47 protein-coding genes and 1 pseudogene (1 of these 48 cut by a window edge) are annotated in these 56959 nt (G+C 71.4%); 22 read left to right on the top strand and 26 right to left on the bottom strand.

Annotation, left to right across the window (positions count from 1 at the left end; all coding sequences use genetic code 11):
- Positions 1–509, top strand: partial view of a pirin family protein gene (locus AB1K54_RS12910; RefSeq protein WP_371203161.1) — the 3' portion only. It extends 499 nt beyond the left edge of the window; only the last 509 of its 1008 coding nucleotides appear in the window; its start codon lies beyond the left edge, outside the window; the stop codon is at positions 507–509.
- Positions 510–534: 25 nt separating this feature from the next.
- Here the strand turns inward: AB1K54_RS12910 and AB1K54_RS12905 are convergent, their stop codons facing one another.
- Complete coding sequence (locus AB1K54_RS12905; protein WP_371203160.1) at positions 535–4122, bottom strand: S8 family serine peptidase; 3588 nt, start codon at positions 4120–4122, stop codon at positions 535–537.
- 108 nt (positions 4123–4230) lie between these two features.
- On the opposite strand from AB1K54_RS12905, the gene AB1K54_RS12900 reads away from it, so the two are divergent.
- The 4 genes from AB1K54_RS12900 (at position 4231) to AB1K54_RS12885 (ending at position 8547) form a co-directional block, all read left to right on the top strand.
- On the top strand, positions 4231–4779 hold the full coding sequence (locus AB1K54_RS12900) for an ECF transporter S component (RefSeq protein WP_371203159.1): 549 nt from the start codon (positions 4231–4233) through the stop codon (positions 4777–4779).
- Positions 4780–4860: 81 nt separating this feature from the next.
- Entirely contained in the window at positions 4861–6780 is a 1920-nt protein-coding gene (locus AB1K54_RS12895) for an ABC transporter ATP-binding protein (protein ID WP_371203158.1), read from the top strand.
- On the top strand, positions 6777–7619 hold the full coding sequence (locus AB1K54_RS12890; RefSeq protein ID WP_371203157.1) for an energy-coupling factor transporter transmembrane component T: 843 nt from the start codon (positions 6777–6779) through the stop codon (positions 7617–7619). Before AB1K54_RS12895 ends, AB1K54_RS12890 begins: the two co-directional genes overlap by 4 nt.
- A gap of 34 nt (positions 7620–7653) precedes the next feature.
- Complete coding sequence (locus AB1K54_RS12885) at positions 7654–8547, top strand: siderophore-interacting protein (protein ID WP_371203156.1); 894 nt, start codon at positions 7654–7656, stop codon at positions 8545–8547.
- A gap of 166 nt (positions 8548–8713) precedes the next feature.
- On the opposite strand, the gene AB1K54_RS12880 is transcribed toward AB1K54_RS12885, so the two are convergent.
- Positions 8714–9877 carry an acyl-CoA dehydrogenase family protein gene (locus AB1K54_RS12880; RefSeq protein WP_371203155.1) on the bottom strand — a complete coding sequence of 388 codons (1164 nt, stop codon included), beginning with the start codon at positions 9875–9877 and terminating at the stop codon, positions 8714–8716.
- 158 nt (positions 9878–10035) lie between these two features.
- Positions 10036–11205: a M15 family metallopeptidase gene (locus tag AB1K54_RS12875; protein ID WP_371203154.1), complete on the bottom strand. Its 1170-nt coding sequence runs from the start codon at positions 11203–11205 to the stop codon at positions 10036–10038.
- A gap of 111 nt (positions 11206–11316) precedes the next feature.
- Here AB1K54_RS12875 and AB1K54_RS12870 point away from each other — a divergent pair, with 111 nt between their 5' ends.
- On the top strand, positions 11317–13455 hold the full coding sequence (locus tag AB1K54_RS12870) for an intein-containing Rv2578c family radical SAM protein (protein ID WP_371203153.1): 2139 nt from the start codon (positions 11317–11319) through the stop codon (positions 13453–13455).
- A 286-nt stretch (positions 13456–13741) separates the two neighbouring features.
- Here AB1K54_RS12870 and AB1K54_RS12865 read toward each other — a convergent pair whose 3' ends face one another.
- Both AB1K54_RS12865 and AB1K54_RS12860 read right to left on the bottom strand, forming a co-directional pair.
- Positions 13742–15913: a DEAD/DEAH box helicase gene (locus AB1K54_RS12865; RefSeq protein WP_371203152.1), complete on the bottom strand. Its 2172-nt coding sequence runs from the start codon at positions 15911–15913 to the stop codon at positions 13742–13744.
- Positions 15914–16168: 255 nt separating this feature from the next.
- Positions 16169–16546, bottom strand: coding sequence for a hypothetical protein (locus AB1K54_RS12860; protein WP_371203151.1), 378 nt, complete (start codon positions 16544–16546; stop codon positions 16169–16171).
- Between the two features lie 90 nt (positions 16547–16636).
- On the opposite strand from AB1K54_RS12860, the gene AB1K54_RS12855 reads away from it, so the two are divergent.
- Entirely contained in the window at positions 16637–17251 is a 615-nt protein-coding gene (locus tag AB1K54_RS12855; protein WP_371203150.1) for an antibiotic biosynthesis monooxygenase, read from the top strand.
- Positions 17252–18204: 953 nt separating this feature from the next.
- Here the strand turns inward: AB1K54_RS12855 and AB1K54_RS12850 are convergent.
- The 3 genes and pseudogenes from AB1K54_RS12850 to AB1K54_RS12840 all read right to left on the bottom strand — a co-directional run.
- A pseudogene (locus AB1K54_RS12850) lies at positions 18205–21375 on the bottom strand (efflux RND transporter permease subunit); the annotation flags it as partial.
- Between the two features lie 245 nt (positions 21376–21620).
- Positions 21621–22592: a DNA topoisomerase IB gene (locus tag AB1K54_RS12845; protein ID WP_371203149.1), complete on the bottom strand. Its 972-nt coding sequence runs from the start codon at positions 22590–22592 to the stop codon at positions 21621–21623.
- 22 nt (positions 22593–22614) lie between these two features.
- Complete coding sequence (locus AB1K54_RS12840) at positions 22615–22881, bottom strand: Rho termination factor N-terminal domain-containing protein (protein ID WP_371203148.1); 267 nt, start codon at positions 22879–22881, stop codon at positions 22615–22617.
- A gap of 266 nt (positions 22882–23147) precedes the next feature.
- Here AB1K54_RS12840 and AB1K54_RS12835 point away from each other — a divergent pair, with 266 nt between their 5' ends.
- Positions 23148–23312 carry a hypothetical protein gene (locus AB1K54_RS12835; RefSeq protein WP_371203147.1) on the top strand — a complete coding sequence of 55 codons (165 nt, stop codon included), beginning with the start codon at positions 23148–23150 and terminating at the stop codon, positions 23310–23312.
- 62 nt (positions 23313–23374) lie between these two features.
- On the opposite strand, the gene AB1K54_RS12830 is transcribed toward AB1K54_RS12835, so the two are convergent.
- On the bottom strand, positions 23375–24133 hold the full coding sequence (locus AB1K54_RS12830) for a MerR family transcriptional regulator (protein WP_371203146.1): 759 nt from the start codon (positions 24131–24133) through the stop codon (positions 23375–23377).
- 158 nt (positions 24134–24291) lie between these two features.
- On the opposite strand from AB1K54_RS12830, the gene AB1K54_RS12825 reads away from it, so the two are divergent.
- Positions 24292–25152 (top strand): DUF4097 domain-containing protein, encoded by an 861-nt coding sequence (locus AB1K54_RS12825; protein WP_371203145.1) that lies wholly within the window; start codon positions 24292–24294, stop codon positions 25150–25152.
- Positions 25152–25760, top strand: coding sequence for a PadR family transcriptional regulator (locus AB1K54_RS12820; RefSeq protein WP_371203144.1), 609 nt, complete (start codon positions 25152–25154; stop codon positions 25758–25760). Before AB1K54_RS12825 ends, AB1K54_RS12820 begins: the two co-directional genes overlap by 1 nt.
- A gap of 45 nt (positions 25761–25805) precedes the next feature.
- Here the strand turns inward: AB1K54_RS12820 and AB1K54_RS12815 are convergent, their stop codons facing one another.
- On the bottom strand, positions 25806–26360 hold the full coding sequence (locus AB1K54_RS12815) for a universal stress protein (protein ID WP_371203143.1): 555 nt from the start codon (positions 26358–26360) through the stop codon (positions 25806–25808).
- Between the two features lie 151 nt (positions 26361–26511).
- On the opposite strand from AB1K54_RS12815, the gene AB1K54_RS12810 reads away from it, so the two are divergent.
- Complete coding sequence (locus tag AB1K54_RS12810) at positions 26512–26718, top strand: DUF3073 domain-containing protein (protein ID WP_371203142.1); 207 nt, start codon at positions 26512–26514, stop codon at positions 26716–26718.
- A 39-nt stretch (positions 26719–26757) separates the two neighbouring features.
- Here the strand turns inward: AB1K54_RS12810 and AB1K54_RS12805 are convergent, their stop codons facing one another.
- Positions 26758–27534, bottom strand: a complete 777-nt coding sequence (locus AB1K54_RS12805) for an IclR family transcriptional regulator (RefSeq protein WP_371203141.1) — start codon at positions 27532–27534, stop codon at positions 26758–26760.
- A gap of 132 nt (positions 27535–27666) precedes the next feature.
- Between AB1K54_RS12805 and AB1K54_RS12800 the strand changes: the two genes are divergently transcribed.
- The gene (locus AB1K54_RS12800) at positions 27667–28233 is read left to right on the top strand and encodes a DJ-1/PfpI family protein (RefSeq protein WP_371203140.1); all 567 of its coding nucleotides are present in this window, start codon (positions 27667–27669) and stop codon (positions 28231–28233) included.
- A 48-nt stretch (positions 28234–28281) separates the two neighbouring features.
- Here the strand turns inward: AB1K54_RS12800 and purF are convergent, their stop codons facing one another.
- Entirely contained in the window at positions 28282–29742 is a 1461-nt protein-coding gene (gene purF, locus AB1K54_RS12795) for an amidophosphoribosyltransferase (RefSeq protein ID WP_371203139.1), read from the bottom strand.
- An 18-nt stretch (positions 29743–29760) separates the two neighbouring features.
- Positions 29761–30885, bottom strand: coding sequence for a phosphoribosylformylglycinamidine cyclo-ligase (gene purM, locus AB1K54_RS12790; protein WP_371203138.1), 1125 nt, complete (start codon positions 30883–30885; stop codon positions 29761–29763).
- A gap of 136 nt (positions 30886–31021) precedes the next feature.
- Here purM and AB1K54_RS12785 point away from each other — a divergent pair, with 136 nt between their 5' ends.
- Positions 31022–31633 carry a zinc-binding alcohol dehydrogenase gene (locus tag AB1K54_RS12785; RefSeq protein ID WP_371203137.1) on the top strand — a complete coding sequence of 204 codons (612 nt, stop codon included), beginning with the start codon at positions 31022–31024 and terminating at the stop codon, positions 31631–31633.
- Between the two features lie 128 nt (positions 31634–31761).
- Here the strand turns inward: AB1K54_RS12785 and AB1K54_RS12780 are convergent, their stop codons facing one another.
- The 6 genes from AB1K54_RS12780 to AB1K54_RS12755 form a co-directional block, all read right to left on the bottom strand.
- Positions 31762–32166 (bottom strand): potassium transporter Trk, encoded by a 405-nt coding sequence (locus AB1K54_RS12780; RefSeq protein ID WP_371203136.1) that lies wholly within the window; start codon positions 32164–32166, stop codon positions 31762–31764.
- 37 nt (positions 32167–32203) lie between these two features.
- Positions 32204–32785, bottom strand: coding sequence for an ATP/GTP-binding protein (locus tag AB1K54_RS12775; protein ID WP_371203135.1), 582 nt, complete (start codon positions 32783–32785; stop codon positions 32204–32206).
- Positions 32786–32798: 13 nt separating this feature from the next.
- The gene (locus AB1K54_RS12770; protein ID WP_371203134.1) at positions 32799–33152 is read right to left on the bottom strand and encodes a DUF742 domain-containing protein; all 354 of its coding nucleotides are present in this window, start codon (positions 33150–33152) and stop codon (positions 32799–32801) included.
- A 26-nt stretch (positions 33153–33178) separates the two neighbouring features.
- Entirely contained in the window at positions 33179–33586 is a 408-nt protein-coding gene (locus tag AB1K54_RS12765) for a roadblock/LC7 domain-containing protein (protein WP_371203133.1), read from the bottom strand.
- A complete protein-coding gene (locus tag AB1K54_RS12760) occupies positions 33583–36204 on the bottom strand; it encodes a nitrate- and nitrite sensing domain-containing protein (RefSeq protein ID WP_371203132.1) in 2622 nt (873 codons plus the stop codon). The genes AB1K54_RS12765 and AB1K54_RS12760 overlap by 4 nt, the downstream gene beginning before the upstream one ends.
- Before the next feature lie 312 nt (positions 36205–36516).
- The gene (locus tag AB1K54_RS12755; protein ID WP_371203131.1) at positions 36517–40113 is read right to left on the bottom strand and encodes an HtaA domain-containing protein; all 3597 of its coding nucleotides are present in this window, start codon (positions 40111–40113) and stop codon (positions 36517–36519) included.
- 150 nt (positions 40114–40263) lie between these two features.
- Between AB1K54_RS12755 and AB1K54_RS12750 the strand changes: the two genes are divergently transcribed.
- The 4 genes from AB1K54_RS12750 to AB1K54_RS12735 all read left to right on the top strand — a co-directional run bounded on the left by AB1K54_RS12750 (position 40264) and on the right by AB1K54_RS12735 (position 44216).
- A complete protein-coding gene (locus AB1K54_RS12750) occupies positions 40264–41433 on the top strand; it encodes a hemin ABC transporter substrate-binding protein (RefSeq protein WP_371203130.1) in 1170 nt (389 codons plus the stop codon).
- Complete coding sequence (locus AB1K54_RS12745; RefSeq protein ID WP_371203129.1) at positions 41430–42503, top strand: FecCD family ABC transporter permease; 1074 nt, start codon at positions 41430–41432, stop codon at positions 42501–42503. The genes AB1K54_RS12750 and AB1K54_RS12745 overlap by 4 nt, the downstream gene beginning before the upstream one ends.
- Complete coding sequence (locus tag AB1K54_RS12740) at positions 42503–43297, top strand: heme ABC transporter ATP-binding protein (protein ID WP_371203128.1); 795 nt, start codon at positions 42503–42505, stop codon at positions 43295–43297. Before AB1K54_RS12745 ends, AB1K54_RS12740 begins: the two co-directional genes overlap by 1 nt.
- Positions 43298–43382: 85 nt before the next feature.
- Positions 43383–44216, top strand: coding sequence for an O-acetyl-ADP-ribose deacetylase (locus AB1K54_RS12735; protein ID WP_371203127.1), 834 nt, complete (start codon positions 43383–43385; stop codon positions 44214–44216).
- Between the two features lie 37 nt (positions 44217–44253).
- Here AB1K54_RS12735 and AB1K54_RS12730 read toward each other — a convergent pair whose 3' ends face one another.
- Genes AB1K54_RS12730 through AB1K54_RS12720 form a run of 3 tightly spaced genes read right to left on the bottom strand, consistent with a single transcriptional unit; the run spans position 44254 to position 46298 of the window.
- Positions 44254–44607: a sterol carrier family protein gene (locus tag AB1K54_RS12730; protein WP_371203126.1), complete on the bottom strand. Its 354-nt coding sequence runs from the start codon at positions 44605–44607 to the stop codon at positions 44254–44256.
- Positions 44608–44616: 9 nt separating this feature from the next.
- A complete protein-coding gene (locus tag AB1K54_RS12725) occupies positions 44617–45501 on the bottom strand; it encodes a sigma-70 family RNA polymerase sigma factor (protein ID WP_371203125.1) in 885 nt (294 codons plus the stop codon).
- Positions 45474–46298, bottom strand: a complete 825-nt coding sequence (locus tag AB1K54_RS12720) for an alpha/beta hydrolase (protein WP_371203124.1) — start codon at positions 46296–46298, stop codon at positions 45474–45476. The genes AB1K54_RS12725 and AB1K54_RS12720 overlap by 28 nt, the downstream gene beginning before the upstream one ends.
- 234 nt (positions 46299–46532) lie before the next feature.
- Here AB1K54_RS12720 and purD point away from each other — a divergent pair, with 234 nt between their 5' ends.
- Complete coding sequence (purD, locus tag AB1K54_RS12715) at positions 46533–47804, top strand: phosphoribosylamine--glycine ligase (protein ID WP_371203123.1); 1272 nt, start codon at positions 46533–46535, stop codon at positions 47802–47804.
- 167 nt (positions 47805–47971) lie between these two features.
- Here the strand turns inward: purD and AB1K54_RS12710 are convergent, their stop codons facing one another.
- From AB1K54_RS12710 to AB1K54_RS12695, 4 genes are all read right to left on the bottom strand, one after another.
- Positions 47972–49378: an MDR family MFS transporter gene (locus tag AB1K54_RS12710; RefSeq protein WP_371203198.1), complete on the bottom strand. Its 1407-nt coding sequence runs from the start codon at positions 49376–49378 to the stop codon at positions 47972–47974.
- Positions 49379–49482: 104 nt separating this feature from the next.
- Positions 49483–50103 carry a PadR family transcriptional regulator gene (locus AB1K54_RS12705; RefSeq protein ID WP_371203122.1) on the bottom strand — a complete coding sequence of 207 codons (621 nt, stop codon included), beginning with the start codon at positions 50101–50103 and terminating at the stop codon, positions 49483–49485.
- A gap of 88 nt (positions 50104–50191) precedes the next feature.
- Positions 50192–50866 (bottom strand): response regulator, encoded by a 675-nt coding sequence (locus AB1K54_RS12700; RefSeq protein WP_371203121.1) that lies wholly within the window; start codon positions 50864–50866, stop codon positions 50192–50194.
- Positions 50867–50911: 45 nt separating this feature from the next.
- Entirely contained in the window at positions 50912–52153 is a 1242-nt protein-coding gene (locus AB1K54_RS12695) for a sensor histidine kinase (protein ID WP_371203120.1), read from the bottom strand.
- A 188-nt stretch (positions 52154–52341) separates the two neighbouring features.
- Between AB1K54_RS12695 and AB1K54_RS12690 the strand changes: the two genes are divergently transcribed.
- The 4 genes from AB1K54_RS12690 to AB1K54_RS12675 all read left to right on the top strand — a co-directional run bounded on the left by AB1K54_RS12690 (position 52342) and on the right by AB1K54_RS12675 (position 56691).
- Positions 52342–53202, top strand: coding sequence for a hypothetical protein (locus AB1K54_RS12690; RefSeq protein ID WP_371203119.1), 861 nt, complete (start codon positions 52342–52344; stop codon positions 53200–53202).
- A gap of 78 nt (positions 53203–53280) precedes the next feature.
- On the top strand, positions 53281–54243 hold the full coding sequence (locus tag AB1K54_RS12685) for a phosphoribosylaminoimidazolesuccinocarboxamide synthase (protein ID WP_371203118.1): 963 nt from the start codon (positions 53281–53283) through the stop codon (positions 54241–54243).
- A gap of 75 nt (positions 54244–54318) precedes the next feature.
- Positions 54319–55638, top strand: a complete 1320-nt coding sequence (locus AB1K54_RS12680; protein ID WP_371203117.1) for a uracil-xanthine permease family protein — start codon at positions 54319–54321, stop codon at positions 55636–55638.
- A gap of 216 nt (positions 55639–55854) precedes the next feature.
- Positions 55855–56691 (top strand): VOC family protein, encoded by an 837-nt coding sequence (locus tag AB1K54_RS12675; protein WP_371203196.1) that lies wholly within the window; start codon positions 55855–55857, stop codon positions 56689–56691.
- The last annotated feature ends 268 nt before the right edge of the window (positions 56692–56959 follow it).

Genomic DNA, 56959 nt, shown 5'->3' with positions numbered 1-56959 from the left:
AGGCCGGCCACGCGACCGTCGTGGTCGGCCAGTTCGCCGGCATCCGGTCACCGGCACAGGTGCACACCCCGATCGTCGGCGCCGAACTGCAGCTCGCGGCCGGCTCGCGCGTGCGCGTGCCGCTGCGCGCCGACTGGGAGCACGCGCTGGTGGGCATCGAGGGCGAGGTCGTCATCGACGCGGAGCGGCCCTCGGCCCTGGGGCGCGAGGGCCCGGCCCCGACCCTCGCCCCTCCGCATCTGCTCTACCTCGGCACGCGCCGCGACGAGGTCGTGCTGTCGGCGGACTCCGATGCGACGGTGTTCCTGCTCGGCGGCGAGCCCTTCGAGAGCGAGATCGTGATGTGGTGGAACTTCGTCGCCCGCTCGCACGACGAAGTCGTCGAGGCGCGCGAGCAGTGGGAGGCGGACAGCCCCCGGTTCGGCCATGTCGTCGGCCACGGCGATGAACGCGTGCCCGCGCCGCCCATGCCGACGGTGCGGCTCGTCGCGCGTCGCCGGCGCCTGTAGCGAGGTCCCGGCCGCGCCGCGCGGCTCACTTCACGACGAAGGCCGAGAAGCCGACGGATGCCTCGACCGTCGCCGAGCCGCGGTACTGGGCGGTCACGTCATGGGTGCCGGCGGCCTGCCTGGGCAGGTGGAAGGTGACGACCCCGCCCGCGAGGGTGCCGGTGTACTGCCGTTCGCCGACCCGCACATCGACCGTGCCGTCGGGGACAGGGCCGGTCGAGGCTGGGCCCACGTGCCCGAAGGCTCCGGGCGTCGCGTCGGCGGCCTCTGGCGCAGGCGTGGAGACCACTCGCACCGTGACGGCGTACGAGTCGGACGCGGTGCCGGAGTAGCGGTCCATGGTGACGATCGTCGTCGAGGAGTGCTTCACGAAGAGCGCGGCGGTCTCAGCCGATCCGGGGTTCATGTTGCCCGCGCGCGTCGCGGTCACCCGCACCGACAGGGCCGTGCCGACGTCCGCGGCGGTCACCGTGCGGAAGGGCCTGGTCGCGCCGGGGATCGGTTCGCCGTCGCGCAGCCACTGGAACGTGGTCTTCACGTCACCCGGATGCCACCTGCCGGGGTCGGCGGTGAGCCGTTCTCCGAGCTTCGGCGTGCCCTTGAGCTTCGGCGCGACCGCCGCGGCGGGCGGCGCCGCGCCCGCGGCGACCTCGACGAGGGTGCGCGCGGCGGAGTCGGCGAACCGCACCACACCGAGGTAGGCGGTGCCGGGCTTGAGCCCCGACCACGAGACCGAGAGGGTCTGCTCGACGCCGCTGTCGACGCCGAGCGGAACCGGTGACACGGCGAGCGCGCCTTCGCCGCCCGCCGCGACGATCGCCTGCGTGAGATCCCATGTCAGGGGTCCGGCCGAGGAGCGCGTGCTCACGACCACGCGGTACCAGCCCGGCGCCGGGCGGTCGATCGTGACGCGTTCGCGGCCGGCGTCGGTGTCGGGCAGCCACCGCTGGGTGAAACGCGGATCCTGCGGGCCGGTCACCTGGTAGACGCGCAGGCCGAGGCGTTCCCGATCCGTCGCGTCGAGCGTCCATCGCGCCAGGGACGTTCCGGGCGCGACCTCGACCACCCACGAGGTCTGGCCGTCGGCGTCGCCCGAGTCCTGGTCGCCGGAGTGGCCTGCGACGGTGTGCGCGGGGTCGACCAGCAGGGTCTCGGGGGCCAGGCCCGCGAGGCTCACCGGCAGCTCACCGCTCACCCCGGGGGTGATCGTGATGGGCGTGCTGCCGTCGATCCCCTCGCCGCGCACCGAGTCCGGCGTCGTGGCGCCCGCGGGCTTGACCGCGAGCGGCGAGCGCACGACCGTTCCGTCCAGTCCCGTCCACTCCAGCAGCCCGGTCGCCCATACGCCGGGCGGCGCTCCGGCACCGGTGAAGGCGATCGTGAAGGTGCGGGTCTCGCCGGGCGCGGTGAACTGCAGGCCGGCGGGCGAGACGATGACCTCGACGCCCGGAATGCTCGCCGTCGCGGTGTAGATGCCTTCGCGCGTGGCGGTCAGCGTGCGGGTGACGGTCTTGGTCGCGGGCAGGTCGCCGACCACGACCGCGGCGAGATTGGCCTCGCCGGGATCGCCCTGCCGCCGGCCCTCGACGAAAGGCGCCCAGTCGTCGGGGCCGTTGCGGTAGACGACCCCCGGGTCGAGAAACCGCGTCGCATCGACGTGACCCGCGCCTTGCGCGAACGGGTCGCCGAGGGCGAGGCCGTCGGCGCCGACGAGGTCGAACGCCGTCGTCATGAGGGCCGACTTCACCTCTCCGGGGGTCGCGTCCGGGGTGGCGTCGAGGTACAGGGCTGCAAGTCCCGCGACGTACGCCGACGCCATCGAGGTACCCGAGCGGAAGGCGAAGGCGGGGTCGCCGGATGCCTCGTCCCCCGCCGCGCCCACGACGTCGACGCCCGGGGCTGCGACATCCGGGCCGATCAGGCCGCCCGCGCCCGCCGGGCCGCGGCCCGACCACTCCGCGAGCTGCGGACCGGGCGGCGACGTGCCGGCGAGGTTTCCCTCTGAGAGCGACGCGGTCGCGTCGGGGTTGCCGCGCACGTACGCCAGGAGCGCGTCGCGATGCTCGTCCGACAGGTGCACGGTCGGCACCGCGTAGATGTCGGTCTCGGTCGCGTTCGGGGTCGCGTTGACGAGCACCATGCCCACGCCCCCGGCATCCCGCACCGCGACGGACTTCTCGACCCGGTCGTTCGTGCCGCGGTCGCATACGACGATCGCGCCCGCGACCGCTGCCTCATCGAGCGTTCCCGGGAAGCACAGCGCCGCGTTCACGGCGGTCTCCCCTGCTGCGGCGGCATCGCCCGCGTACACGATCGGAACCGTCGGCACGGGCCGGCCGATCACCGACGCCGAGGCGCCGGCGAGGTGCCAGGCGCCGGCGAGCGTCACGGTGCCCTCGAGCGGATGCGCCGTCGCGGCGCCGACCGTCGTGTACCAGGGGGCCGAGAACGCGGCGGTCGACGCGCCCGGGCCGGCGCCGCCCGCTCCGACGGCGACGAACACGCCCGCGGTGGCCGCGTGCCGGAACGCCAGGTCGAGGGGCGAGCCTGCGGCGGGAGGCGCGTCGCCGGCGACCGCGAACTCGATCACGTCGACGCCGTCGCCCACTGCCGCGTCGACGGCCGAGAGCAGGTCGCTCGTCGCGCACACGTCATCGACGGTCGCGCGCGGATCGGGGCCGTCCCAGCATGCCTTGTACACGGCGATCCGCGCCGCCGGGGCGATGCCCGCGATCGGGCCGAGGCCGACCTCGCCGAGCGTCGCCTCGACGCCCGCGCGACCGGCGGCGATGCTCGCCGTGTGCGACCCGTGGCCGGACGAGTCGCGGGGTGAGAGGTGTTCCGCGCCGAACCCGAACCCGGCCGCCGTCGCGCCGTCTGCGAAGTACCGCGCCCCGACCAGCGTGGTCGAGTACGCGGCCGAGGACCACTCCTCGCCTCCGACGCGGCTGCTGCGGAATGTGCCGCCGTCGCCCTTCTCGAACACGACCGTGTCGCCTTCGAGGTACGGCTCCGCCCCCGCTTCGGCGCCGAGCGGCTCGCCCGCGAACGACGGGTGCTCCGGGTCGATGCCGGAATCGACGATCCCGACGACGACGCCCGCGCCCGCGGCATCCGGAGCGGTCACCGCCTGCCGCGCGAGCGCTGTGCCGCTGCGGGCGGCCGCGTCGGCCGACGGCGCGGACGCGACGTGCAGGATCCGGTCGGGGTACACGCCCTCGACGCCCGCGTCGCCCGACAGTCGCGCCACCTGCTGCGGCGACAGCGCCGCGCTGAACCCGTTGAGCACCACGGCGTACTCGGCCGTCGGCTCGGCGCCGGCCGAGGCGGCGACCGCGCGCCGGCGCTCCGCGAGGAACGCCCCGTACGCCTCGGCCTGCCGCGAGCGCACGTCGAGCGAGGCGCCCTCGACGGGCCGGGTGGGGCTGTAGCTTCCGGTGCCGCCGTCGTACGACGCCAGGGGCGCATCGCCCAGGACCACGATGTAGCGATCGGATGCCGCGACCGCCGGGGCCTGCTCTGCCACCGCCGGTCCCGCGAACGTCGAGGCGCCACCGAGAAGCAGTGCCGCGACCGTCACGGTCGCCGCTGCCCGCAGTGAAGAGCGCACCATCGAGTTCCCCGTTCTTGCGACGCCGGAACGAGTTCGATGCTAATTCACCGGGCGAGCCCCGTGAAGGGCGACCGCGGGGACGCCGGGGTGCGTCGCTAGGATCGGCGTATGGCCCGAGGATCCGTGCTCTCGACGAGCACTCTGCTCACGTGCGCGGCGATCGCGGTCGCGACGGGAGCGCTCGGCGGTCTCGCAGGCTGGGTCACACCCGCCGTGCTGGCCACGATCCCGATCGTGTACGGCTTCGTGCTCGGCGCGCACGTGCTTCCCGGCATCATCTCGCAGGAGCTCATCCGCCTGCCGTGGGTCGCCCTGATATCCCACGTGCTGGCCGCCCTCGTCTCCAGCGCAATCGCCCCGCAGTGGGCGCTGCGGTTCCTCGGCACCGCGGTGCTGTTCGGCGGCATCCAAGAGCTCGTCGCGGCCGCGACCCGCTACCGCGTCTGGCAGCCGTGGCGCTACTTCATCTCGGGCGTCGTGATCGGCATCGTGGTCGCGGTCGTCGTCTTCTTCGCCGCGCACCTGTCGATGCTGCCGCCGGCGGCCCAGGTCGCGTACCTCGTGCTGTCTGTGCTCGGCCCCGTGGCGTGGACGGCCGTCGGCCTCGGCATCGGCGCGGGTCTGCGCCGCGCGGGGGTCGGACGCGCCCGGCCCTGAGCCGGACTCTCGCGGCGCTCCCGGCGCGTGGGTTAGTGTTGCCGGGTTAGGTAATCCTCACCTTTCCTCAAGGAGCCCGCCGTGACCGTCCCCGCGCCCGTCCCCGGCGTCGCGCCCGCGGCCGAGCCCCGCAGCGGCCAGGTGCGCGAGCCCCTGCTGCGCGTGCGGAACCTGTCGATCACGCACGAAGGCGCCCCGACGCCGACCCCCTCGCGCGCGACGTTCGACGTGCGGCCGGGCGAGGTCGTGCTGCTGCTCGGGCCGAGCGGCTCGGGCAAGTCGACCCTCGCGCTCGCGCTCAACGGACTCATCCCGCACGCCGTGCCGGCCACGCTCGGCGGTCGCGTCGAGGTCGGCGGCCTCGACACCGCCGACACCGACGTCGCGCAGCTGAGCACCCGGGTCGCGATGGTGTTCCAGGACCCGGACGCCCAGCTCGTGACCGGGACGCTCCTGGACGAGGTCGCCTTCGGCCCCGAGAACCTGCGCCTGCCCGTCGCCGACGTGCTCGCCCGCGCCGAGTCGGCGCTGCGCCGCGTGGGCCTGTGGGAGCGGCGTGCCGAGAACCCCGACCGGCTGTCCGGCGGCGGCCGCCAGCGGCTCGCGATCGCCTGCGCGCTCGCGATGGGCTCGCCCCTGCTCGTGCTCGACGAGCCCACCGCGAACCTCGACCCGCGAGGCATCGAAGAGGTCTACGCGGCCCTCGCCGAGCTCGTCGCCGAGGGCGACCGCGCGATCGTGCTCATCGAGCACAACCTCGACGCGGCGATCGGGTTCGTCGACCGCGTGCTCGTGCTCGACCACGACGGCGCGCTGGTGATCGACGGCACAGTCGATGACGTGCTGCGCGCCCGCGCCGAAGAACTCCACTCCCTCGGCGTGTGGCTGCCGATGTCGGCCCTGGCCGCGCTGCGCCTGCGTCGGGCGGGATACCCGCTCGACCCGCTTCCGCTCACACCCGGCGAACTGCACGCCGCTCTCGAGAGCGATGCGGTGACGGATGCCCCGGCGCAGGCATCCCCCCGGGCTTCGCGTCATCGTTTCGCCTGTTCGCCGCGCTCGGTGCTCGACGGCCCGCACCCGGGCTCCGACACCGTCGCCGGCCCGCGGGTCGCCCCGCGGGCGCAACGAGACGAGACGGCGCCCCACGCCCGCGCGCAGCCCCTCGTCGAGGTGCGCGGCCTCACCCTGCGCCGCGGGCGCGCCGAGGTGCTCCACGACGTCGATCTCGACATCCGGGCCGGGGAGTTCCTCGCCGTCATCGGCGCGAACGGCGCCGGCAAGACGAGCCTCGCGCAGGCGATCGCCGGTGTCGTGCGGCCCCCGCGCGGCACGGTGCGCATCGGAGACCCTTCGACGGGCTCAGGGCACCGCCTCGACGTCGCACGCACGGATGCCCGCACCCTGTCGTCGCACGTCGGGTTCGTGTTCCAGAACCCCGAGCACCAGTTCATCGCCCACACGGTCTTCGACGAGCTCGCCCACGGCCTGCGCCGGCGGCATCTGCCCGACGAAGAGGTGCGCTCGCGCACCGAGGCCCTGCTTGCGCGCTTCGGTCTCGAGCACAAGGCGCAGACCCATCCGTTCCTGCTCTCGGGCGGGCAGAAGCGCCGGCTGTCGGTGGGCACCGCGCTCGCGGGGGCGGCCCTCGACGGCGGGGCCGCGCTGCTCGTGCTCGACGAGCCGACGTTCGGGCAGGACCGCGCCCGCGCCGACGAACTGCTGTCGCTGTTGCGCGAGCTCAACGCCGAGGGCACGACGATCGTCGTCGTCACGCACGACATGCAGCTCGTGGCCGAGTACGCCGACCGTGCCGTGATCGTGCACGACGGCCGGATCCTGGCGCAGGGCCCGACGGGCGACCTGTTCGCCGACGCCGCCCTCATCGAACGCGCGGGGCTGCGTCCGCCGCCGCTCAGCCGTGCGTTCGGCGGCCTGGTGTCGCATCCGGAACTGGCCGGCATCGCCCGCCTGGCCGACCTCCCCGGGGGTGCGACGTGAGCGCACCCGTTGTCGCCGCCGTGACCTCGGCGGCGACGTTCGACCCGTACGCGGGCATCGCACCGCACTCCCCGGTGCGGTTCCTGTACGACCTCAACCCCCTCGCGAAGCTGTTCGCCCCGCTGCCTGCGATGGTCGTGCTCGTGTTCGTGCGCGATCTCGCGACGCCACTTGCGTTCCTGGCGCTGTCGTACGCGGTGCTGCTGGTCGGTGTTCGCCTCACGCGGCGGCTCGCAGGACTGCTCGTGCTCATCCCGGTCGCGACGGTGCTGATCGGCTTCGGCTTCGCGCTGTGGACCGACGCGGGCCGCGTGTCGCACACCGAGCCGGTGTTGCGCCTCGGCGGGTGGGTGCTGTACGAGGGTGCGCTCGAGATCGGCTTCGCGACGGGCCTGCGCATCGCCGCGATCCTCGCGCTCGCGCTGATCGCGGGACTGTCGACGACCGGCCCCGATCTCGTGCGCGCGAGCGTGCAGCACCTGCGGGTGCCGTACCGCATCGGCTACACCGCGCTGGCCGCGTTCCGGTTCGTGCCGCGGTTCGGCTACGAGCTCGACGTCATCCGGCAGGCCCATCGCGTGCGCGGAGCCCACGGCGGGCGCGGCCCGTTCGCGGCGGTCGCCCGGTGGTCCGGCTACATCGTGCCACTGCTGGCGGGTGCGATCCGGCATGCCGAGCGGGTGGCCCTGGCGATGGATGCCCGCGCCTTCGGCGCCCACCGCGACCGCACCGAGCGCCACCTGCTGCCCTGGCGGGCGCGCGACGCGGTCTTCGTCGCCGCGTTCGTCGTGGCATCCGCCGTCTTTGTCTGGCTGCTGTTCCCGTGGGGAACGGCGTGACCCCCTGCCCGATCCCATCCGTGAGGAGATGACGATGGCCCGCGCCTCGAGACTCGTCAAGCCCGAGTCGCAAGACCTGATCCACCTGAGGGTGCTCCGCCGCGAGCGCCTCTCACCGCACTGGATGCGCGTCACGCTCGGAGGCGGCGAGATCGCCCGCTTCCGGTCGATGGGCTACGACCAGTGGTTCCGCATCTTCCTGCCGCTCGGGGGCGACGAGGGCCTGGAGCGCATTCCGGCGAAGGCGAACAAGCTGCTGGGCTACCTCAAGTATCTGCGCATCCCCGACGGCGTGCGGCCGGTCATGCGCAACTACTCGGTGCGCGCGTATCGCCCCGCGACGGCGACGACCGATGCCGAGATCGACGTCGACTTCGTGCTGCACGGCTCGGCCGGCGACGGCACCGCCGGCCCCGCGTCGCGCTGGGCCGAAACGTGCGAGCCCGGCGAGAGCGTGGTCATCATCGACGAGGGGCTCACGTTCAACCCCGAGCGCGGCACGTCGAAAGTGCTGCTCGTCGCCGACGAGACGGGGCTGCCCGCGATCGCCAGCATCTGCGCGACCCTGGATGCCTCGGCCACCGGCCTCGCCCTCGTCGAGGTGCCGTCGACAGGCGACGCCCTCGAGTTCGAGCACCCGGCGGGCCTCACGGTGCGCTTCGTCGTGCGCGATCACGCATCCAAGCCCGGAACCGAGGTGCTCGCCGCGCTCGAAGCGCTCTCGGACCTTCCCGCCGGAGGCCCTGACCTGCACGCATACGTCGTCGGCGAGCAGGCGCTCGCGACGAACGCGCGCCGCTACCTCGTGAACGAGCGCGCGCTCGACAAAGACGCGGTGAGCTTCTGCGGCTACTGGCGCGTGGGCGCGGCATCCCCCGCCCCCAAGTCCCAGCGCGCCGACGCGCACGCCGCCGAAGCCGCCGCGTGACCGGCCGACGCAGGCACGAGACGAGGACATTCCGCGAGACGAGGACAGAACCGGCGGAATCGTCCTCGTTTCGCGACATCCCCTGATCTCAGACGAACGGATGCCGCGACCCGGCGCCCTGCGTACAGGGGCGGGTCGCGGCATCCGTCACCGCGTCAGCGCGCGCTCAGCGCTTGCCGACGATCTGGCGCGAGACGAGGTCGCGCATGATCTCGTTCGTGCCGCCGTAGATGCGGTGCACGCGCGCGTCGAGGAACGCGCGGGCGATCGGGTACTCGGTGATGTAGCCGTAGCCGCCGTGCAGCTGCACGCCGATGTCGAGCAGCTCCCACTCGCGGTCGGTCGACCAGAACTTGACCTTCGCGGCCTCTTCGGCGGTGAGCTTCTGGTCCTTGTAGAGCATCATCGCGCGGTCGTTGTAGGCCCACAGGACATCGACGGTCGTGGCCATGTCGGCGAGCTTGAAGCGCGTGTTCTGGAAGTCGGCGATCGGCTGACCGAACGCCTCGCGGCTGAGCACGTAGTCACGCGTCCAGTTGAACGCGGCCTCACCCGCGGCCGCGGCGGCGACGCCGATCGACAGGCGCTCAAGCGGCAGGTTCATCATGAGCTGGATGAAGCCGAGGCCCTCCTTGCCGCCGATGAGGTTCGCGTCGGGCACGAACACGTCGGTGAACGACAGCTCGGCGGTGTCCCAGCCGTGGAAGCCCATCTTCTCGAGCTTCTTGCTGTGGTCGAAGCCCTCCATGCCGTCCTCGAGGATCAGCAGGCTGAAGGCGTCGGGGCGGTTGCCCTCACCAGTCTTGACGAACGTGACGACGATGTCGGCGGTCTTGCCCGACGAGATGAACGTCTTCGCGCCGTTGACGATGTAGCCGCCGTCGACCTTCTTGGCCGTGGTCTTGATGCCGCGCAGGTCGCTGCCCGCGCCCGGCTCGGTCATCGCGAGCGCGCCCAGGATCTCGCCGGTCGCCATGCCCGGGAGCCACTTCTCCTTCTGCTCCTGCGTGCCCATGTGCACGATGTAGGGCACAGCGAGGTCGTCCTGGATGCCGAAGGCGCCGGCGAGCGAGCCGAGGCCCGCGCCGATGGTCTCTTCGAGCACGATCGCGCGGAAGCGGTAGTCCTGCAGCATGCCGGCGCCGCCGAACTCCTCGGGCACCGACAGGCCGATGATGCCGGCCTCGCCCGCCGCGAGCATGGTCGCACGGTCGATCTCGCCGTCGGCCTCCCACTGCTTGCGCTTGTCTTCGGTCGCGTAGCGCTTGACGAATTCCTTGACGACGTCGCGGAAGGCGTCGTGATCCTCGTCGTAGATGTCGCGCTCCATTGAGCCTGTCCTTTCGTGTTGCCCGGCGGGGCCGTTCGGGCCGCTTCGCCGCAGGCGATCCTACGCCGCACCGTCAGCGAAGCGCCGAACGTGTGAGATTGCATCTCACGATACGCGAAACTCGGTGCCGCCTATTGTGGGATGCCGCAACCGCGCGGTCACGACCCCGCGGGGTAGTCGCCCGCGGCCGGCAGCCCGAAGAACTCCTCGAGCGAGCGCCAGCCCCCGGCGTGGTATTCGGCCGCGAGCTCGACGCCGACATACCGCAGATGCCACGGCTCGGCCATGTAGCCCGTGATCGGCGTCGAGCCCTCTTCGTACCTCGTGATCCAGCCGTACTCCCACGCGTGCCCGACGAGCCACGCCCCCTGAGGCGAGCCGGCGACGTCGTCCATCGTGAGGCACGATTCGAAGCACGGCAGCACGTCGGCGGCCAGTCCGCTCTGGTGCTCGCTGAATCCGGGCCGCGCGCTCTCGAGGTCGGCGTAGGCCGCACCATGCATCGAGACGTAGTCTCCGTAGACGTCGATCTGCGACCAGTAGTCCCGATAGGCGCTGGCCACCGCGATCTCGCCCGCTCCTGCCGAACGGGATGCTTCGGCCAGCGCCGTCATCGCGGCAGCCGCGTCGGGCCGCAACTGGTCGAACGGGCCGAACGTCTGAACGCCGGTGGCGCGCGCCAGCGCGGCGGGCGCGTAGTCCACCGGTGCGGACGGACGGAGCTTGTCGATCACGTTCCACACCCGGGCAGGGTCGTCGAACCCGATGCACGGCATGCCGCCGGCGACGACGGCCTCGCGGAACGCGCGCGCGCCGCCCGCCGCGGCGAGCACGGCCGAGTCGTCGCCTGCGGCGAGAGCCGCGACCACCGCGGGGTTCTCGCACGACGCGAAGGGCACCTGCCTGGGGGGCGGCGGGAGCGGCTCCTCCTGGGGATCGCCCGTCGGCGACGGCGTCGGATGGGGCGTGGGCGACGCGGCCGCGCCGACGACGCTCTGGATCGCGGCGGCCACCGGGTCGGAGGCGTCGACCCCGGCGAAGAGCACGACGGGCGCCCGTGCGTCCGCCACGGCCACCGCCGCCGTGACGACGGATGCCGACGCCACGATGAGAACGCTCCCGATCGCCGTCATGAGCGCGACGACGGCCCTCTTGCGCGTGTGCTTGCGCGCGTGGCGGGGAAGCCCTGACGGGACAGCGGCCAGCAGTTCGCTCCACGCGCTGCGGTGCGACGCGGGGGTCGTCTGGGCAGGGCGGCTCGCCCGCTCGCGCGCTTCTCGCAACGCGCGACGGGTCGTCGTGGGCATGTGCGGTGGGGGTGCCGTCACGCGTCCATTGTGACCCGTTCGCACGCACGGCCGCCAGATCGCGCGCTCGCCCTTCGATGAACCGCCGTGCGGTGGTTGACACAGTGTCGAATCTTTGTTCTACTCTCCTTCATGCGCTGGCAAGGTCAAGAGCTCGGGACGGTGGATGAGGCCGCCCTGCCCGGACTCGACCGACTGCACCCGCTCGTGCGCTCGGTCACCACTCCCGAGTTCGCCGGCATGACCTTCCACGAGGTGCTCTGCAAGTCGGCCCTCAACCATGTGCCCGGGTCGTCGTCGATGCCCTTCGACTGGACGATCAACCCGTACCGGGGCTGCAGCCATGCGTGCGCCTATTGTCTGAGCCCCGACACCTTGGTTCTGTGCGCCGACGGGCGTCAACGCCGGATCGACGAGCTGACGATCGGTCAGGAGGTCATCGGGACCGAGAAGCAGGGCGACTGCCGTCGCTACGTCGCGACCACCGTGAAGGCGAAGTGGTCCACTCGAAGGCGCGCATTCCGCGTGACGCTCGCTGACGGCACTCAGCTCGTCGCCAGTGCCGACCACCGGTTCCTCACCGAACGGGGGTGGAAGCATGTCAAAGATGTGATGGGCGGTCTTGACCAGCGACCGTCTCTCACGACCAGTAACCGGCTGATGGGACGTGGGCTGGGCGAGCGGGCTCGTCTGCGCCCGCCGTTGGACGGCGAGCATCGGCGAGGGTATCTGGCCGGCGTGAGCCGAGGTGATGGGATGCTGCTGCACGGCGCCTATCCCTATGGCGAGCGCACCGCCACGGTCCACCGATTCCGCCTGGCCCTCGCAGATCACGACGCCCTGGACAGAACCCGTCTGCTGCTCGAGGCCGAGGGCGTTCCGACCGTGACCCGCCCCTTCACGCAGGCGACGACCGCTCGGCCAGAGATGTCGGCGATCCACACTGCGCGACGAGCAGACGTCGAGACCATCGAGCGAGTCACCTCCGTTCCGAGCGTGCGTACCCCGGCGTGGCACGCGGGGTTCCTCGCCGGCCTCTTCGATGCGGCCGGCTCCTGTTCTGGTGGCGTGCTTCGCGTCAGCAACAAGAACGAAGAGACTCTTCGGCTCATCCACGACGCCCTCGACGTGCACGGCATTCCACACGTCATCGAGCCGCCGCGATCGAACAGCGTCCGTACGGTGCGCATCTCGGGCGGGCATGCGCAGCGGCGGCGGTTCTTCGCACTCACCGAGCCCGCGATCACCCGAGAGACGGCCATCGCGGGCACAGCCGTCAAGACCGTCGCGGATCTGCGCGTCGTCAGCGTGGAAGACCTCGGACACGACATCGACATGGTCGACATCACCACCGGCACCGGCGATTTCATCGCGAACGGTGTCATCAGCCACAACTGCTTCGCCCGTCCGACACACGAGTACCTCGACCTCGACGCGGGGCACGACTTCGACTCGCAGATCGTCGTGAAGGTCAACGTGGTCGACGTGCTTCGGCGCGAGCTGGCGCGGGGCACGTGGGAACGCGAACCGGTCGCGCTCGGCACCAACACCGACCCGTACCAGCGGGCCGAGGGCCGCTACCGGCTCATGCCCGGCATCATCTCGGCCCTCGCAGAGTCGGGCACGTCCTTCTCGATCCTGACCAAGGGCACGATGGTCCGTCGCGATCTGCCGTTGCTGACCGATGCCGCAGCATCCGTCTCCGTCACGATCGCCACCTCGATCGCCGTGTTCGACGATGCGCTGCAGCACTCGCTCGAACCCGGCGCTCCGACTGCGGCGGCCCGCCTCGAGACGGTGCGCGCCGCCTCCGAGGCGGGTTTTTATGTGACCGTCTTCCTGATGCCTGTGCTCCCCCACCTGACCGATTCGATCGCGTCGCTCGACCACGCGCTGACACGCATCAAGGAGGCCGGCGCCCATCGCGTCGTCTACGGCGCCCTGCATCTGCGCCCCGGCGCGAAGCAGTGGTTCATGCAGTGGCTGGGGCGGGAGCATCCCGAGCTCGTGTCTTCGTACCGCGGCCTGTACCCGGGGGCGTCGGCGTACGCGCCGAAGGCGTACCGGTCGTGGCTCGCGAAGCGCGTGCGGCCGCTCATGCGCGTGCACGGGCTGGACGGTCACGATGAAGACGACGGTCCGAGGCGAGGCCCTGTGCCGGGCCTCGCCTCCCGCACGGCCGCCGCCTCCCGCACGGCCGCCGCATCCCGCGTGGTCACCACATCGCGGGGTCGCCTCGCGGCGACCGCTTCAGAGCCGAGGCTCTTCTGAGCGACCGGTGCGACGAAGTTGCGGCACCGTGTCCCAGCCCCGGTGTCTCAGGTCCGCAGGCACGAGCGTCAGTTCATGGAATTGTCCTGCTCGTCATCGCCGGAGGGGACCTCGACAAGCCCGATGCATCCGTCGCCCTGTGGACCGAGAACAGGACGGCGCATCGAGAACAGGACCGATCTTCGTCGGTCGTCCTGCTCTCGATGCGCCGTCCTGTTTCCGGGCCGCGGCGGCGCGGCGTGCGGCGACCGCGGCGGCGGCGGCGCGGCGGGGTCAGGCGACCGCGTCAGGCGACGGGATTCACCTGACGGCCCGAAAGCTCCTCGAGCAGGTCGTCGCCGGGGCGCACCTCGTCGAAGGGCGCGTCGATCTCGGCGCGCTCGAGCATCTCGGTCATGCGCCGGCGGCGCTGGCGAGTCACGAGCGTCACGACCGTGCCCGAGCGGCCCGCGCGGCCGGTGCGACCCGATCGGTGCAGATACGTCTTGTACTCGTCGGGCGCGTCGGCCTGGATCACGAGATCGATGTCGTCGACGTGGATGCCGCGGGCCGCGACATCCGTCGCCACCAGCACATCCACCTTGCCTGCCGTCATCTTCTCGAGGTTGCGCGTGCGCTTGGCCTGGTTGAGGTCGCCGTGCAGGGCGAGAGCGCGGATGCCGGCGTCGTCGAACTGCTCGGCGAGCATCTCGGCGTAGGCGCGCGTGCGCGCGAAGACGAGCGTCTTGCCCTCGCGGGCGACGAGCGAGTCGAGGATCTCGGCCTTGTCGCGGTGGTCGATGACGAGCACACGGTGGTCGATGGTGCTGGAGTCCTGGTCTTCGCCGGCCACCTCGTAGACGGCCGGGTTCACGAGGAACTCGTCGACCAACGCGGCGACCTCGCGGTCGAGCGTCGCCGAGAACAGCAGCTTCTGCGAACCGTCCGCCGTCAGGCGCAGGATGCGCTGCACCGGCTCGAGGAACCCGAGCTCGCACATGTGGTCGCCCTCGTCGAGCACCGCGATGCGGATGCCCGACAGGTCGAGCTTGCCCTGGTTCGCGAGGTCTTCGATGCGACCGGGGGTGCCGATGACGATGTCGACACCCTTCCTGAGTGCCCCCACCTGACGCGCCTGCGGCACGCCGCCGTAGACCTGCGTCGTGAACAGGCCGACGCTGCGGGCGATCGGCTGGATCGTGCGGTCGATCTGCAGCGCGAGCTCGCGCGTCGGCGCGAGGATCAGCGCGCGCGGCGACCGGCCGAACTCGCGGCGCTGCCCCGCCTGCGAGCGCAGGATCGACTCGACCAGCGGAGCGCCGAACGCGATCGTCTTGCCCGAGCCGGTGCGGCCGCGGCCCAGCACGTCACGCCCCGCGATGATCGGGGGGATGGTGGCTGCCTGGATCGGGAAGGGGGATGCCGCACCCAGGTCGGCGAGGGCGCGAACGATGTTGTCACCGAACCCCAGGTCGGCGAACGACGTGCCGGCGACGGCCTGGGCCTCGACGGCCTCGCCCTGCAGGCGCTCGTGGACGACGTCGACGTGCTCCTCGTGCTGGGCGGTGCGTCCGGGCTTGGCGTTCCAGTCCGAGCGGGTCGGGCCGTCGTTGCGGCGGGGGCGGTCGTCACGGCGAGGCCGATCGTCGTACGAGCGCGCGGGGCGGTCGCCGCTGTCGCGACGCGGGCGATCGTCGTACGAACGGGCGGGGCGGTCGCCGCTGTCGCGACGCGGCCGATCGTCGTACGAACGGGCGGGGCGGTCGCCGTTGTCGCGACGCGGGCGGTCGTCGTACGAACGGGCGGGGCGATCATCACGACGGATGCCGCCGCCGCGGTCATCGCGACGCGGGCGGTCGTCGCGGTACGACGCGCGGGCGTCGCCGAACGAGCGGCGGTCGTCGCGGGGCACGCGCTCGCCGCGGTAGTCGTCGCGGACCGGACGGTCGCCGCCCCGGGAAGGGCGATCGCCGTACGGGCGGCCCTCACGCGCCGGGCGGTCGTCACGACGCGCCGGGCGCTCGCCCGACGAACGCGCCGGGCGCTCGTCACGGCGCTCCGGGCGGTCGAACGAACGGGCGGGACGCTCACCGAACGAACGCGCCGGGCGCTCGTCACGGCGCTCCGGGCGGTCGAACGAACGCGCGGGACGCTCACCGAACGAACGCGCCGGGCGGTCGCCGAACGAACGGGCTGGGCGGTCGTCGTACGAGCGCGGCGCGCGCTCGCCGTTCGCCTGCGAGCGGATGCCGCGTGCCTCGTCGCGGCCGGCGCGCTCCTGAGCGGTCCAGCGCTTCTTAGACGCGGCATCGGTCTGCTCGGTGCGATAGCCGCGATGCGACGGGCTCTTGCTGCCCGCTGTGCCTGCCGACGACTCGCCCGGACGGCGCTTGCGGTCCTGGTACGACGTCTTCCCGCCGTAGCGGGGCTCGAAGTTCTTCGCGGCGCGACCGCCGGCGGGTTTCTTGTTCTTGGGCATGGTGATCGTCTTCCTGGGTTCTCTTGCACGAGAACAGCGCCCGCACGCGCGCCCGCGAAGAGCTCAGGGGCGGCGTCGGGCAACCCGGACAACCGTCGGCCGGGGGCCATTCATGTGATGGTCATGTGCGCCGATCGGCGCTCACCATCGGCCCCTTGGACTACAAACCCATCCGCGAGCGCGTCGCGGTGTCCAGAGCCGACCGGTCGAGCGTAGCGGATCACCCTGGGAGCCCGCCCGCCGTCCCGCCGAACGCTACTGCGCCGCGTCGGGCTTCTGACCGCAGTGCGAGATCGCGCCGATCGCGATCGACGGCGCGCCGGTCGCGGCCGTCACATCGGTGACATTGACCTCGACCTTCGTCGCGGGGTCGACGATGAGGATGTCGACAGGGCTGTCGGTTTCTCGCACGAGCACCTCCCACTGGTCGCCGAGCCGGTCGGGAATGCCCAGCACCACCGACTCGACGTCCGTCCCGTCAGCGAGCGGCACATCCCACAGGCCCGTGTAGAGGTATCCCGGCGAGTCGGAGTCGAGTGCGGGCGTGCGACAGCGCAACGGCTCGCCATCGGGGCGGGGAGCCGGCGTGACACCGGCCGGCAGGGCATCCGCGACCCTCTCATCGTCGCTCATCGTCGCTCATCGTCGCTCATCGGGGCGTCGGCGGTGTCGGGGTCGCACAGCACGTGCAGGGCGGCAGGCGTGGCATCCGACAATGGATCCATGGCAGAACCCGTGGCCCACCCCATCACCGTCGCGATCGAGCGGCGCATCGACCCGTCCCGCACCGCAGAGGCCACGAGCTGGATGCAGGCGGGCACCGACCTGGCGACCGCCTTCCCCGGCTTCCTCGGCTCGGGCTGGGTGCGCGCGGGCGAGGCGAGCGACCTCTGGTACATGCTGTACCGGTTCCGCGACATCCCGACTCTCGAAACGTGGGAGCAATCGCCGCAGCGCTCGCGGTGGCTCGACGCGGGCCGCGCGTTCGCGAACGAGGTGCGCGTCGAGCGCCGCACCGGCATCGAGGGCTGGTTCGACGCCCCGTTCGCGCTGCACGTCGAGAGCCGGCCAGGGGCGGATGCCGCGACCACGGGCCCGATCCAGCAGCCGATCCCCGCAGCACCCCCGCGCTGGAAGCAGACGGTGACGATCTGGCTCGGGTTCTTCCCGGTGAATCTGCTCGGGTCGTGGGCGCTCGGCTTCGTGCCGGGCTTCTCGGCGTGGCCGCTCGTGCTGCGCGTGCTTGTCACCACGGCGCTGTTCACGCCGATCATGACGTACGCGGTGCTGCCCTGGGTGACACGGATGCTGCGCCCCTGGCTGCAGCGCGAAGCCTGAGGCTCTCTCGCTCCGGCCACGCCCCGCGGGTCGTTGAGCGAGGAAGCAAAGCGGCCGAGACCAAACGACCCGCGGGGGACGGCCCGCAGGATGAACCTGCGGGCCGGTGCCCGCTAACGGTCGGCCGGGGAATCCGTCTCGTCGTCTTCGATGATCTCGGGCTCGACCTCGGTCTCGAGGGCCGCTTCGATCCGCTCCTCATACGCCGACTCGGAGTCGTCCTCGGGCGTGGTGTCGGACTGCTCCGCGGCGGCATCGGCGGCAGCCTCCGGCTCGACCTCAGCCTGATCCTGCGGCTGAATCTCAGCCTGGGCTTCAGCCTGCGGTTCGACCTCAGTCTGGGGCGCGCCCTCGGACTCGACCGCAGAGAGGGTCCCAGCCTCGCCCTCCGGCGCGGACTGGACCGTCTCTTGCGGCTCGACCTCGGGCTCGGCGTCCGCCTCGACCTCGGCGGCGGCCTCCGGCTGTGCCTCGACCTCGGGCTCCGCGGGCACCTCGGGCTCCGCGGGCACCTCGGACTCCACAGGCACCTCGGACTCCACAGGCACCTCAGACTCCGCAGGCACCTCGGCCTCCACAGGCACCTCGGCCTCCACAGCATCGGCGTCCGAGTCGGGCTCGGCCGAGCCCTCGGCCTCCGCCGCCACCTCGGCATCTCCCGCCGCAACCGCCCCGGCGACAGCGTCCTCCTCAACCTCGGCCGCAGCCTCTGCGTCACCCGCGACAGCGGCCTCGACCTCAGCCCCGGCTTCGGTCGCGGCATCCTCCTGTGCGGGCGCCGCATCCGGCTCATCCTGGGCGTCTTCTGCCATCGCCACAGCGGCGATCGCCCCGGCCGCGAGCGGAACCGAACCGGTCTCGCCCGCTTCGAGCAGGCGGCGCTCTCGCCGCGTCAGCGGCACCGCGCGGGCAGCACCGGCCGCCCCGGCCGAGCCCGCACCGGCCGCACCCGCCGCAGCCGCACCCGCCACGACCGCCGCGGGCTCGGCGGCTGCGGCATCGGCGACAGCAGCAGGGGCGCCCGAGACCGCAAGCCGCGCCTCACGACGCGCCGCCCGGCGCTCGCGCGCGCCCTCGACGAGGTTGTAGAGCGTCGGAAGCACGAGCAGCGTCAGCACGGTCGACGAGATGAGGCCGCCGATCACGACGATCGCGAGCGGCTGCGAGATGAAGCCGCCGTGACCGGTGAGACCCATCGCCATCGGAGTGAGGGCGAAGATCGTCGCGAGCGCGGTCATGAGGATGGGGCGCAGACGCCTCGACCCTCCGGCGACGGTGGCATCGTGGGCCGACAGGCCCTTCTCGCGGTACTGGTTCACGAGGTCGACGAGCACGATCGCGTTCGTGACCACGATGCCGATGAGCATGAGCACGCCGATGAGGGATGCCACCCCCAGCGGCACGCCCGTGACGATCTGCAGCAGGATCGCGCCGGTCGCCGCGAACGGCACCGAGATGAGCAGCAGCAGCGGCTGACGCAGCGACTTGAACGTCGCGACCATCACGATGTAGACGATGAGGATCGCCGCGAGCAGGGCGAGCCCCAGCTGCGAGAACGCGTCCGCCTGCTGCGAGACCACACCGCCGAGTTCGGCGTCGGCCGCTGCGGGCAGGTCGGCGTCGGCGAGCGCCTCGGTGACCGATGTGGAGGCCGCGGTGAGGTCATCCGTCGCCGGCGTCACCGTCACGGTCGACGTGCGCCGGCCGGCCTCGGTGGTGATCGAGGTCGGGCCCTGGCTCTGTTCGACGGTGGCCACGTCCGACAGCGGGATCGGGCCCAGCGCCGACGGCACGGTCAGCGCGCGCAGCTCGTCGATGGTCGCGGGCCTCTGGGATGCCGCGAGATAGACTGTCAGCGAGGTGTCGTCGATCTCGACCGTGCCGATGCGCTGCGGCTGCATCGTGTTCGACACGAGCGCGCCGACGGCGACCTCGGACAGGCCGAGCGAGGCGGCCTTGGCGCGGTCGACGGTCACCGCGATGTACGGCAGCGAGGCCGAGAGGTTGTTCGACACCTGGCCGACGCCGTCCTTGCCCTCCACGGCCGCCACGACGGCGTCGGTCGCCTCTTGCAGCGTGGCCGAGTCGGGAGCGGTGACGTCGATCTCGATGTCGCTCGAACCGAACCCGCCGCCGGCCGCGGCGATCGTGATGGTGCCGACGGTGGCGGGGTCGAGGTCTGCGACGGCCTGCTGCACGTCTTCGCGCACCTGCACCTGGTCGGCGTCGGGGTCGGTGGTGATGGAGTACGTGACGCCTCCGCCGCCGCCTGAGAAGGCGTCGCGCAGTGCCGAGCCGCTGGAGCCGATCGACACCTGCACCGTATCGATGCCGTCGACGTCGGCGAGCACGGCCTCGACCTGCTCGGCGGCGGCGCTCTCGGCGTCGAGGGATGCGGCGGGGCCGATGTCCTGCGTCATGGTGAACGTGTTCTGACCCGAGTCGCCGAGGAAGTTCGTCTTCATGAACGGCGCGGCGGCGATCGTGCCGCCGAGGACCAGCACCGCGATGAGCAGCGTCACCCACGAGTGCTTGAGCGTCCAGCGCAGGATCGGCAGGTACGACCTCTGCAGACGCGAGGGCGGCGCCTTCTCGTCCTCAGGGTCGACCTGGTTGCCGTCGGCGTCCAGGATCGGCTTGCCGGGCTTGAGGAACCAGTACGCGAGCACCGGCACGATCGTGAGGGCGACCAGCAGCGACGCGACCATCGCGATCGTGATAGTGAGGGCGAACGGCCGGAACAGCTCGCCGGTGACATCGCCCACGAACGCGATCGGCAGAAAGACCGCGACCGTCGTGATCGTCGACGCCGTGATCGCCGAGGCGACCTCGCGCACCGCGCGCACGATCGACTGGCGCTTGTCGGCATCGCCGACGTAGTGGCGCTTGATGTTCTCGATCACGACGATCGAGTCGTCCACGACGCGTCCGATCGCGATGGTGAGCGCGCCGAGGGTCAGGATGTTGAGCGAGTACCCGAACGCCTGGATGCCGATGAACGTGATGAGCACGCTCGTCGGGATCGAGATCGCAGCCACGATCGTCGATCGCACCGACAGCAGGAACACGAAGATCACCAGCACCGCGAACACCAGGCCGAGCAGGCCCTCCTGGGCGAGCGATTCGATCGACTGCTGGATGTAGGGGGCCTGGTCGAACACGACGGTGAAGGTCGCGCCGTCGATGGCATCCTCGAGGCCGGGCAGCACCGCCAGCACCCCGCGCGAGACGTCGACCGTGTTCGCCGACGGGAGCTTCGTCACAGCGATCGTGAGCGCCGGCTCGCCGTTCACTCGCGAGATCGAGGTGACCGGGTCGCGCTCCTGCACGACGGTCGACACGTCGCCCACGGTCTTCGGCCCCGCCTGAACCTGCTCTGCGTCACTCGGCACGAGCGGAAGCGCCGCGATCTGGTCGACCGAGGCGATCTTCGCGCCGGTCTGCACCGTGAGCGTCTGGTTGTTCTCGGTGACCTGCCCACCGGGGAAGAGCACGCCGTTGTGGTCGAGAGCGTCGCGGATGGCCTGCTGGGTGAACCCGGCCTCGGCCAACGCCGCCTGGTTCGGCGTGATCGTGATGCGCTGGCCGACGCCTCCGACGGTCTGGGCAGCGTTGACGCCCGGAACATCCTCGAGTTCGGGCAGGACGGATGCCTCGAGCTGAGCCTGGATCGTCTGTTCGTCGTCGTACCCGGTGACGGCGAGCTGGATCACCGGGAAGTCGTCGATGCTCGCCGTCAGCACGTTCGGCTCGACGCCGTCGGGAAGCTGGCTGCCGATGCGGTTGATGGCCTGCGTGATCTTCTGCTCGGCCGTGGCGAGGTTCGTGCCGTAGGCGAAGGACGCCTGCACGATCGACGCGTTCGTCGTGCTGGTCGCGGTCGACGACTCGAGCCCGGGCACGCCCTGGATCGCCTGCTCGATCGGCGTCGACACGTCGTTGTTCACGACTTCGGGCGAGGCGCCCGGGTAGGTCGACACGATGATCAGCGCGGGGAACTCGATCGATGGGATGAGCTCCTGCTTGAGGTTCGTGAGCGCCAGACCACCGAAGATCGCCGCGACGATCGTGATCAGGGCGATGAGCGCGCGGTTCTTCAGACTCAGGACGGCGAGGTTCGACACGGGTGCCTTCGCTGGAGGAGAGATACGGGATCGCGGCGAGCGCCGCGGCCGGATACGCGAATGTATCGCTTTCAGTATCTCATCGGCTGATCGCCGCCTTTCTCAGGTCGGTCACATCGCGCCCGAGCGCGGCACTTCGCTGCGAGCGCTGCGTCGCGCGACGGCGCGCTGGCAGGCAGGTGGCGCGCTCGCCGCCGGCGGCCGGCCGCAGCGTCGCGCGCCCGCCGCCGCGCCCGGGCGAAGCGTCAGCGGTTCCCGGGCCGCAGCAGGTCGCGGATCGCGGACTCCGGCGACCGCCCGAGGTCGAGGGTGCGGCCCTTGCGGTAGACCGTGAACACCCGCGGGTCGATGTAGCTCGAGCGCGCGACCGACGGGGTGTTCCCGAGCGCCTCGGCCGTCGCCTGCACCGCGAGGCGCTGCGCCTCGACCGCCTCGCGCTTCGTGTCGACGGTGCCGATCCGGGCGAGGGCCTCGGCGGCGACGATCGTGCCCCGCAGCGTCCGGAAGTCCTTCGCCGTGAACGCGCCGCCGGTGAGGGCGCGCACGTACGCGTTGACGTCCGACGGCGTCAGCCCCACGCGCCGCCTGGCCCGCTCGTACGCCAGCAGGGGCGACCGCGGACGCCCCGCCGCCAGCAGCTCGATCACCGCCGCGAGCAGGTCGTCGTCGACCGTGAGCAGCGCGCGCTTGCCGCTCTTGGCGGGGAACGACAGTGTGACGACGGATGCCTCGACCGCGGCATCCCGTCTCTGCAGCGTCGTCAGCCCCCGGCTGCCATTGCGCTTCATGTACCGGGCCGATCCGACGCGCGGCGCGGCCTCGTCCAGCAGACGGAACGAGGTCGCCAGCACGCGCTCGCGGTCGAGCCCGTCGCGCTTGAGCGACGTCGTGACCCTCGGGCGCGCGTTCGGCAGCGCCTGGGCGAGCAGCAGCGCCCGCGCGTACTTGCCTTTGTCGCGCCCCGCCGACCACTCCGGGTGGTACAGGTACTGGCGCCGCCCCGCGTCGTCGGTGCCGACCGCCTGGATGTGCCCGTCCGGACGGCGGCTGATCCACACGTCCTGCCACGCCGGGGGGATCACCAGCGCGTGGATGCGCTCCAGCTGCGTCGCCGAGGCGGGCCTGCCCTTGGCGTCGACGTAACGGAACCCCGACCCCGCGCGCACGCGTCGGAAGCCGGGGTCCTCGAGAGGACGAACACGGGTGAGTCGCGGCATCCGTCCCCTGCCTTCGATCCGGTCAGTGGTTTCGGATCATGGAGATCAGCTCGGACTTCTTCTTGCCCGAGTAGCCCTTGAGCCCCAGCTCCTTGGCGCGCTTGCGCAGCTCGGGAACCGTGCGGTCGTCGTAGTCCTTGGCGTGGGCGCCGCGGCTGCCGACCGTCTTGCGGCCCTGGCTCGCGGCGGCGTTCGAGATGCGCGCGGCCTTCTCTTTCGAGGCGCCGTCCTTGCGCAGCTCTTCGTACATCTCGCGGTCCTTCAGGTTCGATCCGCGTCCTCCGGGCATCGTCTGCTCCTTTCGCGAACGGGTCGGGCGAACGGATGCCGCACCCGGCCCACCCGGAACGTTACGACGCCGGCCTCCCCGCCCCGAGGGGCTTGACACCGGCCCAGGGCCTCGGTAGCCGGCGGTGGAGCCACACCTGTAGCACCGCCGCTTCACCGCCGTCAACCCCCTGCGCCGTGGCCGCCGGTGGCGCCAACGTCGAAGTGTGCCCACGAGGCATCCGGCGCTTCGCCCCCGTCGCGCCGGCTCCCCGAAGGAGAGTTGAAATGAGCATCCTCGCCATAGTCCTGATCGTCCTTGCGATCGCGCTGTTCATCTGGTGGGGCGTCGTGCCCACCCTGAACTTCCTGCTCTGGATCGCGATCATCCTCGCCATCATCGCGGTGATCGTGTTCCTGTTCCGCTTCATCAGCGGGCGTCGCACCCCCTGACGAGATCCCCTCGAAGCGGATGCCGCGGCCTCGGTCGCGGCATCCGCTTCGCTCGTCATCCGCTACAGGTTCGCCTCGGCGTACACGCGCAGCGCGTCGCGCACGAACGCGGCACCCTGCTCGCCGCCGTAGTTCGCGGCGAAGCGCGGGTCGGCGACGTACATGTCGCCGAGCCCGAGCACGTACCCGCGGATGTCGCCGCCGGGCGCCGCGGCGGGAGTGCCGGGGATGCCGCGCAGCCACGCGACGTGGCGCGCGGCGAGCACCTGGGCCTCGTCCGATGCGGGGTCGGTGCCTGTCTCGGCCGCCGCGACCCAGTCGGCGCCGAGCCGAGCTGCGTCCCGCTGCCAGTCGGCCTTGGCCGAGGCATCCATCGACCGCCACCATCGGTCGCTGTCGGCGTACGCCTTCTTGCCCCAGCGCTCCTCGACCTCGTCCTTGTACTGTGTGTGGTCGAAGCCGTCGAACATCTTCTCGGCCATCAGCGGGCCTCCTTCTCTCAGTGTCGTGATCGTGGACGCGACCGACGCGATCTGCCGCGCCAGGCGCTCCTGCTCCTGCCGCAGCCACGCCAGGTGGGTCTCCAGGGCGTGCGCCTCGCTCTCGTCGCGATCGAGCACGCCCGCGATCTGCGGCAGGCCGAGGCCCAGGTCGCGCAGCAGCAGGATGCGCTGCAGGCGCACGAGGGATGCCTCGTCGTAGTGCCGATAGCCGTTCGAGGCGACCCGTGCCGGCGGAAGCAGCCCGATGTCGTCGTAGTGGCGCAGGGTGCGGCTCGTAGTGCCGGTGAGCCGCGCGATCTGCTGGATCGACCACTCCATGGGCCTCCTCCTCTCTCGTCGTGCTCCACGCTAGAGGTTGACGTTGCGTCAATCTCAAGTCCATTCCGAAGATTCTTGGCGTAAACGCGATATATCGTGTTACTCTGGGTATGTCGCGATATATCGCGAATCACCACGAACACAAGCAGGAGCAACCCATGACTTTCGAGAAATGGATCGTCCACCCGGGCGAGACCCGCGTGATCGACATCGAGCCCGTGCGAACGCTGAAGGTCGGACTGGTCGGCGGCCAGATCGACGTGATCGCCCACGACGAGCCCGGCATCCGCATCGAGGTGCACAGCGTCACGACCAAAGACCTCCGCATCGAGGTCGAAGGCGACGCCGTCGAGATCGACCACCCGCAGCTGAGGTGGGACAACTTTCTCGAGGTGTTCCGCAACTTCGGCGCCGGCGGCCCCAAGGCCGAGATCAGCGTCGCCGTCCCCCGCCATGTCGCCCTCACCCTCGGAGTGGTCAGCGCCAGCGCCCTCATCTCGGGCCTCAAGACCGACGCGCGCCTCAACACCGTGTCGGGCGACATCATCGTCGACGGGCTCACCGGCGACATCACGGTCAACGCCGTCTCGGGCGACGTGCAGGTGCGCGGCCTCGTCGGCAGCTTGAGCGCCAACAGCGTCTCGGGCGATGTCGCGGCCACCGGCACCCTCAAGAAGGCCACGATCGACACGGTGTCGGGCTCGGTGCTGGTCGACGGAGCCGGCGACGTGCACGCCGTCACCCTCAACTCGGTGTCGGGCAGCGCCACCGTGCGCCTCGACGACGGTTTCCCCGCGAACTACGTGTTCCGCAGCGTGAGCGGTCGCGTGCAGGTCGACGGCGTCGTGCGCTCCGGCAACGGCACCGGTCCCACCACGAACTACGCCGGCTCGGTCGGCGAGCTCAGCGGACGCTTCGCCGATGTGCGGGCCAACACCGTCTCGGGCGATGTCACGGTGCTGCGACGGGGCAATCCCGTGCCCGAGGCATCGGCCACCGCCGACGAGGAGGAATGGTGATGACCCCCGTCTTCTCGCACGGCGACCTGCGCCTGTACCTGCTGAACCTGCTCGACGAGGGCCCCCGGCACGGCTACGACATCATGCAGGCGCTCTCGGACCGCACCGGCGGCACGTACACCCCCAGCGCCGGCACGATCTATCCGCGGCTCGCCAAGCTCGAAGAAGAGGGCCTCGTGACCAAGAGCGTCGACGGCCGCAAGACCGTCTATGCGATCACCGAAGCCGGTCACGCCGAGGTCGCCGCACGTGCGGGCGAGCTCGAGGGCATCGAGGCCGGTCTCGCCGACTCGGTGCGGCTCATCGCCGACGAGGTGCGCGGCAGCGTGCGCGACGCCATGCGGAGCCTGCGCGCCGATCTGGCCGCCGCCGCCCAGCAGGAGCGCGCGAGCGCGAAGCAGGCGCCGCCGACGGACGACCCGCGCGTGCGCAGCCGCGAACAGCTGCAGCGGGCGGATGCCGCGCTCAACGAGTTCCGCGCCCGTATGCGCAGCGACCTGCGGCTGCACGTCGCGCGCGGCGGCGATCTCGCGGCGAGCACCGTCGAGATGCTGTCGGCAGAACTCGACCGCGTCGGCCGCGAGGTCACCCGCGCGCTGCGCGGCTGACGGCGGGCGGGTGACTCTCGCCGGCTGAGGACTTCGGCAAGCGGCCTACTCGGGCCACTCCTCCTGGTCGTCGGGAATGGGCTCGCCGAGCGGCACGACGAGCAGCGGGCGATGCTGACGGTGTGCGAGGCGCGCCGCGACCGATCCGGTGAAGAACTCGCGGATCGACTCGCCGAACCCGCGGCGCCGCGTGCCGATCACGATGAGCTTGGCCTCGACCTGATCGGCGAGGTGCTTGAGCGCCGGCGCCGGGTCGCCGACGAGCTGCTGGACGCTCCATTCCACGCCGCGGCCGGCAAGCACATCGGATGCCTCGGCCGTCACCTGCTCGAATGCCGCATCGCCCGTGGCGATGTTCATGTCGATCTGCGCCGAGTGCACGTAGCCGTCGGGGTCCTCGTAGGTGACGAAGCGCGTGACGTCGACGTGGGCGACGATGAGGGGGGCGCCGAGCAGCTTCGCGTAGCGGGCGGCCTCGCGCAGAACGCGGGGCGACAGGCCGGGAACGACCCCGGCGATCACGGCGCCGTGCGGCAGATCCGCCTGCGCATCGTCTTGGTCTTGCGTCTGGTCACCGCTCGCGGATTCCGCGTCGGACATATGCGCTCGCCCCCTATTGACGACGTGTCGAAGCCACCGGGGTGGAGGGGGCTCCGTGTTATCCTGAATGCTACTCTTACCGGCTTGGCCGGATCATGATTGCGGCGGGCCCGCGCAAAGCCCGCGACTCCAGAGAATGAGGGGGTCTCGCATGGGGCGTGGCCGTCAGAAGGCGAAGCACACCAAGATCGCCCGCGAACTCAAGTCGTACAGCCCGAGCGTCAACTACTCCGCTTTGGAGCGGGAGCTCGGTCACCACGATGAAGACGAGTACGTCGACAAGTGGGCCGACCAGTACGAGGATGAGGACGATGAAGGAGAAGAAGAGGGCGCAGCCCTCGGCACCGCGGTCGGCTGACGCCTGACGGCGCCGAGCCGCCCGAGGGCGTTGCTCGCCTCACGCGTGCAGACTGCTCGAGACGTGCCACGCACCGCGGCGCACGATCCGCTCGAGTTCGTGTGCACGTGAGGCGAACTCATCGGCCGTCGTCGACAGCGACACCGCTCCGACGGTGCGTCCGCTGCGGGCTCGCACCGGGGCGGCGATGCATGCGAGCTTCGGCATGTACTCCTCGACCTCGACGGCGACCTGCAGCGCGCGCACGTCGTCGAGCTGGTCGAGCAGCGTGCGCTCGTTCGTGACCGAACGGGGCGAGATCGAGCGCGCGCCGTGCTTGGCGAGGTAGCGCCGCACCCCGTCGTCGTCGCGCGCCGCGAGCATGAGCTTTCCGAACGCCGTGACGTGCGCCGCCTCGGCGAAGCCCACGTGCAGCTGTCCGATCCGCGGATGCGCGGGCGAGTCGGCGATGTGCGCGACGGCGATGTCGTCGCCGCGGAAGACCGTGAGGTAGGCGGGCGCGCGAGCGGTGTCGCGCATATCGCTCAGGATGCCCCGCACCGCCGGTGTCACGACGAGCTGTGCGCGCACGGCCCGGCCGAGACCCTCCACCGCCCGCCCGAGCATGTAGCGGGCATCGTCGCCGCGGGCCAGATAGTCGTGCGCGACGCACGTCGCGATGAGCCGGTACGCCGTGGCCGGCGACAGTCCCAGCCGCGCCGCGAGCTCGGCGGCGCTCAGACCGTCGGCGCTCTCACCGACCTCGTCGAGGATCCGCAGCACGCGATCCGCGGATCGGATGCCCGCGCCGTCGCGGGCCTCGAGGGCTCCAGCCATGCGGCAAGTGTAGGCCGCCCCGGCGGCGGATCGGCCAGGCGGTTCGCACATCGTGAGAACCGGCGTGGACGGCGGCGGCATCCGGAATCAGGATTCAAGCGACAGACACGGTCGTCTCGAAAGGAACCCCTCATGGCCGACAAGATCCTCATCCTCACCGGCGACGCCGCCGAGACCCTCGAGGTGTTCTACCCGTACCACCGCCTGCAGGAGGCCGGGTACGAAGTGCACATCGGCGCGCCCGAGAAGCGCAAGCTGCAGTTCGTCGTGCATGACTTCGTCGACGGCTTCGACACCTACACCGAGAAGCCCGGCCACACGTGGGACGCCGACATCGCGTTCGCCGACGTGAACCCCGACGACTATGTCGCGATCGTCGTACCCGGCGGCCGCGCGCCCGAGTACATCCGCAACAATGCCGACGCCAAGCGCATCGTGCAGCACTTCTTCGAGAAGAACGAGCCTGTCGCGGCCACCTGCCACGGGCCCCTGCTGCTCGCCGCGGCCGGCGTGCTCAAGGGCCGCACGACGTCGGCCTACCCTGAGCTCGCGATCGACGTCGAGACCGCGGGCGGCGTCTTCGAGAACGGCGGTGGCGTCATCGACGGAAACCTCGTGTCGGCCCGCGCGTGGCCCGACAACGGCACGTGGATGAAGGCGTTCCTCGAGGTGCTCGAGGGCGCCCGCGTCACCGCCTGACCCCCGCGCGACTCAAGGGGCTGGTGACGGATGCCGCGGCATCCGTCATCAGCTCTCTTGCGAGCCCTCCACCCAAGCGAGGTACTCGTCGGTCACAGTGCCGGTGATGTAGCGCCCGTCGAAGCAGCTCATGTCGAGGTCTTCGATGTCGGAGCCTTCGAGGATCGCGGCCTTGAGGTCTTCGACCTCCTGGAAGACCACGTAGTCGGCTCCGAGCTCCTCGGCGATCTCGGGGATCGTGCGGCCGTGCGCGACGAGTTCGCCGCGCGAGGGCATGTTGATGCCGTAGACGTGCGGGTGCCGCACGGGCGGGGCGGCCGACGCGAACGTGACGCTCTTGGCGCCGGCATCCCTCGCCATCTGGATGATCTGCTTCGAGGTCGTGCCGCGCACGATCGAGTCGTCGATCAGCAGAACGTTCTTGTCCTTGAACTCGGTCGACATCGCGTTGAGCTTCTGCCGCACGCTCTTTCGACGCACGGCCTGCCCGGGCATGATGAACGTCCGGCCGACGTAGTAGTTCTTGTAGAAGCCCTCGCGGTACTCGACGCCGAGCTTGCGGGCGACCTCCATCGCGGCGGGGCGCGACGAGTCCGGGATCGGCATGACGACGTCGATCTTGCCCTTCGGGGTGTACTTCGCGATCGTGTCGGCCAGGCGGTCGCCCATACGCAGCCGCGCCTCGTACACCGAGATGCCGTTCATGATCGAGTCGGGCCGCGCGAGGTAGACGTACTCGAACGCGCACGGCACGAGCTGCGTCTCTTTCGCGCACTGGCGCGTGTGCAGGGTGCCGTCGATGTCGATGAAGACCGCCTCGCCGGGCAGCACGTCGCGCACGACCTGGAACCCGCCGTTCTCGAGCACGAGCGACTCGGATGCCACGATCCACTCGTAACGGCCGCCCTCGAGCTCGCGCACACCGAGGATCAGCGGACGGATGCCGAACGGGTCGCGGAACGCGAGCAGCCCGTAGCCGGCGATCAGCGCGATCGCCGCGTACGAGCCCTCGACGCGCTCGTACAGGCGCGTGACGGCCTGGAACACCTGCTCGGGGTCGAGGTTCAGACCCGAGATCGACGCCTGCAACTCGTTGGCGAGCACGTTCACCAGCAGCTCGGTGTCGGAGCTGGTGTTCAGATGCCGGCGGTCTTTGCGGAACAGCTCCTGCGTGAGCTCGCGCGTGTTGGTGAGGTTGCCGTTGTGCACGAGCACGATCCCGTAGGGCGCGTTGACGTAGAAGGGCTGCGCCTCTTCTTCGCTGGAGGCCGTGCCCTTGGTCGCGTAGCGGCAGTGGCCCAGCCCGATGTTGCCCAGCAGCGCCCGCATGTCGCGCGTGCGGAACGCCTCGCGCACCTGCCCGCGCGCCTTGTGCAGATGGAACACGCCGTTGTCTTCGGCGGTTGCGATTCCGGTCGAGTCCTGGCCGCGGTGCTGCAGCAGCAGCAGCGCGTCGTAGATCTCCTGGTTGACCGACTCCTGACCGACCATTCCGACGATGCCGCACATGAGGTGGTTTTCGCTCCGTTACTTGTAGGTGCCGACCAGGCGCACGGCACCGCCGTCGACGCCTTTCGCACCCTGCTCGAACTCGCCCTCGGGAAGGGGAGAGTCGTTGACGACGCCGACCTGCCAGGTGGCGATGCCCTCGTGGGCGAGAGCGGATGCCGCCGCCTCCGCCTTGCTCGCCGAGACGACCGCGAGGAAGCCGATGCCCAGGTTCCACGTGCCCTCGGTCGCGGTGAGGTCGAGGTGGCCGAGATCGGCCAGCACGCGGAACACCGGCGACGGAGACCACGTCGAGCGGTCGACATCGACCCAGGTGCCGTACGGCAGGACGCGCGCGAGGTTCGCGGCGATGCCGCCGCCGGTCACGTGGCTGAGCGCGTGGACGCGGTCGCCCATCTGCGTGATGAGCCGCAGCAGAGGCGCCGTGTACAGGCGCGTCGGCTCGAGCAGGGCCTCGCCCCACGTCGTCGCGCGAGAGCCGAGGTCGGGCGCGCGGTCGCCGTAGCTGATGCCGGCGCCGGCGACGATGTGGCGCACGAGGGAGTAGCCGTTGGAGTGCAGGCCGCTGGACGCGAGTGCCAGCACGACGTCGCCCGCCTGCACGCGCTCGGCGCCCAGCACGCGGCCCGCATCGACGACGCCTGTCGCCGCGCCCGCCACGTCGTAGTCGTTCGGGCCGAGAAGACCCGGGTGCTCGGCCGTCTCGCCGCCGACGAGCGCGGTGCCCGTCTCGGCGCACCCGGCGGCGATGCCGCGCACGATGTCGGCGATGCGCTCGGGAAAGACCCTGCCGCACGCGATGTAGTCGGTCATGAACAGCGGCTTCGCGCCCACCACGACGATGTCGTCGACGACCATTCCGACCAGGTCGAGCCCGATCGTGTCGTGCTTGTCGATCGCCTGCGCGATGGCGACCTTCGTGCCGACCCCGTCGGTGCTGGTTGCCAGCAGCGGCTTGTCGTAGGCACGCAGGGCGCTCGCGTCGAAGAGGCCGGCGAACCCGCCGACCCCGCCCAGGACCTCTGGCCCGTGGGTACGACGAACGGCCGACTTCATCAACTCCACCGCGAGATCACCCGCAGCGGTGTCGACGCCGGCTTCGGAATACGGGTTCGCGGAGGCGCCTGAGGAGTGGGAGGCCACGCAACCAGCCTACCGGCGCATTCCTGAGCGGATGCACTGGCTCCCACCTTCGTCGTGCCCGGCCTCCCGACTCGCCGATCGCGGCCCGATCGCCGTGGGCGGTCCGGGGCTGGGAGGGGCGATCTACAATGGCGGCATGGGCGGCGCCGGTGCTCCGGAGTGGGTGATCCGCGAAGATGCGGGTCAGCCGATCCTGCTCGCCCTCTACCTGCGCCAGGTGCTCGGGATCCGCTCGCCCGACGAGTTGCCCTCGCTGCGCGGCATCCCCGCCCGCGTGAACACGCGATCCGAACAGGCCCAGGACGTGCTCGAGCGCCAGTGGCGCGAATACTGGGCGATGACCGTCGAGCCGACGGCGCATCCGTCGCCTGTCCCGCTCGAACTGGTCGACGAGTTCGGCACGCTCGTCGCGCTGCCCACGACCGGGGCCGACGACCTGCGCGCCGCGATCGTGCCGCACGCCGTTGAGGCGGTCGCGTTCTCGCAGTCCGCCCACAGCCGCTATGCGAAGGATGCCTCGGCCAAGCCGGGTGTCTCGTACCGCGCCTACGCGAGCGCGATCGCCGAGCACGAGCGCCAGGTGGGCCGCCGGGCGCATTCGTTCGAGCTCAACGTGCAGGTGCTGCCGCTCGCCCAGCGCGGCGTGTGGTGGATCGGGGCGCTCACGATCGCCGTCACCGACAGCCTGCGCGGCGATGTCGTGGCGTTCGACGCGGCGATCCATCCGATCATCGCCGAGCTCGCTTAGGGGACGCGCCCGCAGATCTCCCTCACCCTCTCGCGACGGATGAGCTTCGCGATCCAGTGCGGCGCGACCTCGGCAAGATCGCGGCAGAGACACCGTGTGTTTCCCACGACTCGGTCACCTCGCGGCGGTCAGTCGACCGTGTGGATCCGTTCGTGGTCGACCGCGACGTCGTGGGCCCGGCGCGCGAGCACGCGGTCGAAGATGAGAGCCGTCACGCCGCCGACCACGACGCCGACGGCGACGCCGATGAGGGAGAGGAAGCCGAATACCGACAGCGGAGAGTAGACCAGGCCCGTCGACGGGCTCGCGTCGGAGGTGCCGTTGAACGAGAAGGTGAGGACCAGCGCGACGAGAAGCCCGAGCGCCGCGCCGAGCACGATGAACACGGCGTACTTCGGGGCCCGCCGCACACGCACGCGCTCGACCTCGTCTTCGATGAGCTCGGCGTGGGGATGGGTTGCGGGCGCCGCGGGATCCGGGTCGGGCGCGGCGGGGATGTCGCGCCCCGGGTCAGGGGCGTCGCCGGTGGTCATGCATCCATTGTCCCACTCTGTCGGCGACCCATCGCCGCTACCGGGCTGCGGAGTCCGACGCCACCAGCGCGAGGACGTGCTCGACGAGGGTGATCAGCGCCGCCTTGGTGGACTCCCGGTCCCGGGCGTCGCACGCGATGATGGGCACTTCGGGTCGCAACGACAGCGCTTCGCGAATCTGCTCGGACGTGTGGCGGTACTCGGCGCCGAACACGTTGTGGGCCACGATGAACGGCGTTCCGCGCGACTCGAAGTAGTCGATCGCACCGAACGAGTCGCTCAGGCGGCGGGTGTCGATCAGCACGACGGCGCCGATCGCGCCCACGGTGAGGTCGTCCCACATGAACCAGAAGCGGTCCTGCCCCGGAGTGCCGAACAGGTACAGGATCAGGTCGGAATCCAGCGAGATGCGTCCGAAGTCCATCGCGACAGTGGTTGTCGTCTTGTCGGGCACGGCCGAGAGGTCGTCGACACCCACGCTCGCCGAGGTCATGACCGCTTCGGTGGTGAGCGGGTCGATCTCGGAGACCGAGCCCACGAGGGTGGTCTTTCCCACGCCGAACCCCCCGGCGATGACGATCTTCGCCGAAAGAGTCGCCTGACTGGTGTCGGTGTTCACGATGTCTTTCTCCTCACAGCTTGCGCAGCCCACTGAGCACGCGCTCAAGGAGCGCGGCGCCGGGGGCGGAATCGGGTTCTGCTTGCGTATGCACCCTCACCACGCCGCGCTCGACGAGGTCACCGATGAGCACCCGCGCCACGCCGAGCGGGATGTGCACCAGCGCCGCGACCTCGGCCACCGAGCGACTGCGGCGGCACAGCTCGGCGATCGAGCGCTCCTCCGGCGAGAGCCGGAGGCCGTCGAGCATCTCGAGGTCGGTGCGCACCAGTGCCTCCAGGGGGTACGCGCGGGTGGGCGCCGTGCGGCCGCGAGTCAGGGCATAGGGCCTGACCAGCTGCGATGGAGTGTCGTCGGGCGAGCTCACGGTGGGTCCTCGTGCGGCCGGCGGGGTCAGCCGCCCGGCTGGGCGGCGGTGCGGATCTCGGGTGTGAGCGCGGTCGCGACACGTGCGATCAGCAGCTGCATCTGGTAGCCCACCTGACCGAGGTCGCACTGGGGGCTCGCCAGCGCCGCCAGGCTCGAGCCTTCGCCGACCGACATCAGCACGAGGTAGCCGCCGTCCATCTCCACCACCATCTGGTGAACCTGGCCGGCCCCGAGAGCGCGCGCGGCGCCCTGGGTGAGGCTGGTCAGACCCGAGGTGATCGCGGCCAGCTGGTCGGCGCGATCAGGCGGGAAGGCCGCCGAGCGCGCCATCGGCAGCCCGTCGGCGGAGACCAGAATGGCGTGCGCGACGTCGGCGGTGCGCTGTGTGAGGCTGTCGATCAGCCAGTCGAGGTTCGCAGGAGCGGTGGTCACTCGTCTTCCCGTCTATCGGATCGGAATGGGTCTTGCGCCGAGTCGTCTCGGGCTTGGCTCACGCCGCGCTGGAAGCTCGCCAGGGCGCCGCTGCGACGCGAGTCGACTGTGCGCGGCACCGGGGCGGCGGACTGCCGGGTCACCGGAGCCGCACCCGGCATCAGGTACTGTCCGGGGATGCGCTTGGGAAGCCCGCCCGCCGTCACCAGCTCCGGCTCCTGGGGGCGCTGAGCGACCTCAGCGGCACGCTTCCATCCGACGTCGCCGGGCGAGGACCAGCTCTGCGGACTGTGCAGCCCCTCCGTCTGCGCGCTCGTGTCGCGGCCTGCGCCGAGCGGCCGGCGCCGCGTGAACCACTCGGACTGGAGCGCGGCGAAGATCGGGGTGTCGTCGCGGTCGTGACGCACAGGCAGCGACATGATCGGCGGGTTCTCCGCGTCGTGCGCTGCGGTCGCGGCCTGCGCGAGAGGTGCGGGAGTCGGCGTGGCCGCGGGCGGTTGCACGACCGGCATCGCCTGGGTGACCGGCTGCGCCTGCGCGATCGGCGGCGCCTTGGTGATCGCTTGCGCCTGCACGAGCGGCATCGCCTGGGTGGCCGGCTGCGCCGGCGCGAGAGCCGTCGAGTCGGCGGTCGTCGCACTCTCGGTCGAGGCGGCGGGCGACGAGCTGGCCGGCTCCTTGCGGCCGAACGTGCTCACGATCGGCAGCGGGGTCGTCCGGCTCTCGGCGAGCGCACCCGTCGGAATCCCGACCCGCGCGACGACACCGCCCGCGCTGCCCGCACGCAGCGAGACGGACATGCCGTGACGATCGGCCAGGCGGGCGGTCACCACCAGGCCCATCATGCGCGCGACGTCGGCGTCCATGCCGCTCGTGCTTCTGAGCTTGGTGTTGGCTGCGAGCAGTTCGTCCGGGGTCATCCCGATGCCGCGGTCGTGGATCTCGATGATGAGCGAGTCGCCCGGCCTGTGCGGCAGGGTGCGGACCACGACCGGCGTGTCCGGCGGCGAGAAGCTGGCGGCGTTCTCGATCAGCTCGGCCAGCAGGTGAACCAGGTCGCCGGCGACCGAGTCGCGCACTTCGGCCGACTCCGCCGAGTCGAACTCGACGCGGGCAAACTGCTCGATCTCGGATGCCGCGGCGCGCAGCACGTCGATAACCGGCACGTCTCCGCGCGCGGCCTGACCGGTGTCGCCTCCGGCCAGGACGAGCAGGCTCTCGTCGTTGCGACGCATCCGCGTGGCCAGATTGTCCAGCTGGAACAGGTTCGCCAGCTGTGCCGGGTCCTGCTCACCGGCCTCGAGCTGGTCGATCAGGCGCAGTTGCCGCTCGACGAGGTTCTGGCTGCGGCGTGCGAGGTTGACGAACATGCGGTTGACGTTCGCACGCAGCTGCGCCTGCTCACCGGCCAGTCGCACCGCCTCGGCGTGGACCGCGTCGAAGGCGTCGGCCACCTCGCCGATCTCGTCCTGTCCCGTGACGCCGATCGGCTGCACCGAGGTGTCGACAGGGCCGTCCGCCCTCTCGATGTCGCGCACCCGCCCGGGGAGCGTTTCGCTCGCGATCCGGAGCGCGGCTTCGCGCAGCCGGACCAGCGGCCGCAGGATCGATCGGGTTGCCAGCAGCGTGACCGCGAGCGCGACCAGAAGCACGCCCAGGACGATGCCGGCGGTCAGCAGCGCGGTCTGCTGCGCGGCCTGCCGCACGTCGGTGACGTCTGCGGCCAGGTCGTCCGCTGCCCGGACGATGACCTTCTCCATGTTCGCGACGAATCCCGAGTAGAGCTGCAGCCATGCCGGCAGGGTGAGGGCGGTCTGATCGATCCCGCCGTCCCGCACGATCTGATCCATCACGTGCAGCGGGGTGAGGATCGCGTCGGGCCCCCGGTCGGTGAGATCCTCGAACAGTCCCGAAGCCGCCGGCGAGGACCCCCCGATGAACTCGTCGCTCGCCTGGTCCCACACGGCCTGGGCGCCCGCGAGCTCCATCAGCCCCCGGGGACTGACCTCGCCGGTCACCAGCGCCTGCGAGACCACCTCCCGCACCACTCCCAGCACCTCGGAGGCGGTGCGCACCTTGGCAAGCGCGCCGGTCTGCTGATAGATCGACGGGTCCCCGAGCGCCGGGAGCTGAGTCGAGAGCCCGAACAGCGTGTTGAGCAGGTCGGTGTAGGCCGTCGTCGCGTCAGACCGGGTGTCGAGATCGACCATCTGCTCGCGGAGAGTGCCGATGCCGTTCAGCCCCGCTCTGACCGCGTCGAGGTCCTCCGCGAGAGCGGGGTCCTCGGAGTCGTCGATGTCTGTCGCCACGTCGAGCCAGGCGTCGATCGCCTCGTCGGTGTTGGTGAAGATGCGTTCCTTGGTCGCCGTCGGGATCGCGGCGTTCACCGCTTCACGCTCGGTCGTCAGCTGGATCCCGAGGCGGAAGCTGTCGGGGAGGGCGTTGGCGAGGCTCTCGGCGCGCAGCGCGTCCGCGCTTGCTGCGACGGCGCTCTCGACGCGCAGCACGCCCAGCACGAGGGCTGCGATCATCGGGATCAGCAGAACGCCGATCAGGCGCGGTCGGATGCCTCGCCACCACTTCATCGTGAGGGTGGGCTTGCTCGACAGCTCGGGCATGTGTCCTTCCCGGCGATGATCCCTGACCGAGGTCGGCCGGCACTGGGAGCTTTGCCACGGGGTCGCCTTCCCGCCGAAGGCCGTTCATCTCGGGGGATGCGAGGGCTGAGGTCCTGCCCACGGCGCTGACGGTTGAGTCTCGGATAATACCCCACTCACCTGGATTGCCCGGAACCGGCCGCATCGATTCGTCGTCGCACGCGCAGGCTGCGGGGTTCGCCCACCCTGAGGGCGCTCCGGCGGATGCGGAGCGCCCTCAGGCTGCGTGGGCCCTCCCAACGAGGGAGGCGAGGCGGTCACTCGGCGCTGCGGTCACTCGGCGCTGCGGTCGTCTCCCGCGGTCACCACCGCGCGGCGGCGCCGCGCGACGACGATCCAGGCGGCTGCGCCGATCGCGGCCAGCAGCACCGCGCCGCCCGCGATCCACGGCCATGCCGGAGCACCCGGCGCGACCGCCGAGATCGCGGTGACCGCTTCGGTCTCGGCAGCCTCTGCCGTGGGCTCGTCGGCGACGGTTGCGAGGGTGTCGCACGCGTCGCCGAGCGGCAGCACCGCCGAGACGGCATCCAGCTCCTCCCCCGCGGGGTAGGTGCCGAACGCGGTCGCCCCGGCGGCGGTGAGGGTCGCCGGCAGCGCGTCGAGCACGATGCCCTCGCCCGTGGCCTCGAGGTCGGGCAGGGCGAACTCCGCGAAGCGCACGCCGGCGGACTGCACGGCCTGGCCCGCCTGCGTCGTTCCGGTCACGTCGAACACGAGGTAGCCGGTGCTGCCGGCAAGTTCGACCCGCGCGTGGGAGAGGGTCGTGTCCAGAGCGCCGTCGTGACCTGTGAAGCGGATGCTGCCGCCGTAGGTGACGAGCCCGGTGCGGGTGCCGTCGTCCACCGATCCGGTGCCGCCGGTCCAGACGTACTCGGGGTAGACGTACTCGACGCCGTCGAGTTCCCAGCCGCCGGCTGCGATGCCTTCGATGTAGGCGCGGAAGGACTCCTTGAAGCCCCAGTCCAGGCGCGCGCCGTCGACCACGCAAGACGCGGCGGCGAGCGCGGCCGCGCGAGCGAGGGTGAAGCGGATGCCGCGGTCCACCGAGCCCTGGAAGGTCAGGGTGTGCTCGCCGTCTTCGAGGGTCGCGGGCACCGAGCCGGTCCAGGTGACGGTGCCCGAGGCATCCGCCTTCGCCGTGCCCAGCACGATCGGCGTGGAATAGACGACGATCTGGATGTCGGACTCGTCGGGCTGGAACCCGCTCGCCGACACCGTCGCCACAAGCCCGGCGGCGAGCGCCGCGAGCTGGTCCGGGGCGGCGTCGATGCCGGTTGTGGCCGGTGCGGTCGACGGGATCACCGGCGGGGCGGCGGGGCGCGGCGCCGAGGCGACCGTGCCGATCGATCCCGTCGGGGCGGCGGCCGGCGAGCCGATCGTGAAGGTCACCGCGTCGAGCTCGGTCGAGAACCCGCCGAGCACCTGATCGCGGCCTGCCGCGGTGAGCGTGGCCGGCACGTTCGAGTAGGTCGTCGCCCCGCTGCTGGTGAGCACCGCGGCGGCGGCGAGGTTCAGCGTCGCGAAGTTCACCTGCGAGCCGCCGCTGGTGACCCACAGCGACCCGGTCGCCGCCGACGTCAGGCGCACCTGGGGGTTCGCGATGGTGACGTCGAGCGCGCCGTTGTGGCCGGTGAAGCGCACCGACCCGGTGTACGTGACCGTGCCGAGGCCGGTCGCCGGGTCGTAGGTGCTGCCCGCGGCCTGGCCGAACTGGAACGAGCCGTTCGCGCGGGTCGCGCCGCCGCCCACGGCGATGCTGCCGTGCGCGATGTCGCCGGTGACGTAGTTCGAGAACGAAGTCGAGATCGCCCAGCGCAGCGACCCGCCCGCGACCGCCGCGGGCGGAGTCACCGGGTCGGTCGGATCGGTCGGATCGGTCGGCGCCGTCACCGGCGGGAAGATTGCTCTCCACTGATCCGCGGTGAGCGGCACGTCGGCGCGGGCATGGATCGTGCCGGCATCCGGGTTGGTGTGCAGCTGCCACACGATGACCTCGTACTGCTTGGCCGGGTCGAGCTTGTCGACCGGTGCGACGAGCGTCCTGTCGAGCTGTCCGTCGACGATCGCGCCGGCCCAGTAGCCGAACGCGACATAGCCGCCGGCAGCAGTCACGGCGGACTCCGTCCCCTTCTCGATGATCGCCGCGTACGCACCGGTCACGTCGCCGAAGCCCGAGCCGGTGACCTTCAGCGTCGCGCCGGCGGAGGCCGAGGCATCCGTCACGGTGACCTCGATCGCGCGGACGGGGTCGGGTGCGGAAAAAGCGATCGGCACCGCGAGCTCATTCATGGCTTGAACGACTCCGCCCGCGCCGACCGTGAACACGGCGAGCGTTCCGCCCGTGAGAGCCTTCGCGTCGAGGGCGGCCTTGGTGATCGTGACCTGCCAACTCGCATCGGCGGTGCCGTCGCCGTTGTCGACCCACTTCGTGGGTGCGCTCGTGTTGGCTTCATCTGCGACCCAGGTGCTGTACGCGTTCGTTCGCGCAGCCGAGGGCGCTCCGTCGGATGGGCGCCACGCGTCCGCTGTCCAGCCCACCTGCAGATAGAACCCGGCCTTGCCCGCCGTGTACTTCGAGGCGGCCGTCGCGTCGTAGTTCTCGACGGTGATGGTCAGCGTCTCGCCATCCCGGTCGAGGCCGGTCGTCTTTGACACCGACAGCGACGGAACGGGAGCGGGTTCGGCGAAGGCGATCGGCGTGTACGTCTCGAACGGGGCGTAGACCGCACCCGAACCCGGGTAGGTGTAGATGCCGTAGTTGCCGGAGAGCAGTTCGGATGCCTCGGTCTTCGACACGGTCAGGGTCGTCTCGAAGGTGCCATCCGCGGCGATGGCGATCGCCCCGGCGCTCGCGCCGCCGACCGCGGCGACGTCCGCCGCGCCCACGCCCCACTTCTGCACCAGGACCTTGCGTGCCGAACTCGGCGCGCCGACCGACGGCTCCCACGTGTCGAGGAACTTGCCGAAGACGATGTACGCGCCACCGAACCTGCCCGCCAGCGGGGGCCGCGTCGCGGTGGTGGCGGGCGGGTCGGCCGCGAACCCGCTGCCTCGAACAGTGATCGTCTCTCCCGCCGCATCCAGCCCCGAGGTCTTCGACACGGTCACGGTGGGCACGGCGGGCTGCGGGTCGGCGGGCTTTTCCGTCACGGTGTACGACACGGCCTCAGAGGTCGAAGCCGCGTGGGTGGAGGCATCCGTCGGCGTGAACTCGGCCGTCAGCGAGCTCGATCCCACCGGAAGCGACGAGGTCGCAAGCGTCGCCGTTCCCGAGGCGACGGGCGACGAGCCGAGGTCGGTCGCATCGGCACGGAACACGACGGTTCCGGCGGCGTCCGGCGAGATGGTCGCGGTCAGCGTGACCGGGGCGCCTTCGACGGCTGTGGTCTCGGGCGACACGGTGAGGATCGTCGCCGTCGCGGTCGGCGGGAACACCGCCTCCCACTGCACGGGCGAGATCGAGACGTCGGCGCGCGCGTAGATCGTCGCGGCCGACGGCAGCGATCGCGTCTGCCACAGGATGACCTCGTACTGCTGCGTGCGGTCGAGACCCGATGCCGGAAGCTCCAGTGCGCCGCTCAGCGAACCGTCGGTCGCGTGCGCCTCGATCGCCGGTGAGCTCGGCGACAGCTGCGCCTCGGTGCCCTTGACGATCACCGTCGCGTACGCGGCGGTCACCTCGCCCAGGCCAGAGGCCTCGATGCCTACGGTGATCCCGGTGGGTGAAGCCGCGGTCACGGTGCCGGTGACGCTCGCCCCCTCGACGGCGAAGGCGGGGGTGGCGGTGATCGCCCCCGCCAGAACGAGCAGGAGGGCGAGGATGGCGGCGATCGCTGTGCGCCCGCGATCCGGTATGGGCTGCGTATTCACGTGTTCTCCGGCCGGGCGCACGCGACGGGCACCCCGGGTGCGTCAGTGCGGTTTCGGGTGATTTGGACACTTAGGTATGGCTAACCTAAGGTTGTCTCGAACGTACGGCACTCGCACAGCCGCCGTCAAGTTTAAGGTAAGCCTCACCTAATGCGGAACACCGAAACCGTCCCCCGCCGCGCGCCGCGGGCCCTCACCGGCCTGGTCGTCGTGCTGAGCGCTGCGCTCGCCCTCACCGGCTGCGCCGCGGCCACGACGACCGCGCCGGACGCGTGCGTGCAGGCATCCGTTGCCCTCGCAGAGCTGGACCTCGCGACCGACCCGCGCACCGCGACCGGGGAGTCGACCGCATGCCTGTCGTCGCACGCGATCGAGCCCGTGGCCGACACGAGCGCGCCGCAGCTTCCGGTGACGGTAACCGATGCCGAGGCCCGCGAGGTCGAGATCGCCGACGTGAGCCGAATCCTGCCCGTCGACATCTCGGGCACGATCGCGGCGACCGTGTTCGCCCTGGGACTGGGCGACAGCGTCGTCGGACGCGACTCGTCCACGGACTTCGCCGGCACCGAGGAGCTTCCCGTCGTCACCAAGACCGGGCACACCCTCAACCCCGAGGCGATCCTCGAACTGGCTCCGACCGTCATGCTCACCGACACGACCATCGGCCCCAAAGAGGTGCGCCAGCAGCTGCGCGAGGCCGGCATCGCGGTCGTCGTGGTCTCGTCCGAGCGGCGCATCGACAACACGCGCGAGATCGTCTCCGAGATCGCGGCCGCGCTGGGCGTGCCCACGCGCGGCGAGGCGCTGGCCGATCGGCTCGACGCCGACATCGAGGCGGCACAGGCCGAAGTCGCCGCGATCGCGCCGGAGGCGGCATCCGATCGCCCTCGACTGCTCTTTCTCTATGTGCGCGGCAGCGCGAACATCTACTACATCTTCGGCCACGACTCGGGCGCCGATTCGCTGATCGACGCCGTACGAGGCATAGACGTCGCCACCGAGATCGGGTGGGAGGGCATGAAGCCGATGACCGCCGAGGCGCTGGCGGCGGCGCAGCCCGACGTGCTCGTGATGATGACCGACGGGCTGGCCTCGGTCGGCGGAATCGACGGGCTGCTCGAACGCATTCCCGCGCTCGCCCAGACCCCCGCAGGCCACAACCGACGGGTCGTCGACATGGCCGACACCGAGATCCTGAGCTTCGGCCCCCGTACGGCCGACGTCGTGCGGGCGCTCGCGCGGGCGCTGTACGCGCCGGCGGATTCTCCCGCGCCTTCGGGCACGCCCGCACCTTCGTCCGCGCCGGGCGCGGCGCCGTGACGGGCGAGGTCGTCACCGCGGTGCCCGTGACCCATCGCGGCTCGCGGTTCGCGATCATGACGGTGGGTCTCGCGCTGCTGATCGCCGTCACCGTGGTGGTGTCGCTCGGACTCGGCCAGTACCCGCTGTCGCCCAGCGAGGTCGTCGGAATCCTCCTGCGGGCGCTCGGCATCGACACGGGATGGGCGCCGGATGCCTCGACCGCCACGGGCGTGATCTTCGAGATCCGCCTCCCGCGCATCGTGCTGGGCCTGCTCGTGGGGGCCGCACTGGCCGTCTCGGGCGTGCTCATGCAGGCGATCTTCGGCAACCCGCTCGCGGACGCCGCGGTCGTGGGCGTCTCGTCCGGAGCCGCCTTCGGCGCCGCGGCCGCGCTGACGTTCGGGCTGACGGTGTTCGGCCTGTGGACGACCCCCGGCTTCGCGTTCCTCGGCGGGCTCGTCGCCGTGTTCGCGGTGTACCTCATCAGCCGCTCGGGAGGGCGCACCGAGGTCGTGACGCTGCTGCTCACCGGCATCGCGATCAACGCGATCGCGGGCGCGGGTCTTGCGTTCCTGACCTTCCTCGGCACGACGTCGACGCGCGAGCAGATCGTGTTCTGGCAGCTCGGCTCCCTCAACGGAGCCCTGTGGCAGAACATCGTCGTCGTCGCGCCGCTCGTCGCCGTCGGGTGCGCCGTCGCGCTGTTCGTCGCACGCCGGCTCGACCTCTTCGCCCTCGGCGAGCGCACCGCGCGGCACCTCGGCGTGCGGGTCGAGCTGCTGCGCGTCGTCGTGATCGTGACGGTCGCACTGCTCGTGTGCGCGGCCGTCGCCTTCGCCGGCATCATCGGGTTCGTCGGCCTCGTCGTGCCCCACCTCATGCGCATGGCGATCGGCCCCGCGCACCTGCCGCTCGTGGTGGCGAGCGCGCTCGGCGGCGCCCTCCTGATCGCGGTGGCCGACCTCGTCGCCCGCACCGCCGTTCCGCTCGCCGACCTGCCGATCGGCATGATCACCTCGCTCGTCGGAGGGCCGTTCTTCCTGTGGCTGCTGCTGCGCACGCGTCGACGTTCCGGGGGGTGGGGATGATGACGGATGCCCCGACCCCCCGCGTCCGCCTCGAGGCGTCCGGGGTCTCGGTGAAGCCCGACGGCGCAGCCCGCCCGGTGCTCGCCGACGTGTCCATCGCCTTCCGCGCCGGCGAGCTGCACGCCCTCGTCGGACCGAACGGCGCCGGAAAGTCGACATTGTTCGGCGTGCTCGCGGGGGACATCACGCCCGATGCCGGAACCGTGACGCTCGACGGGGCGCCGCTGCGCGGCATCCGTCCGCGCGATCTCGCCCGGCAGCGTGCGGTGCTGCTGCAGCAGAACGCGGTGTCGTTCCCCTTCACGGTCGAGCAGGTGGTGCGGATGGGGCGCGCGCCGTGGGCGCGGACCCCTCTCGAGGACGACGACGACGCGGCCGTGGCGGCGGCCCTCGAGGTGACCGACATCGTTGCGCTCGCGCATCGCGGCCTTCCGTCGCTGTCGGGCGGGGAGCGGGCTCGCGCGGCGCTCGCCCGCGTGCTCGCGCAGCGCACGGACGTGCTGCTGCTCGACGAGCCCACCGCCGCGCTCGACCTGCGCCATCAAGAGGACGTGCTGCGCATCGCGCGCGGCCGCGCACGCGAGGGGGCCGCCGTCGCGCTGGTCGTGCACGACCTCAACGCCGCCCTCGGCTACGCCGATCGCGTCACGCTGCTCGACGGCGGCCGCGTGGTCGCGTCGGGTGCGCCGGTCGAGGTGCTGACGGCGGATGCCGTCGCCGCGGTGTACCGGCAGCCGGTCGACGTGTTCCCGCACCCGGGCTCGGGGGTTCCGCTGGTGGCGCCGAGGCGGTGAGGCGCGCGCCTGCGGATCGAGTGGCGCCGCAGCGGGCCCGTCGGCGACCTGTGCGAGTGTCGGTGGCCTCGGCGAGACTGGGCGCATGGTCAGCGTCACGGCGGTTCACGGCGACATCACCGAGCAGCGCGTCGACGTGATCGTCAACGCGGCGAACCGCGAGATGCGCGGCGGAGGCGGGGTCGACGGTGCGATCCATCGGGCGGGCGGGCCGGCGATCCTCGACGACTGCATCGCGCGGTTCCCGCACGGGCTGCGCACCGGCGATGCCGGATGGACGACCGCCGGCGCTCTTCCGGCCCGCTGGGTCGTGCACACCGTCGGCCCGAACCACGTCGCCGGCGAGAGGGACCGGTCGCTGCTGGAGTCCTGCTACCGGCGGGCGCTGGCCGTCGCGGACGAGCTGGGAGCGCAGAGCATCGCCTTCCCGCTGATCAGCGCCGGCGTGTACGGGTGGCCCCTCGACGACGCGATCGACGCCGCCATCGAGACGATCGGCCGAACGCCGACGCGAGGAGAAGAGGTCCGGCTGGTCGCGTTCAGCGCCGACACGCACCGGCGTGTGCAGGCGCAGGTGCTGCGCGCGTTCCCGCCCGAGACCGCGCACGCGTCGATCGGTGGCCTCTTCGACCCCGCACCCGAGCAGTGGGGTCTGCGCGGGGACCCGTACCTGTGGCGGGCGCTTCGCTCGCAGTTCGCGACGACGCCTCTGCCGCCCGACAGCCGGGAGCTCGACCGGGTGATCCGCGATGCGGCGCAGGCCGTGATCGGTGCTGCGCTCAGCGCTTCGGATGACGCGCACTACGTCCCCGAGTTCGACCCGGGGCACGGGATGTCGGCGGGCGCGGTCTCCCGCGAGTGGTGGAACACCACCGGCATCCGGACTCTCATCGACCGCTTCGAGGCGCGCGACGGCTGACTCCGCCGCCGGGTGCGACCGCCACGTCAGCGCCGGCTCAGGGCCGCAGCGGCAGCAGCGCCGAGAGGTCGGCGCGCACACCCGACGCCAGGATGCGGCCCGAGGACGCGGCATCCCACCACCCCTCCTGCCCTGTCGCGACCGCGATCCACGTCGCGGGATCGGTCTCGACGACGTTCGGCGGCGTGCCGCGCGTGTGCCGCGGGCCCTCGATCACCTGCACCGCACCGAACGGCGGCACGCGCACCTCGACCGTGTTGCCCGGCGCCTTCTCGGCGAGCAGCTGCAGCAGGTACCGCACGGCGGTCGCCAGGTCGGTGCGGCCAGGGTCCTCGGCGGCGACGGCGGCCAGCGCCGCGCGCCCATCCTCGGTCGAGATCTTGCGCGCCATGGCAACAGGCTATTCCTGCACGGATGCCTCGTGGCCGGCCATTCCCGCATCGACGAGTCGCGGCTCGGCGAACACCGTGATCCTCGCCACGCCGTCACGCCGCACGTCGAGCACCGCGACTCCGAACGGCGCGCCATCGTGGTGCACGACGACCGCGGGCTGCGCGTTGCGCACGACGGGACGCATGCTCCACTCTGCGGAGCGCACGGCGTCGCGCAGCACGGGCTCGCACTCGACGCGACCCTGGAACGCCCCGCCCCGGGCACCGAGGTCGAGCACGGCGTCGGCGCGCAGCAGGGCGATGAGCGCGTCGACGTCGCCGCGCACGAAAGCCGCCATGTACACGTCGAGCGCGCGGCGCGCGACGGGGTCGTCGGGCTCGACGACGTCCGAGCCGACGACGTCGGCGGTCGCCGCACGGGCGCGCTGCAGGGCGCTCTTGACGGCAGGCACCGAGATCTCGAGAACATCGGATGCCTCCACCGCCGTGAACCCGAGCACGTCGCGCAGCAGGAGCGCGGCGCGCTGGCGCGCCGGCAGGCGCTGGAGCGCGACGATGAAGGCCAGTCGCAGGTCGTCGCCGCGGCCGGCGAACGGCTCGACCGCGGCGGGGAGCAGCCCCGGATCGACGACGACCTCACCGGGGCGCGCGGCGCGGGAGCGGATCGCGTCGAGGCATGCGCGCGTCGCGATGGCGTACAGCCACGTGCGCACCGAGGAGCGCCCTTCGAACGCGGGCCAGCCCCGCCACCCACGCAGCAGCGCCTCCTGCAGCGCGTCCTCCGCGTCGTGCGGGTTGCCGAGCATTCGATAGCAGTGCGCCAGCAGCTCGCCGCGCAGCGGCGCGACCTCGGCCTCGAACCCCGTCACGACACCAGTATCGACCGCAGCCATGCGCCCGTCCTCTCTATCGCCGCATCCGCCGCCGGCGAGCGACCGGCGGCCATCTGGAACGTGTGGAGCTCCCCCGGCGCGAGATCGACCTGCACGGCCACACCGGCGTCGGAGAGACGCGCGGCCAGCGTGAGCGAGTCGTCGCGCAGCGCCTCGTCCCCGCCCGCCTGGAGCAGCACCGGAGGCAGCCCGCCGAGGTCCGCGAAGAGCGGCGACGCCTGCGGGTCCCGAGGATCCACGCCCGCGAGGTATCCGGCGGCGAGCCCCCGCACGAGGTCGCGTCCGAAGAATGGGTCGCGGCCCAGGTCGTACGACGCGCCGCGGGCCTCGAGGTCGGTCCACGCCGAGAACAGGGCGAGCGCCGCGGGAGCATCCGCTCGTCGGCGCGTCGCGAGGGCGAACGCGAGCAGCGCGCCGCACGAGTCGCCGACCACCGCGATGCGTCGGGCGCCCCGCGCCTTCAGCCACGCGCAGGCCCGTTCCACGGTCTCGACCTGCGACGGGAAGACGTGCTCGGGCACGAGACCGTACTCCACGGCGAAGACGGCGACGCCTGTCGCCCGCGCGAGGTGCCCGAACATGCGGGCGTGAGTGTCGACCGAGCCGCTGACGAAGCCGCCCCCGTGGATCGCGAGGATCGCGGCATCCGCCATCGGCTCTCTCGGTCGCAGCCACGCGCCCGACGGATCGTCGACGTCTTCGCGAACGATTCCCGCCGGCTCGGCGCCGACGTCCTGCCACGGCGGCACGTCGCCGCCGCGCGCGACGGCCAGCCAGTGCGCTCTGTTGGTGTCCATGCATGGGTAGACGCACGGCGGGGCCGAAAGGAATCGGCCGGCGCCCGTCTTCGCGGGGGTCTTGCGGCGTCCGAGCCGAGGATGCGCCTGCAGAACTCCTCCGATGTGGGCGCCGTTCGCCGGAATCGGCGCCTCCGGCCCCGCGCGGGCCCGAAGTGGAGGAGTTCTGCAGGCCACCCCCGGCGACCCGCACCCCTGCCGACCCCGCGCCGACCCCCGGGCTAGGCTGGCGGGGTGAGAATCCTGGTCCTCGGCTCGGGCGCGCGCGAGCACGCCATCATCCTCGCCCTCCGCTCGGAAGAGTCGGATCACGAGATCTTCGCGGCTCCCGGCAACGCCGGCATCGCGCAGGACGCCGCGATCGTCTCGGTCGACCAGAACGACCCCGCGGGCGTCACGCAGTTCTCGATCGACAACGCGATCGACCTCGTCGTGATCGGCCCCGAGGCGCCGCTTGTCGCGGGCGTCGCCGACGCGGTGCGCGAGCGCGGCATCCCGGTGTTCGGTCCCGGAAGGGCGGCGGCGCAGCTCGAGGGATCCAAGGCGTTCGCGAAGCGGATCATGGATGCCGCGGGCGTGCCGACCGGCCGCGCGATGCGCGCCACCACCCTCGCCGAGGTCGAGGCCGCGTTCGACGACCTCGGGGCGCCGCACGTCGTGAAGGCCGACGGGCTCGCCGGCGGGAAGGGCGTCATCGTGACGAGCGACCGCGCCGCCGCCGTCGCGCACGCCGCGCAGTACCTGCCGACCGGCGCCGTGCTCGTCGAGGAGTTCCTCGACGGGCCTGAGGTGTCGCTGTTCTTCCTCTGCGACGGCGACCACGTGCTCCCCCTCAGCCCTGCGCAGGACTACAAGCGCCTGCGCGACGGCGATGAGGGTCCCAACACGGGCGGAATGGGCGCGTACTCGCCCCTCCCCTGGCTCGACGGCCGGTTCGGCAGCGAGGGCGAGTTCACCGATCTCGTCACGCGTGAGGTGGCCGAGCCCGTGATCCGCCAGCTCGACGCCGAGGGCACCCCGTTCATCGGCCTGCTGTACGCGGGCCTCATCATCACCGACGCGGGCGTGAAGGTCATCGAGTTCAACGCGCGCTTCGGCGACCCCGAGACGCAGGTCGTGCTGCCGCGGCTGATCGACCCGCTGTCCGAGCTGCTGATGGCCGCGGCATCCGGTCATCTCGAGGACCACCCCCGCCCCGCCTTCGCCGAGGCGACCGCCGTCACCGTCGTGCTCGCGAGCGAGGGCTATCCCGAGGCGCCGGTGACCGGCCGACTGATCGGGGGGCTGGATGCCGCGGCCTCGGTCGAGGGCGTGCACCTGGCACACGCGGCCACCGTCGAGGCCGAGGCCGGCCTTCTCGCGTCCGGCGGCCGGGTGCTCAACGTCGTCGCCCTCGGCACGACGTTCACGCAGGCCCGCGAGCGCGCGTACCGCGCACTCGCCGAGCTCGACCTCGAGGGCGGTCAGCACCGCACCGACATCGCGCTGCGTGTCGTCGAGCACTGACGCAGCCGCTCGGCGCGCCGCGTCCGAAGTCGAGACCGCGGCTTCTCGCCGAGGCACCCCGCTGTCCACACGGACAACGTGCGGTCTCGGCGGGTACATGCGGTCTCGACGCCGGGTGCGGCCGCGTGACGGATGCCGCGACCAAGGCCGCGGCATCCGTCACCGTCTCACTTCTTTCGCAGACCCTCCGGCCGGCGCAGGAACAGCACCGCGACCAGCCCGATCAGGATCGCGACGATCGGCAGGATCAGCGACTGCGCCATGGCGTGCGAGAACGGCTCGGCGATGAAGTCGGGCATCTGCCCGGTCGTGAACTCGCCCCCGGACTCGCCCGCTCCGGGCAGGTTCGCCTCGAGGCGCGACTGCATGAACGCGGCGATCGCGGCCGAGCCGAGCACCGAGCCGATCGTGCGGGTGGTGTTGTAGATGCCCGCACCGGCGCCGGCCTGCTGTAGCGGAAGGTTGCGGGTCGCCGTGGTCGCGAGCGGACCCCACATGCCGGCGTTTCCGATGCCCATGATGAGCGACGGGATGAGGAACACCCAGATCGGCGTGTCGAGGTTCATCAGCAGCGCGTAGAGCGTGAGCGACGCGGCCACGAGGAGCAGTCCGGGCACGAGCAGCGCGCGGGGATCGACCCGGTCGAGCAGGCGTCCCGCGAAGGGTGAGAGCACGCCCGCCGCGACGGCCATCGGGATGAGCAGCAGCGCCGACTCGGTCGGGGTGAGGCCGCGTGCGAGCTGGATGAAGAACATCTGCGGCAGCGACATGGCCGTGACGGTGAACCCGACGGTCGCGATGCCGATGTTGGCGATCGAGAAGTTGCGGTCGCGGAACAGCTCCATGGGCACGAGCGGCTCGCTGCGCGTCTTAGCCTGCTGCCACAGGAACAGCCCGAGCACGACGACCCCGGCGCCGATCATCGCCCACACCCACGGAGCCCAGTCGAACTTCTCGCCCTCCTGCAGGCCGAACACGATGAGAAACAGCGCGATCGCCGAGAGGAACACGCCGAGCACGTCGAAGCGGTGGTGGTGCGTCTCGAGCTTGGGCACCAGGATCCACGCGAGCACGAACCCGACCACTCCGACGGGAAGGTTCACGAAGAAGATCCATTCCCAGCCGAAGCCGTCGACGAGCAGCCCTCCGGCCAGCGGGCCGACGAGCAGCGCGACGCCCGAGGTGGCGCCCCACAGGCCCATCGCGGCGCCGCGTTTGTTCGGCGGGAAGGTGCGCGTGATGACGGCCATCGTCTGCGGCGTCAGCAGCGCCGCGCCGAGCCCCTGCACCGCACGGAACACGACGAGCATCGTGAGCGAGGTCGACAGGCCGCAGCCGAGCGACGCGAGCGTGAAGACCGCGAGTCCGATGAGGTAGATGTTCTTCGGGCCGAACCGGTCGCCCAGGCGTCCGGTGATGAGCAGGGGAACGGCGTACGCGAGCAGGTACGACGAGGTCACCCACACGACGTTGTCGAGGTTCGCGGTGTCCGGGTCGAGCGCGGCCTTGATCGCCGGGTTCGCGACCGAGACGATCGTGGTGTCGACGAGGATCATGAAGAACCCGATGACCATCGCCCACAGGGCGGGCCACGGGTTCTTGGGCAGGGCCGGCGCGGAGCCGCGCTTCGCTGTGGACGAGACGGATGCCTCGGCCCGCGTGGTCGTGTTGCGGTCGGTCATCGGCGTGCAGCCTTTCGTTGGGCGAGATAGCGTTCCGTGGGCTCGGCGGGAGCGCCCCAAGGGAAGTCGGGATCGTCGAGTCGCGCGATCGCGGCGTCGAGCCAGGCGAGTTCGGCGGCCACGACGGCCTGCTCGCGCTCGACTTCGAGCAGGTACTGCTCGGGCACCCCCTTCGCCTGGGCGTGCGTGCGGCCCTCGGTCAGCGTCAGGTGCGCTCCGGCGAGCGCGGCGCGGCGCACGACCAGCAGTTCGACCGCCGTCTCGCGGTCGAGGTTGTGCGCCTCGGCGAGCGCGATGCGGAACTCGGTGGGGTTGTCGACGCGGGGCAGCTCGCGGCGCACCCATTCGACGACCGCGTCGGCGCCGGCATCCGTCAGTGTGTAGGTGGTGCGCTCGGGTCGGTTGCCTTCGCGCTCGACACCGACCTCTTCGAGCAGGCCCGCGCGCTCGAGCCGAGCGACGGTGTTGTACATCGTGCCGGTCGTGATCGACACCAGCCGATCGTCGCGGCGGATGCGCATCAGCCGGATCATCTCGTACGGGTGCATGTCACCTTCGCGCAGGAGCGCCAGCACCATCACCCCGAGCGGGGTGAGGCGATCGACGGCATCGCGCATGAGGGTGCTCCGGAGCGGAAGAAGAGGTGGTTGGGACTGATTAGTCCACATGGACTATACAGCAGAGCCGCCGACCACGCACCCCTGCCTATGGCGTCTCGCCCGCCCGCTCCACCATCACCCCGATCTGCGTCCGGTTGCGCACAGCGAACTTCAGCTTCACCTGCTGAAGATGGGTCTTCGCCGTCGACAGCGCGACGTGCATCGCGAGCGCGATCTCGCTGTCGGTCGCCCCAGCCGCGACGAGCCGGGCCGCATCGCGCTCGCGGTCGGTCAGCATGGCGAAGAGGGCGGCGGCGTGGCGGTGCGCCGCGTGCCCGGAGTCGGATGCCACCCGCTCGACGAGCACCCGGGTGTGACGAGGCGAGAGGAACGCGTCACCGCGCGCAACGGTGAGCACCGCCTCGGCGAGCGCGTCGGGAGCGGTGTCTTTCAGGAGGTAGCCGTAGGCCCCCGCCCGCAGCATGCGTTCGACCGTCTCCGTGGTCGCGATGCTCGTCATCGCCACCACTTCGGCATCGGTCATCGCCAGCAGCGCCCGCGTCGCCTCGATCCCGTCCATGCCGGGCATCTGGATGTCCATCAGCACGACATCGGGGCGTGTCGTCCGCGCCAGCTCGATCGCCTCGGCGCCGCCGGCTGCGACACCGACGACCTCGATGTCGGCGCGGGGGTCGAGGATGCCCTTGACCGCCGCGCGGACCAGGAAGTCGTCGTCCACGACGATCACCCGCACGGGACGTCGAGCATCGGCATGAGGCATTCCGCCACGATATCGGCCACCGCCGACACGACGTCGCCGACGCCGTCAACCCCAGGGCAGGCTGACGTCCACGATGAACCGGCCCTCGTGCGGACCGATCCACGAGGTGCCCCCTTCGGCGGCCGCACGCTCCCGGATGCCCGCGATCCCCCGGCGACCGCCGGGAACCCCGGTCGAGACCGGCATGAGCGGGTTCTCCACGCGGATCCGGATGCCTCGGTCCGGTGCGGCATCGGCGGTGACCGAGATCGCCGCGCCCGGCGCGTGCTTGATCGCGTTCGTGAGGCTCTCCTGCACGATGCGGTACGCCGCCGCGTCCCGAGCGGGGCGGGCGTGCTCGATCCCCTCGATGAGCACGTAGGCGTCGAGGCGGTAGCCCGCGGCCCGCAGGTCGGCGAGCAGCCCTGCGACCAGGCGCAGCGACGCCTGGGGCGCCGCGCCGCCGACGCCCCCGTCGGAGCGCAGGCCGCCGACGACACCGCGAACGTCTTCCAGCGCGGCATGGGCCTGATGCCGCACGAGGCGGGCCCACTCCGCGAGCGCCGGGTCGACCGGAGCCGCGGCCGCCTGCGACTCGAAGGCGCCGGCAGCGAGGGCCATCGACGACAAACGGTGGCCGAGGCCGTCGTGCAGGTCGCGCGCGATGCGCTCCCGCTCGGACTGGCGCGCGAGCTGCGCATCGAGCGCCTCGGCGCGCTGGTGCTCGTGTTCCGCCTGGACGCGCTGGGCGGATGCCTCCACCCGCGCGCGCCGATACGCAACGAGTCCGGCGACCGTCGCCAGCGACAGGACGGCGACGACGACCGTCGCGATGTGCCAGTGCGCCTCGTCGGCGGAAGTGTCGCTCGCGAACGTCCATGCGAGCGCCCCGCCCCAGCCGCCGAGCAGCTCGCGGAGCACGAACAGGAGCACGGCGGCGGCCGTCGAGAGGGCGATCTGCGTCGTCTTCCGCGGCCAGCGGACCAGCGCGCAGTACACGCCCACCAGGGCGAGCGCGTACGACACCCCGAGCAGCATCAGGACCCCGCCCGCCACGACGACCGCCAGTGGGGCCCTGACCCTCACGAACACCGTCGCCCAGCAGGCGACGGCGAGGAGGAAGATCAGCACGCCGGCGGTGGTGATGTGCGCCTCGGTGTCCTCGCCCTGCGCGAACGTCACCGCGCCGGGCACGTTGACGAGACCGAGGGTGTCCAACAGCACCCCGATCACGAACAGCCCCAGCGACCGGCTGCCGCCAAGGAGCCGTTCGAGCGGTCGCCGCTTCGGGCTCACGGCAAGCGTCATGAGATGAGCCTAGGCAGCACGGCCGACACCGCCCTCACCCTTTCGTCTGCACATGTCCGAGCGAAAGGCCGGCACTCCCCGGCCGGACGACGGAGGCGCCCATCCCGGCCGCGCCGACAGGCTCGGAAGCAACGGACGTCGTCCGAGTGCGCGAAGGCGCACCACACCTGTCTGAGAGGACCCATCCCATGTCGTTCGACAACACGCAGCCGCCGTCATCCCCTGAGCCGCCCGCGCCCGCAGCCCCTCCGGTCGCCGCCCCTGTCGGACCGGCCGAGCCCGCGAAGCCGGCGGTCCGTCCGCTCGCCTGGGTGGCGCTCGGCGCCGCGGCGCTCGGGTTCCTGTTCGCCTGCATCCCCGGGGCGCTCATCGTCGGCTGGATCCTGCTTCCGATCGCGTTCGTCTTGGCGATCGTCGCGCTGGTGATGAAGGGGGCGAAGTGGCCGGGCGTCGTCGCGCTCATCCTGAGCGTCGTCGGCACGATCGTGGGCTTCGTGGTGTTCTTCGCCCTCGCCGCCACCGCCGTGAACGACGCGATCGAGGACACGACCGGCAGCTCTGTCTCGGCACCGACCGAAGAGGCCGAGATCGCAGACGAGCCGGCCGAGCAGACCGCCGCCCTGGGGTCGTCGCGCGACCACCCCGCACCGATCGGCTCGGTCGTCAGCGGCCGGGAGTGGGACGTGACGATCAACGGCGTCACGCTGGGTGCGACCGATCAGGTGGTCGCCGCCAACATCATCAACCAGGCCCCCGAGGCCGGGTACGAGTACATCCTGATCAACGTGACCGTGACCTACACCGGCCCCGACAAGGGCATGCCGGCTCTGACCTCGATCGCGTACGTGACGCCTGAGGGCGTCACGATCGACGGGCTGGACTCCTTCGCCGTCGCCCCCGACCCGCTCGACACCCTGAGCGAGCTGTACACCGGCGCGTCGGCGACCGGGAACATCGTGCTGGCGGTTCCGTCGGCGACGGCGGACGCAGGCGTGCTCGTGGTGACTCCGGGCATCCTCGCCGACGACGTCTTCGTCGCCGTCAAGTGATCCGTCGGCCGGGTGTGCCGCGTTGAGGGGACGGCACACCCGGCCGGCGCGCGCCGGCGCGTGGGGGATGATGGAGCGGTGACGAACCCTGACGACCTCCCCGGCTGGCACCACGTCTACTCCGGCAAGGTGCGCGACCTGTATGTGCCCGACGGCACCGCCGAGGGCGCGCGCCCCGAGCACATGCTCGTCGTCGCGAGCGACCGGGTGAGCGCGTTCGACCATGTGCTCTCACCCGGCATCCCCGACAAGGGGCTGCTGCTCACGACACTCAGCCTGTGGTGGTTCGACCAGCTCGCCGGCGCCGACGGCGGCCGGCGCATCCCGAATCATCTCGTCCCCGCGCACGTGCTCACGCTCGGCGCCGACGGGGTCGCCAACACCGCAGACGATCTGGTCGCGCTGATTCCGGATGCCGTCGCCGGACGCGCGATGGTCGTCAAAAGCCTCGACATGCAGCCGATCGAGTGCGTCGTGCGCGGGTATCTCACCGGGTCGGGCTGGTCCGAGTACCGCGTCGAGGGGACGGTGTGCGGCATCCGCCTGCCCTCTGGTCTTGCCAACGGCGACCGCCTGCCCGAGCCGATCTTCACGCCCGCGTTCAAGGCGCCGCTGGGCGAGCACGACGAGAACATCTCGTTCGAGCGCACCGTCGAGCTCGTGGGCGCCGAGCGTGCCGATCAGCTGCGCGCGCTCTCGCTCGAGATCTACACGCGCGCCGCGCGCATCGCCGAGGCGCGGGGGCTGATCCTCGCCGACACGAAGTTCGAGTTCGGCCTCGACGACAACGGCACGATGACCCTCGCCGACGAGGTGCTCACGAGCGATTCGTCGAGGTATTGGGATGCCGCGGCCTGGGCCTCGGGCACGACTGCCGACGAGCGCATGGCGAGTTTCGACAAGCAGATCGTGCGCGACTGGCTGGCCGCCAACTGGGCCCCGCCGCGCGAGGGCACCCCGCCGGCGCTTCCCGCCGAGATCGTCGGGCGCACGGCGGCGCGCTATCGCGAGCTGCTGGAGCGCCTCACGGGAACCGCCTGACCCCGGGGCCGCACCACCGCTCACAGCGAACTCCCAGGTATCGTTCTCAGCATCAACCCGAGCTGAGGAGTGCCCATGCCCATCTGGAAACTGCACGGAAACGGTCGCACCGTCGAGCCCGGTGCGGTCGTCAAGCCCGACGAGCGACTGAACTGGGGCGCGACCGTCGCGATCGGCGCCCAGCACGTCGTCGCGATGTTCGGCGCGACGTTCCTCGTTCCGGTGCTCACCGGCTTCCCCGTGTCGACGACGCTGCTGTTCTCAGGCCTCGGCACGCTGCTGTTCCTCGTGATCACGCGCAACAAGCTGCCCAGCTACCTCGGCTCGTCGTTCGCGTTCATCGCCCCCGTGACCGCCGCGACGGCGTCGCAGGGCATGGGGTCGGCCCTGGCCGGCATCGTCGCGGTCGGCGTCCTTCTGGCCGCGGTCGGGTTCGTCGTGCAGTTCGCCGGCATCGGCTGGATCGACCGGCTCATGCCCCCGGTGGTCGCCGGCGCGATCGTCGCGCTGATCGGCTTCAACCTCGCCCCCGTCGCCTGGCTGAACTTTCAGCAGGCGCCAGTGACGGCATCGGTCACCCTGGTCGCTGTGATCCTGTTCAGCGTGCTTTTCCGCGGATTCCTCGGCCGCATCTCGATCTTCCTCGGAGTGATCGTCGGCTACGTCGTCGCCGTCATCCAGCACGAGGTCGACTACACGGACGTCACCGAGGCGGCGTGGGTGGGGCTGCCCGAGTTCCACATCGCCGACTTCGGCAACCCCGGCACCTGGTCGGTCGTGGCGATGTTCCTGCCGGTCGTGCTCGTGCTGATCGCCGAGAACGTCGGCCACGTGCGCGGTGTGGCGACGATGACCGATTCCTCGGTCAACCAGCACACCGGCCGCGCGCTCATCGCCGACGGCGCAGCGACCACCCTCGCGGGCCTCTTCGGCGGCTCGGGCACGACCACCTACGGCGAGAACATCGGCGTGATGGCGGCGACGCGCGTCTACTCGACGGCCGCGTACTGGGTCGCGGGCGCGGTCGCGATCCTGCTGGCGATGTCGCCGAAGATCGGCGCGGTGTTCAACACGATCCCCGCGGGCGTGCTCGGCGGGGTCACCACGGCGCTGTACGGCCTGATCGGCATCATCGGCATCAAGATCTGGGTCGACAACCGCGTGGACTTCTCGCGCCCGGTCAACCAGTACACCGCCGCGGTCGCCCTCGTCGTCGCGATCGCCGGCTTCACGATGCAGTGGGGCGACTTCCAGCTCGGCGCGATCGTGATCGGCGCCGCCGCGGCGCTGCTCATCTACCACCTCGGCAACCTCATCGCGCGCTGGCGCAAGACCGGCGCCGACGACGGCGGCCCGATCCCCGCGGTGGGTCAGCTGGGCGGCGACCCGCGGTAGTCGCCGGGTCGCAGCATCCGCCCCCCTCCCCCTCCCCCACCCCTCTCGTCGAGTAACCGCGTTCTCGCCGAATGACCGCGCTGTCACCGCGAACAGCGTGCGGTCTCGGCGAGTACGCGCGTTCTCGACGCCGGTCGCGGAGGGAATGAACGACGGATGCCGCGGGTTGCGATTCACGTGAATGAATCGTCAGACCGCCTGGCCGCCGCCACCGCGATGGGCGCCGTCACGCTGCTGGTGGGCGACCTCGACGCGATGACGCGCTTCTACCGCGACGTGGTGACCCTGCAGGTGCTCTCGGCCGACAGCGACACCGTCACGCTCGGCCGCGCGGGCCTGCCCATCGTGATCCTCACCCACCAACCCGCCCTGCGGCACGCGGCGCCAGGTTCGGCGGGGCTCTACCACACCGCGATCCTCTTCGAGACGCAGACCGCCCTCGCCGCGGCGCTCTACAGCGTGGCGCGCCAGGCGCCGGGCGCGTTCACCGGCTCGGCCGACCACCTGGTCAGCCAGGCGTTCTACTTCACCGACCCCGAGGGCAATGGCATCGAACTGTACTGGGACCGCGCGCGCACCGAGTGGTCGTGGGTCCACGGCGAGGTCGAGATGGCGACCCTCTACCTCGACCCGAACGCGTTCCTGCGCGAGCACCTCACCGAAGAGGCCTCGCTCGGCGCGACCGCCGGCGAGGCGGCATCCGTCGGTCACGTGCACCTGTCGGTGGGGGATGTCGCGACCGCCCGCGCCTTCTACGTCGACGCGCTCGGATTCGACGCCACAGCGGCCATCGGCAGCCAGGCGCTGTTCGTCAGCGCGGGCGGATACCACCACCACATGGCGATGAACGTGTGGAACTCGCGGGGAGCCGGACCGCGGATGCCCGCGCTCGGCCTCGGCCGCATCGACCTGACGCTGCCCGACGCCGACGCGCTCGGCGCGCTGGACGAGCGTCTGCGCCACCACGGATTCGCGGTGCGAGACGACGGGCGCACGCTCGCGTTCGACGACCCGTGGTCGAACGCCATCCTCGCCACCGCGCCCTCGCGCTGACCGGTCCCACGCCCTCGCGCTCACCGGTCCCGCGCCCTCACGCTCACCGGTCCCGCGCCCTCGCGCTGACCGGCCCCGCGCCCTCGCGCTCACCGGTCCTCGTCGAGAACGCAGGTTCTCGCCGAGCGACCACGCTATCCACGCGGACGACGTGCGGTTTCGGCGAGTACGCGGTTTTTCGACGCCGCGGTGCCCCGCGGGCGAGCGGGCGCACGGGCGAGCGGGCGCACGGGCGGGCGCGCGCGCGGGCGGGCGGGCGGGCGCGCGG

Source organism: Microbacterium sp. BWT-B31 (assembly GCF_041379855.1).
Taxonomy (GTDB): Bacteria; Actinomycetota; Actinomycetes; order Actinomycetales; family Microbacteriaceae; genus Microbacterium.
This window is presented reverse-complemented; position numbering and strand designations above follow the sequence as displayed.

Excerpts from the sequence above, each read along its gene's own strand:
- AB1K54_RS12905 (WP_371203160.1), bottom strand. The coding sequence starts at position 4,122 with ATGGTGCGCTCTTCACTGCGGGCAGCGGCGACCGTGACGGTCGCGGCA.
- AB1K54_RS12900 (WP_371203159.1), top strand. The coding sequence starts at position 4,231 with ATGGCCCGAGGATCCGTGCTCTCGACGAGCACTCTGCTCACGTGCGCG.
- AB1K54_RS12885 (WP_371203156.1), top strand. The coding sequence starts at position 7,654 with ATGGCCCGCGCCTCGAGACTCGTCAAGCCCGAGTCGCAAGACCTGATC.
- AB1K54_RS12880 (WP_371203155.1), bottom strand. The coding sequence starts at position 9,877 with ATGGAGCGCGACATCTACGACGAGGATCACGACGCCTTCCGCGACGTC.
- AB1K54_RS12870 (WP_371203153.1), top strand. The coding sequence starts at position 11,317 with ATGCGCTGGCAAGGTCAAGAGCTCGGGACGGTGGATGAGGCCGCCCTG.
- AB1K54_RS12865 (WP_371203152.1), bottom strand. The coding sequence starts at position 15,913 with ATGCCCAAGAACAAGAAACCCGCCGGCGGTCGCGCCGCGAAGAACTTC.
- AB1K54_RS12860 (WP_371203151.1), bottom strand. The coding sequence starts at position 16,546 with ATGAGCGACGATGAGAGGGTCGCGGATGCCCTGCCGGCCGGTGTCACG.
- AB1K54_RS12855 (WP_371203150.1), top strand. The coding sequence starts at position 16,637 with ATGGCAGAACCCGTGGCCCACCCCATCACCGTCGCGATCGAGCGGCGC.
- AB1K54_RS12845 (WP_371203149.1), bottom strand. The coding sequence starts at position 22,592 with ATGCCGCGACTCACCCGTGTTCGTCCTCTCGAGGACCCCGGCTTCCGA.
- AB1K54_RS12840 (WP_371203148.1), bottom strand. The coding sequence starts at position 22,881 with ATGCCCGGAGGACGCGGATCGAACCTGAAGGACCGCGAGATGTACGAA.
- AB1K54_RS12835 (WP_371203147.1), top strand. The coding sequence starts at position 23,148 with ATGAGCATCCTCGCCATAGTCCTGATCGTCCTTGCGATCGCGCTGTTC.
- AB1K54_RS12830 (WP_371203146.1), bottom strand. The coding sequence starts at position 24,133 with ATGGAGTGGTCGATCCAGCAGATCGCGCGGCTCACCGGCACTACGAGC.
- AB1K54_RS12825 (WP_371203145.1), top strand. The coding sequence starts at position 24,292 with ATGACTTTCGAGAAATGGATCGTCCACCCGGGCGAGACCCGCGTGATC.
- AB1K54_RS12820 (WP_371203144.1), top strand. The coding sequence starts at position 25,152 with ATGACCCCCGTCTTCTCGCACGGCGACCTGCGCCTGTACCTGCTGAAC.
- AB1K54_RS12815 (WP_371203143.1), bottom strand. The coding sequence starts at position 26,360 with ATGTCCGACGCGGAATCCGCGAGCGGTGACCAGACGCAAGACCAAGAC.
- AB1K54_RS12810 (WP_371203142.1), top strand. The coding sequence starts at position 26,512 with ATGGGGCGTGGCCGTCAGAAGGCGAAGCACACCAAGATCGCCCGCGAA.
- AB1K54_RS12805 (WP_371203141.1), bottom strand. The coding sequence starts at position 27,534 with ATGGCTGGAGCCCTCGAGGCCCGCGACGGCGCGGGCATCCGATCCGCG.
- AB1K54_RS12800 (WP_371203140.1), top strand. The coding sequence starts at position 27,667 with ATGGCCGACAAGATCCTCATCCTCACCGGCGACGCCGCCGAGACCCTC.
- purF (WP_371203139.1), bottom strand. The coding sequence starts at position 29,742 with ATGTGCGGCATCGTCGGAATGGTCGGTCAGGAGTCGGTCAACCAGGAG.
- AB1K54_RS12785 (WP_371203137.1), top strand. The coding sequence starts at position 31,022 with ATGGGCGGCGCCGGTGCTCCGGAGTGGGTGATCCGCGAAGATGCGGGT.
- AB1K54_RS12780 (WP_371203136.1), bottom strand. The coding sequence starts at position 32,166 with ATGACCACCGGCGACGCCCCTGACCCGGGGCGCGACATCCCCGCCGCG.
- AB1K54_RS12760 (WP_371203132.1), bottom strand. The coding sequence starts at position 36,204 with ATGCCCGAGCTGTCGAGCAAGCCCACCCTCACGATGAAGTGGTGGCGA.
- AB1K54_RS12750 (WP_371203130.1), top strand. The coding sequence starts at position 40,264 with ATGCGGAACACCGAAACCGTCCCCCGCCGCGCGCCGCGGGCCCTCACC.
- AB1K54_RS12740 (WP_371203128.1), top strand. The coding sequence starts at position 42,503 with ATGACGGATGCCCCGACCCCCCGCGTCCGCCTCGAGGCGTCCGGGGTC.
- AB1K54_RS12735 (WP_371203127.1), top strand. The coding sequence starts at position 43,383 with ATGGTCAGCGTCACGGCGGTTCACGGCGACATCACCGAGCAGCGCGTC.
- AB1K54_RS12730 (WP_371203126.1), bottom strand. The coding sequence starts at position 44,607 with ATGGCGCGCAAGATCTCGACCGAGGATGGGCGCGCGGCGCTGGCCGCC.
- AB1K54_RS12725 (WP_371203125.1), bottom strand. The coding sequence starts at position 45,501 with ATGGCTGCGGTCGATACTGGTGTCGTGACGGGGTTCGAGGCCGAGGTC.
- AB1K54_RS12720 (WP_371203124.1), bottom strand. The coding sequence starts at position 46,298 with ATGGACACCAACAGAGCGCACTGGCTGGCCGTCGCGCGCGGCGGCGAC.
- AB1K54_RS12710 (WP_371203198.1), bottom strand. The coding sequence starts at position 49,378 with ATGGTCATCGGGTTCTTCATGATCCTCGTCGACACCACGATCGTCTCG.
- AB1K54_RS12705 (WP_371203122.1), bottom strand. The coding sequence starts at position 50,103 with ATGCGCGATGCCGTCGATCGCCTCACCCCGCTCGGGGTGATGGTGCTG.
- AB1K54_RS12700 (WP_371203121.1), bottom strand. The coding sequence starts at position 50,866 with ATGCCTCATGCCGATGCTCGACGTCCCGTGCGGGTGATCGTCGTGGAC.
- AB1K54_RS12695 (WP_371203120.1), bottom strand. The coding sequence starts at position 52,153 with ATGACGCTTGCCGTGAGCCCGAAGCGGCGACCGCTCGAACGGCTCCTT.
- AB1K54_RS12690 (WP_371203119.1), top strand. The coding sequence starts at position 52,342 with ATGTCGTTCGACAACACGCAGCCGCCGTCATCCCCTGAGCCGCCCGCG.
- AB1K54_RS12680 (WP_371203117.1), top strand. The coding sequence starts at position 54,319 with ATGCCCATCTGGAAACTGCACGGAAACGGTCGCACCGTCGAGCCCGGT.
- AB1K54_RS12675 (WP_371203196.1), top strand. The coding sequence starts at position 55,855 with ATGGGCGCCGTCACGCTGCTGGTGGGCGACCTCGACGCGATGACGCGC.